The following is a 57,671-nucleotide window of genomic DNA, read 5'->3' as shown; positions in this document are numbered from 1 at the left end:
TGTTGGCTAGGTCAATCAGTTGGCTGCGTTCACGTTGCGGAACAATAATGGTGCCACTGGTGTCTTTAAGGAAACCACCATTAGGTAGAGCAATTGGAGCACCACTGTCGCTGCCAATGCCAATAATGGACAAACGAACCGGTGATTCACTCAGTAACTCTTTGATCGCTTTTAGTTGTGGCGCAGGAATACTGTCGGTGATTAACAGGATATCGCCGCTGCCGTTTGAGCCTTGTTTCAGCAGTTCTATGGATTGACGGATACCTGCCAGCGGGCTGTCACCCTGTTCAGGCATAATCTGCGGGCTCATGGCCGGAACCAGATTGGCCAGAGTCTTATTGTCATCAGTCAGTGGCGCAATGATGTGGGCACTGCCGGCATAAGCGACCAAAGCCGTAAGGCCATCTTTTCTTAGTTTGAACAAGTCCAGCAACTTATAGCGGACTCTGGCCAGGCGGTTCGGTGTCGCATCTTTGGCCAGCATCTTGTACGACATATCAGCCAGAACGACTACAGGCTGCTGATTTTTGCTGACCGGGGTTGGCACCTGCTGCCAGCTGGGTCCGGCCAGAGCCAGTATTGCAATAAACCAGCCCCAGAACAGTATTCTCAGCGGCCAGCGGGAAGGCTTGTTATCAAACCCCTGAACCAGATGTTTCAGAAGTTCAGGGGCGATGACCTGATTCCAGCTCCCCGTTCTTTCTCGTTGCTTCCAGAGTAAAAGCAGGAGCATTGCGCAGGGTATCAATGCCAGTAACCAGAGCGGTCTGAGAAAATGAAACTGGGTAATAAATTCATTAAAGAGAGCGGTCATGATCTGTGCTCTCCCTGCGTGTTTTTATAGCGTAATGTATCCATCAATCGTGTCTTTAACAAAGCCAGTAGCAGGCTGAGCATTAAGGCTATAGACAAAGGCCAGTAGAAAAGTGCTTTGCTGGGACGGTAACTTTCTTCGTCCTGAACTGCAGGTTCCAGCTGGTCCAGCAAACCATAAATTTGTTCTAGCTGACGGGTATCCTTGGCCCGGAAATATTGGCCACCGGTCATTTCGGCAATCTGCTTCAGCGTTTTTTCATCCAGATCGGCAGAAGGGTTTACCCGCTGCGCGCCAAACAAGCCGGGTTGCAGCATCTCATCGGCACCTAAGCCAATGGTGTAGATACGGATATGTTCATCTGCTGCCAGCTTAGCCACCTGAAGTGGATCGGTGCTGGCGGTGTTGGAACCATCCGTCATCAAGACCAGAACACGGTTGTCCTGCGGTCTTTCACGAAGATTTTTTACTGCCAGACCAAGAGCATCACCAATAGCCGTGAGTTTGCCGGCCATGCCAATTTCAGCTTCACCCATCAGTGTGCTGACGGTAGTCAGGTCAAAGGTCAACGGTGCCTGAAGGTAAGCATTGCTTCCGAACAGTATCAACCCAAGACGGTCACCGCGTCGACGCTCGATAAAGTCCTTGAGGATGTCCTTGGCTGCAGTCAGTCGGTCAACGGCAACACCATCCAGTTTCAAATCATCAATGGCCATACTGCCGGACAAATCAATAGCCATCATAAAATCACGACCTGTACCGGCAACCTGAACCGGTTCACCCAGCCAGGTTGGACGGGCTGCTGCCAGTAACAGACAAAGCCATATCAGCAGTGGCAGAACCAGTCTCCACTGTTGTTTTTCTAATAACTGGTCATGCCCGGATTCTTCTGCAATAGATGAAAGTTCTCGATAAAAAGGCACTTGCAGAGCAGCGCCACCGGAACGAACAGCAGGAGTAGCCAGTCTATAAACCAGCCAGGGCAGAGGCAGTGCCAGTAATATCCAGGGCCATTGCAACTCAAGCATGATGTTTCCTGATCCAGTTAAGGGTCAGAGTGTGCAATTGCGCAACATCGACCGAAGGTTGTTGGCTGTAACGGGTGTCTCCCAAAGCTTCACCGGCTTGTCCGGTAAACTCGGGCAGGCTGGCACTGTCAGCAAGAAATTCCAGCCACTGTTTACCATGAAGGCGAGCAACCTGTTCTGCTGGAAAGGCGTGAAGCGCTGTTTGTTTCAGCAGACGATTGCAGTCGTTGGCGTATTGCAGACAGTTATTATGCTGTTGAAAACTCTGATAGAGGCTGACCGCGACTTTCTTTGCCTGCCGACGGTAGCGGGTACGTCTGATATAGCGTGTTGTCCAGATAATCACAAAAGCCAGTACTGCAATAATCAGCAGTGCTGAAATCCACCAGCCTGGTGCTAATGGCCAATAGCTGACTGGGTCCGGCAGATGATTGGGGCGTAGTTGGTCCAGAGGATTGCCGCCTGCATTTATATCCATCAGGGTTTCCTCCTGACGTTAAAATTGGCCTGCATCTGCTCAATGGTGCTTTCAGCGGCTGACAGTTCAACGAAGGGCACTCTTAAACCGCTGAATTGCTGCTTGAGTTCTTCCAGGTTGCTCTGGAAATCCTGCTGGTATCGTTGTCGGGCCTGTCTTGAATGGGTATCAATGGTTTTACGGTGCACACCATTGGTGATGTCATAACGGCCGGGTCTTGGCAATTCTGCTTCCAGAGGGTCGGACACATGAATCGCCACCAGCTCGCACTTTCGGCTCAGGCGTGACATATGACGAAAGGCTTCGTCGTTCATCTGGCTGAAATCACTGATAATAAACACACTGGTACCTGGGTGACAGACACGGCGTGCGTGGCGCAGGGACTTACAGAGATAGTTATCTTCAGTAGAGCTGGGCAGGTTGTCCGGTTTTAACGCCTGATTATGTTCTTCCAGCTTATTCAGCAAATGCAGCAGTGTTTTCTTGGAACGTTTTGGACGTATTTCACTGATATTGTTCTGACTGAAAATCAAACCACCGATGCGGTCATTATGTTGCAGCGTTGCCCAGGCAATCATGGCGCCGGTTTCAGCAGCTGTTACCGATTTGAAGTTGAGACGACTGCCGAAAAACAACGACGAACTCTGATCCAGCAACAACATCACTGGCCGTTCACGCTCTTCACGAAACAGCTTGGTGTGCGGTTTCATTCGCCGTGCAGTAACCCGCCAGTCAATGGAGCGAATATCATCGCCGTGTTGATAGGCGCGCACTTCTTCGAAATCGATGCCTCGTCCTTTAAAAGGGGAATTACCGGTTCCTGCCAGCAGGCTACGGGCATTCTTACGATTGAACAGAGCCAGGTCCCTGGCGGCAAAGCGCAGGTTAACCAGCTCTTTCAGTTCTGAATAGGCTCCACTCATACCGGCATCACTCAGGCTACGGGCACCAGATTGAGTAGCTGATCAATGATCTGGTCAGCATCCTTTCCTTCCGCTTCTGCTTCAAAAGTCAGCAGTAAACGGTGCCTCAGAACATCATGGGCAATGGCCTGAACATCGTCAGGGCTGACAAAATCACGGCCGTTCAACCAGGCATGAGCACGGGCGCAGCGATCAAGGGCAATAGTGCCTCGAGGACTGGCTCCAAAATCCAGCCAGCTGGCCAGGCGATCGTTATAAAGTCCCGGGTTTCGAGTGGCGTGAACCAGCTGAACAATGTATTCCTCGACCACCGGCTCCATATGAATCGCCAGTACTTCCTGACGAGCCTGCAAGACGTTGGCTTGAGTCAGCGGTTGTGCAGGCTTAACAGGGGCTGATTTCATCGCTTCGCCACGAGCCAGACGCAAAATGGCCCTTTCAGCCTCAATATCCGGATAGGAAACACGGACGTGCATCAGGAAACGGTCCAGTTGAGCTTCGGGGAGGGGGTAAGTTCCTTCCTGCTCGATAGGATTCTGGGTCGCCATAACCATAAACACTCTGGGAAGAGGGTAGGTTTTGCGACCAATACTGACCTGACGTTCTGCCATAGCTTCCAGCAGTGCTGCCTGAACCTTGGCGGGAGAACGGTTGATCTCGTCAGCCAGTACCAGATTCTGGAAAATAGGGCCGGGCTGGAAACGGAAACTGGCGTCTTCCGGACTGTAAATATCAGTACCGGTAACATCCGCTGGCAGCAAATCAGGTGTAAACTGGATACGGTGGAAACCGGCTTCAAGGCCGTCAGCAAGCGCTTTAACTGCTCGGGTTTTGGCCAGTCCCGGCGCGCCTTCTACTAGCAAGTGTCCGTCAGCCAGCAGGGTGATCAATAGTCGATCAACCAGTTGTTCCTGACCAATGATGCAACCACAGAGGTATTGTCTGAGGTCGTTCAATATAGAATTGTTCGACATAGAATCTTGAGTCCCAAATGGCTTCACAGTTTCGAGTTGATTCTTAATGGGTCGTCCTACCCGAATTAAAAGTTAGCACTTATTAGTAAGTCTGCTGTCAGTAGGTCAACTGTCAGTCAACCAGCTTTCAGTCCGTGACGCTTGATGCACAACTTTTAAATAACCTTTCAGAAAAGGTGATCCGTAACCAGACAAAGGTTGTCAGATTAACGGGATAAACTGGAATTGTAATATAGGTAGAGAGGCGAGTCAGGTCTAGTGTCAGAAAGGCGTCTGGAGTAATTCTTACGCCTTCTTTGCAAACTTGCTACAAAGATATATTGAATCGCACTACCGTTGTATCAAAAGTGTTGTACCAAAGTACTTTCCACTTGAGACCTTTTGTCGATACATTGAGAGAAGGTTTTACATTAAAGAAGGTGTTCCCCTCCCTGCCATTTTGGAGAAATCCCCATGGTCCTGCAAGAGAACCAGGAGAAAGAGGAGTTCCTGGAAAAGTTGATTGAGGAACTGTTGCCACAAGTTCCCGATTATCAGGCTGATGTATTCAAAACATTTGTTGCCCAGTATTACGCAATGGATACCCGTAAGGGACTCAGCCAGTGTAAGCGCAGGGATCTGCTGGGCGCTACGCTCTCGTTCTGGAAGTTTATTCAGCACCATAATCCTGGCCAGCCTGTGGTCGAAGTGCTGAACCCGGACTATCCCCATCATGGTTGGCACTCAACCCACACTATTATTCGTATCATTCACCGGGATATGCCGTTTCTGGTGGACTCCCTGCGAATGAAGCTGAATGACTATGGTCTTGTTATTCATCACCTTCGTAATGCGGTTATTCGATCGACCCGAGATCAGACCTTTAATATGGTGTTTGCCAGCGACGATGGCGCTGGAGTTCAGGGGCAGGAAGCGGTCATTTATGTCGAGATCGACCGGCAGGAACAGCAGGAAGAACTTGTTCAGATACAGCAACAGCTGCAGGCGATACTGGCTGATGTGGTCAGGGTGGTTGAAGACTACCGGCCTATCTGTGGCAAGGTGGAAGTACTTGCCGAGTCCATGACCGGCGGACAGGCCGATCAGGTTCGCGAGTTTCTGCTCTGGCTACTGGATAACAATTTCACCTTTATTGGTTATGAAGAGCTTCAGGTGGTTGAGGTTGAAGGGCAGAAACAGATCATTCGTCCTTCCAGTTCCCTGTTGGGGCTGATGCGAACCAGCCATCAGGGTGAGATAAGCCAGCTTGATCTGGAACCTTTTATTGAGAATGATTTCTTTGAGCAGAAAGACTGGCTGACTTTTTCCAAGGCCGGTGTACGTTCCAGTGTCCACCGCCCAGCGTATCCTGATTTTATTTCTGTACGCCGATTTAATGAACAGGAAGAAGTGATTGGTGAAGCCCGAATTGTCGGTCTCTATACTTCGCCTGTTTATCGTCAAAGTCCGTTTCGAATTCCCTATATCAACCATAAGGTTGAAGAGCTGATTGAACGAACAGGACTTGATCCAAGAAGCCATCATGGCAAGGACCTGCTGCAGATACTGGAAACCTATCCAAGGGATGAACTGTTTCAAACACCGAGAGATCAGTTGTTTGAAGCGGTGATGTCGATCCTGCGGATTCAGGAACGTAAGAAGATCAAACTGTATGTGCGACAGGATCTGTACGGTACTTTCTGTTCCGCCATGGTGTATGTGCCTAGGGACATCTACAGCACGGATCTTCGGGTCAAGATGGAGAAAATTCTTTTTGAACGGTTAAAAGCAATCGATTCGGAATTTACCACCTACTTCTCCGAATCCGTGCTGGCGCGGGTGCATTTTATCTTCAAACTGCGTGGCCGCATTGAGTTTGATCTGGAAGCCATTAATGATGAACTGATTCAGATTTCCAGCTCCTGGCGGGATGAAGTACGGGAAGCGTTGCTGGACGCTAATGGTGAAGCTGAAGGCAACCGATTGGTGAAAACCTATCTGCAGGGGTTTTCTGCGGGTTATCAGGAGACCTTCTCTCCGGAAGCCGCAGTAGTGGATGTTCGACACTTTGAGTTGATCAACCAGAAAAGCACCATGTCCATGGGCTTCTATCGCTCGCTGGAAGATGAACCGGGGCAGATTCATTTCAAGCTTTATCACTTTGTTGAACCCCTACCATTGGCTGATCAGATTCCGATTATTGAAAACCTCGGACTCAGGGTCTTAGCAGAATACCCCTATCTGATTAAAAAAGGTGATGGCCAGAAAATCTGGATACACGACTTTGTGCTGAGTTATGACGAAAGCCGGGTGGTGGATATCCAGAAAATCGGCAAGATCTTTCAGGAAGCGTTCGAGAAAATCTGGTTTGGTGAGGCGGAAAATGATCGCTTCAACTTACTGGTATTGGCTGCCGGCATGAATTGGCGGCAGATTGCCATGCTGCGTGCTTATGCTCGTTACCTGAAGCAGATAAGGTTAGGGTTCAGTCAAAGTTATATTGCCGAGATTCTCTGCAACAATATCCCTATTACTCTGTTGCTGGTGGAGTTGTTTGAAACCCGTTTTGATCCGAATCTTCTGCTGTCTAAAACTCAACGACTGGGACGTCAGCAGCAAACCCAGCAGGCGATTCTGGAAGCACTTGATGACGTCACGGTACTTAGTGAAGATCGAATAATACGACGTTTCCAGAGTGTCATTACAGCCACTCTCAGAACCAATTTCTATCAAATGGCAGAGAGCGGTGAAGCCAAGTCTTATATTTCTTACAAACTGTCACCCAGAGATATTCCCGATATTCCCAAGCCTGTTCCTCTGTACGAAATATTTGTCTATTCACCCAAGGTGGAAGGGGTTCACCTTCGTGGTGGCAAGGTAGCTCGAGGCGGCTTGAGGTGGTCGGACCGGGTGGAGGATTTTCGTACCGAAGTATTGGGGCTGGTGAAAGCGCAACAGGTCAAGAATGCACTGATCGTTCCTGTCGGTGCCAAAGGTGGTTTTGTGCCCAAACAACTGCCGGTGGATGGCAGCAGGGATGAAGTCATCGCTGAAGGCATTGCCTGTTATCAGACCTTTATCAGAGCGTTGCTGGATGTGACTGATAATATGGTCGGCACTGACATTGTCCATCCGCATTCGGTCATCTATTACGATGAAGACGACACTTATCTGGTGGTTGCTGCTGATAAGGGAACGGCTTCGTTCTCGGACATTGCCAACGAAATTTCCAATGAATATGACTTTTGGCTGGGTGATGCCTTTGCTTCCGGTGGCAGTGCCGGTTACGACCATAAGAAAATGGGTATCACCGCCAAAGGTGCCTGGGTGTCTGTGCAAAGGCATTTCAGAGACCGGGGTATCAATGTTCAGCAAGACTCGCTGACCGCCATTGCCATTGGTGATATGTCCGGTGATGTTTTCGGTAACGGTATGCTGTCCACGGATACTCTGCAGCTGGTGGCTGCCTTTAACCATATCCATATTTTTGTCGATCCGAACCCTGAACCCGTCGATAGTTTTCAGGAACGGCAGCGGTTGTTTAATCTGCCTCGTTCCAGTTGGCTGGATTACGATCGCAGCAAGATATCTGACGGTGGTGGTATTTTCTCCCGAAACGCCAAGGCCATTGCCATTTCTCAGGCTATGAAGGATCGCTTTGGCATCACAGCAAGCCGATTGACGCCAACTGAGCTGATTCGCTGCCTGCTCCGCTCTCAGGTTGATTTAATCTGGAATGGCGGCATCGGCACTTATGTAAAAGGTGTCAGCGAGAGTCATGCCGATGTCGGTGACAAGGCCAATGATCCTTTAAGAATTAACGGTTGTGAGCTGAAAGCCAGCGTCGTCGGTGAGGGCGGTAATCTGGGCTTGAGCCAGTTAGGTCGAGTGGAGTTTACCCTCAATGGCGGTGCCATGAATACCGACTTTATTGATAACTCGGGCGGTGTGGATTGTTCCGACCACGAGGTCAATATCAAGATTCTGCTGAACGACATTATTGGCGCCGGAGATATGACCCTCAAGCAGCGTAATGAGCTGCTTGAATCCATGACCGATGAAGTCTCTGATCTGGTATTGTCCAATAACTACCGTCAGACGCAGGCGCTGTCGCTGGCTGAATCCGAAGCCCGGTATCGAATGGAAGAATACCGTCGTTTTATGGAGTATCTGGAAAGTGATGGCCGGCTGGATCGTGCCATTGAATATCTTCCTGATAATGATGCGCTCAGTGAAAGAACCGGTTCAGGTCAAAGCCTGACCCGCCCTGAGCTGGCGACATTGATTTCCTACAGTAAGCTGGATTTGAAAGAGAGCCTGATCTGTTCTGACATTATTGATGAAAGTTATTTAAGTAAAGAATTGTTTACCGCTTTTCCAAAGGTGCTGGTAGAGCAATTTACCGATCAGGTGCTGGATCACCGCCTGAAAAAAGAGATCGTTGCTACCCAGATTGCCAATCATATGATCGATATGATGGGGATTACTTACGCCTTAAGAGTCAGACAAACCACGGGGGCTAACAGTCCTGATATTGCCAGAGCTTTTGTTATCAGCCGTGATGTGTTCAATATCGATCACTACTGGCAGGCCATTGAGAAACTTGATTATGTGCTGCCCAGCAGTTTGCAGCAGCAAATGATGGTGGCGCTGATCAAGCTGGTTCGGCGGGCCAGTCGCTGGTTTATTCGTCTGAAACGACAGGAGCTAATAGCTGCTGAAACCGTTGCCTATTTCAGTCCGTTGATCGAGGAATTTACCAACAGCTTTCATAATTATCTCAGTGAAGACGAGCAGCAGGAACTGAACAGTAAAGTTGATCACATGGTGAATAACGGGGTGCCGGATAATCTGGCCAGAGTCGTTTGTGGTCAGCGCTATCTACTCAGTGCCTTGCCGGTGATTGAAGCGGCTCAGGAAACAGGGCAGCCAATCGATCAGGTCGCTCGCACCTATTTTGCCATTGGTGAACGGTTGGAGCTGAACTGGTATGGCTTGCAGCTCGGGAATATAGAAGTCGTCAACCACTGGCAGTCTCTGGCGCGGGACAGTATCCGTGATGACCTGACCTGGCAGCAGCGGGCGTTGACCATTGCCTTACTGCAGACTGAATCGGAAGAGCCTCTGGAGCAGCAACTGGATGGTTGGCTGCAGGAACATCATGCGCTGGTGGCGCGCTGGCAGAGTATGCTGGCAGAAATTCGCAATGCCAGCAGTCAGGAAATGGCGATGTTTACAGTAGCGAATCGGGAGTTGATGGATCTGGCTCAGGCCAGCCGACACTCAATAGTGTCAGGCTAGTCTGGCGCGTCCTTGCTGGTAGAACAGGTGGATCAGGCTGAAGCTGCAGCCGTTGTAGAGAATTGCTTGCGAACATCGACAGGGATATCCAGCTTTTCCCACTGTGCCTGATACTGTTGCTTACGGGCCATTTGTGTGTCCTGAACCAGTTGCTTTTCCTGGTTGTAGGCTGCAGCTAAAGCTTCCTTTGATACGTTAGCCAGGTTGCCCTGTGTCTTTCCGTGCCACAGTCTTTTTGCTACACCAGCCACGGCCAGTTGCAGGCTTTCTTTTCTGGCTTCAGTCTCGCGGGCTACCAGTGTTTCGTGCGTTCTGGTTTTAACGTCTAATTCAGCATCAGCCAGTTCTTTGGCTTCTGGCAGGTTCAGTTTGCTGCGGTCGATTTCGATGTCGGCCAGAGCCTGCTGAGACACCTTTACGACTCTCTGCAGGTAGTCGCCCTTGAGGATATTCAGGTGTCTTGTGCTCAGGTGCTGCTGAATGCTGACCAGGTCAGTGTCCAGCTCATCTGTTCCGGCCAGTCTTTCCATAGTCTTGCTCAGTTGTAGCATTTGATCGCGCATGAAGTATTGAACACGGTCTCTGTTTGGCAGACACTCGATGTCCAGCTTCTTCAACTGGTCGGAGAATGCTGTAAAGGTCTCCATGTCCTGTAACTCTTCAACCTTGTCCTGGTACTTCTTCAGCAGTTCCATAGCCTGGGCCATTTTTGACAGGTCTTCAGCAATTTCCAGGCGCTCCTGTTCTGTCTCTGCTAATTCATTTTCCAGGCTTTCAGTGATTTCTTTTACCAGCTCCTGATCAGCGGATGTGCTGAAGTTGTCCCAGAAGCGAGTGCCGATCTCTTTAGCCAGCTCTTCGTTCAGGAAGTTCTGGTAAACGTTGTTGCTGGCCAGTGCTTTAGCCATTTTTTCTGCTTCAGTTCTGCAAGTTGCTTCAACATCACGCTCTTGCATAGAGCCTGCTGGTATCAGCAATTGGTTCAGTTCTGTCAGGGCAGCGCTGATACCTTCGATACCGCACTCCATTCTGTTTACGAAAGTGCAGAAGGCGTAGCTGCTGATCATGGCAGTAGCCAGAGTACCCAGAGCTGAACCAATGAATGGGCTCATGGCGATAGTAAGGATGCCGGTGTGGAACATGATGCCGCCGACAACACTGGCAGAAGCGGCTGCTCCACCTGCGATCAGTACACACTTGAAGGTTTCCGAGGCCAGATTCCAGCCAGCGCCTGCTTCCCTGTTAATGACACCGCTGATGGCAGAGCTCAAACGAGTCAGGCGGTAAGTTACTGGAGCCAGAATGCTGTTGGCAGCTGCCTGAGCATAAGATTGCTTCTGGGCAACACTGCGGCTGAATTGTCCCAGCTGTTCCCAGCCAGAGGTTGAGAACGGAGCCAGTGGACCGTAGTTAGCCAGCTTGTTGACGGCTCTCAGGGTCTTTCCTTCCATGTGGTTGACCACTTCGCGGGTAGCGACTGCGCTGCCAACCTTGAAAGCGGTACCGATAGCGGCACCTGCATAGTTACCGATGTGAGCACCGGCTGCGGCGCCAGCCATGCCACCGACTACTGCGCCGGTCAGGCCGCCTACAACATAGCCGGTTCTGGAAGCCAGAGTGTTGGAAGCGAAGTTCTGTGCTGCAGCTACGGTAGTGGTTGCTACGAAAGCAGCCTTGCCGAGGTCGCAGAGGAACTGGAAGTTCTTCATGATTTCGATATCTTCAGGGCTCAGCTCCTCGATTACTGGCATGTCGCCGGCGAAGACGGAAGCCGTAGCTTCGGCCTGCAGGCGGGTTTGCAGCGTGCTGATCAGACCTGAGTCAGCCAGTCCGAATACAGACAGCAGCTGTTGTCCGCTCTGGGCGAAATCGCCAGCCATACGTCTGAACAATACCGGGTTACGCTCGGCAACCTTAAGGGTGGACTCGAGAACTGCACGGGTCTTGGCGTTCAGGGCAGAGGTCGCCTGTGCGCTGGTAGACAGGATGCTCCAGACACTGATTTCAGCGTTTTTCAGGGCCTTCAGTGACTGAGGCGCTTTCAGGATAGCGGCTACAACCTGTCCGGCTGCGTCAGCAGCTGCTGGCAGGCGCTTAACGTTGCTGCTGGCAAAAGCACCCAGCTGAGTAGTGAAAGAATAACCGCATTCCTTGAGGTCTTTCTTGTGCTGGAGGTCAGCCAGACGCTGCTGAACAGTAGGTCTGTTCTTCCATACCTTGTTAGCACCGAGCTGGTAGTAAGCGGATTTCTTGCTGGCTACGGGGCGAACCGGAGTGCTGCGCTGCAATACCTTGTCCATTTCGATCAGCAGGTCTCTGTTACCTTCGTAACTGCCGGTAGAAAGAACCGCTTCCAGCTGGTCGTTGTCCAGGTGAGCCTTGGCTTCAGCCATCAAAGCTTCTTCCTGAGCCACATTGAAATCGAATCTGGCCTGCTGGAAAGCAAGGCGGGCCTTAGCCGTTGGCCTTATGGTGTAGGCAATCATGCGCTGCTGATAGTTTTCGGCGGCCTTGTAAAGCTGCTGCTCAGGGCTGTTACCAGTGCTGCCCAGTTGCTCGACCAGACGGGTGATGGTCGGCAGTCTCAACATGTAAACGCGCTCGCTCAGAGGCTTTTTCTGGTCAGCCTGCAGTAACTGGGCAACCTTGATAGCATTGAACAAAGGCTTTATCTCGGTCAGGTGTTCAGTTCCGAAAGTAGTGTCCTTAAGCATTTCTGTGTCCAGCTTGGCAAATTCGCCTGCCTTGCTCTTCAGCTCGGCCAGGCCCTGTTCGTTCAGTTTTCTGATATCGATGCTGGTGATAGCTTCGTGGTGGGCGTCTACACAGACGCTGGTCGCGGAAACAGCCAACTCTGTGATCAGCTGTGGGTTGTTCAGTTGCTCGATAAAGGCAACTACTTCAGATGTATCCAGATCTCTCGCCTTACCTAACAGAGTGGCAACCTGAGTAAACGTTTCAGAACCGTTCTGCTTGCAGGTTCTGGCCTTTCTGGCCAGCAGGTCGATCAGCAGCTCTTTGGCGACTTCCGGGCGGGTTCTGATCATCTCTGCCAGAGCTGCATCATGGCTGGTCAGACTCCATAGAGCAGGAACCTCACCGTTTGTCAGCAGGTCATAAGCGATGTCTGTGTTGGTTTCCTGAGTCTCGTCAGAAGCGTTGGCATCAACCATTTCCTGCAGCTGGCTGTATTTGATAGGAGAAACCGGGTCGATCTGGGAAATCAGTTCGTTGCCAGTAAAGTGTCCGTTCAGGATGGTTTCGAAGCTACCGTAGCCGTATTTGGTTTCAAACGCAGCCAGTTGCTGGAGGAATTCATTGTGCTGGCCAGCGTTCAGGAGATCACGCAGCTGGTTAAGGGAAGTCATCGCTTCAGTCTTGCTGCTTGTCAGCCACCAGCCCTGGCTGGCCTTTTCAACAGCCGCTTGCAGAGCGTCCAGACGCTTGGCGGCCAGTTCTTTACCTTCTACAGGCTTCTTCGCCAGAATACGGCCCAGGATACCGTGGGGGTGAGACAGGGTTTCCAGTTCGCGGTCTGTAGAGGTGTCCTTGAATTCTGCCAGCAGATTCCAGAACCACTCAGCCCAGGTAGCGCAAGTTGCAACGACAGGCAGTTCGGTTTCGGTAGTGTGGGTAACCTCACGATTCAGAACCTTGGCGTCCTGAGGAGAAGTTGCTGAAGGGGTGAAGGAGCTTCTTACAGAATGGAAGACATCAGCCTGAATAGAGGCTTGCTCAACAGCCTGCTGGACTGTGAATGATTGAGTAATGTCTGTTGGCGTCGTTGTGGTCTGTCCTGTTTTCATGCTGCTTCCCCCTGCAATGCATAATGTGTTCCGTTACAAATTCAGACAGGGCTTATATAAAAAGAGTTCTTCAATTAGTTAGTGACCCTGACAGCAGTGTCAGCAGCAGTGAGTGACAGAGGGTAAAGGGAGACTATCTAGAACGAAAAGTAATAAAAAATCATGGCTGATCTGGTTTTAGTGGAATGAGTGCGTATAATTCTGCCGGTTTAATTGGAAAAACATGCCGGGGCGCTTCATGTATCAGCTGGGTCGAAAGTTACTGTTCTGTCTTTCTGCGGAAAATGCTCACGATGTGTCACTGGAGATGATCAGTGCCGGTCAGAGACTGGGATTGTCTCGAATGCTGGCTCCGGCAGTGCCTTCCCGTCCCAGAACCGTTATGGGGCTGACCTTTGATAACCCGATTGGCCTGGCCGCTGGTCTGGACAAGAACGCTGACTGCATTGATGGCCTTGGTGATCTGGGCTTTGGTCATATCGAGCTGGGAACCGTGACACCGAGACCTCAGCCGGGCAATCCCAAGCCTAGAGCTTTCCGTATTCCCGAGAAACAGGCACTGATCAACCGCATGGGTTTTAACAACAAGGGTGTTGATCACCTGGTTGAGAACGTCCGCAAGTGCGATTATCAGGGCATTATCGGTATTAATATCGGTAAGAACTTCGATACTCCGGTAGAAGATGCGAACAGCGACTATCTGGCTTGCCTGCGCAAGGTTTATGCTCACGCCAGCTACGTGACCGTTAACCTGTCCTCACCCAATACACCGGGACTGAGAGCCCTGCAGTTTGGTGATGCCCTGAAAAGCCTGCTGGCCGCCCTGAAGGAAGAACAGGTGCTGCTGACCGATAAGTACGGTCGCCGAGTGCCTATTGCCATCAAAATTGCTCCGGACATGACCGAAGAAGAGATTGCCGGTATTGCTCAGGAGCTGGTGGCGTTTGAACTGGATGGTGTCATTGCTACCAATACAACGCTGTCCCGTGATGCAGTAACAGGTCTACAACATGCCGCAGAGCAGGGTGGTTTGAGCGGAGCACCACTGAGTGATCGTTCTACCGAAGTAATCAGACTGCTGTCTTCAGAGCTGTCTGGAAAATTGCCTATTATCGGTGTTGGCGGTGTAGTCGATGCCCGTACCGCAGCGGATAAAATAAAAGCCGGTGCCAGTCTGGTTCAGCTCTATACTGGCTTTATTTACAAGGGGCCGTCCCTGATTCGGGAAGCTGCAGAAGCCGTTTACTCCTGCGATTCCTGATGAGATAAAAGCGACAGGCAAACAAAAGCCCCTGATGTTAGGGGCTTACCTTAAGGTTGAGTTAAAAGGTTGAGTCAAGCAACAACTTAAAGGTGAATGGTTTCATTGGCCCGGTGCAGGCCGGAGACACCAACCATGCCATTCCAGTTGTCTACTCGGCCTTCCCGCCAGCCTGTCAGCCAGGCCTGGCGCAGGTGGGGTTCCGTATGTGGGCAGATATCCCGGGAGCGTCCGGAAACACCAATCTGGTATCCCTTGGTGAACGCTCTGTCAGTCATATCCCTTTTTTGTCTTCTCATCATTGGAACAGCCTCTTGCGTCTAACACCCTAATTTCTAACTAAATATGCTCAGACTGTCGAGAAATTAATTCTGATCAGTCTGCCAGTTTTTAACTATTTTCGGAATAAAGGCAATGTCTACGTCTTTACATAACCTGTTTGCCAGCTGCCCAAAAGGGCTTGAAATGCTGCTTGCGGATGAACTTAAAACCTTTGGCGCAGAAGGCGTACAGGAAACTGTTGCCGGTGTCAGCTTTGAGGGCAGCCTGGAGGTAGCTTATCGCAGTTGCCTCTGGTCCCGACTGGCCAGTCGTGTCCTGCTCAGGCTGACAGAAATTAACAGTCAGACCAAAGAAGATTTGTACGATGGCGTAAAATCCATCGAATGGGACGATCATCTCGATAGTCAGAGCAGTTTCAGAGTCGACTTTTCCGGTAAAACACCGGACATCAATCACACCCGTTTTGGTTCTCAGGTGGTCAAAGACGCTATTGTTGACCAGCTCCGTGATGAACACGGTTGGCGCCCTAATGTCAGCGCTTCTAACCCTGACCTGCGGGTAAACGTTCATGCTCGTGGTAAAACCGCGTTTGTTGCCATTGACCTGTCCGGTCAGAGTCTGCACCAGCGTGGCTACCGTCTGGAAGCTGGCGAAGCGCCGCTGAAAGAGAACCTTGCCGCAGCTCTGTTGATCCGTTCCGGCTGGCCTGAACTGGCCAAAGAAGGTAAGCCGCTGATCGACCCAATGTGTGGTGCCGGTACTCTGTTGATTGAAGGTGCCATGATTGCCGCTGACATCGCACCGGGCCTGAGTCGTGCCCGTTTCGGTTTCGACCGCTGGATGGGGCATGTTCCCAAGGTCTGGCTGACGGTGCTGGAAGAGGCCAAAGAGCGTCGTACAGCGGGCCTGGCTGCTGTCACTTCACAGATCATTGGTTTTGAAGGTCTGGGTTCAGTGGCGCATCGTGCCAAGGGTAACCTGCAACGTATGGGGCTGGGTAAGCTGGTTTCTGTGGAACAACAGGAATTGAAAGATTTTGTTGTTGATCAGGAACTGCCAGCCGGTTTGATTCTTTGCAACCCGCCTTACGGTGAACGACTGGGTGATGAAGCCAGTCTGGTTTATCTCTATAAGCATCTGGGTGAGAAGCTCAAGGCTCAGTGCCCGGGCTGGGAAGCAGGCATATTCACCGGTTCTCCCAAGCTGGCCAAAAACCTCGGCATGGGTCCGAAGAAAAATTACGCCCTGTTTAACGGTGCGATTCCCTGCAAACTGTTTCTGTACGATCTGCGTGAGCGCGAAGAGCGTGAAGCGACCATCGAACGCAAACAACTGCAGCCTGTTGAAAACCGTGAAGTCACCTTTGTCTCCGAAGGTGCAACCATGTTTGCCAATCGTCTGAGAAAAAACCTCAAGACCATTGGCAAATGGGCGCGACGTGCCGAAATTGAATGCTACCGCTTGTACGATGCGGATATGCCGGAATATTCTCTGGCCATCGACGTTTATCGCGACTGGGTGCATGTGCAGGAATACGCTGCGCCAAAAACCATTGATGAAGAAAAGGCCAAAGAGCGTCTGCTGGAAGCGTTGACCGTGATTCCTGAAGCGTTGGGCATTCCAGAGAAGAAGGTTATCTTCAAGCGTCGTGAACGTCAGTCTGGCAGCAGCCAGTACACCCGTCAGGGTGAAGAAGGCCGTATGCTGGAAGTGAACGAAGGCGGTTGTCGTTTGCTGGTGAACCTTCATGACTATCTGGATACCGGTCTGTTTCTGGATCACCGTCAGATGCGCATGCGAATTCAGAAGGAAGCCAAAGGCAAGCGTTTCCTTAACCTGTTCTGCTACACCGCCACAGCGTCTGTTCATGCCGCTATGGGTGGTGCCAGCTCTTCTACCAGTGTTGACCTGTCAAACACTTACCTTGGTTGGGGTAAAAAGAACCTGGCGTTAAATGGTCTCAGTGAAGTGCGTCACCGTATGGAACGTGCTGACTGCATGCAGTGGCTGGAAAGAGACGACAGTGAGTACGATCTGATCTTTATCGATCCACCGACCTTCTCGAATTCCAAAAAGTTTGATGGTGTCTTTGATGTTCAGCGCAGTCACAAGCGAATTATTGAGCTGGCCATGAGGCGTCTGAGTGCGGATGGCACTATTTACTTCTCAAACAACTATCGCAAGTTTGTGCTGGATGAAAAACTGGAAGAACTGTTTGATGTGAAAGAGATCAGTTCTCAGACCATTGATAAGGACTTCCAGCGTCGTAATAATATCCACAGAAGCTGGCAGATCATGCATCGCGGATAATCTGTAGAGTTTGATACACAGTTTTTAATACCAAGAAAGCGCAGAGCTAAGCCTGCGCTTTTGATTCCTTCCTGATTCGAAGCCTTTCTAGTTGAGACTTTCCTAGTTCGAAGCCTTTTCAGTTGAGCTTCTGGCAATACTGGTACCAGTAGATTCAGTTTTCTTGTGATGAACAACCGTTCTAAGCACAGTTTTACCTTCAAAATAAACCGTTATATCCGCATAGACCCAGCTGGTGATGGCTGGCTTGCCGATGGTTTCAGAGCCTTGGGGTACGCCCAGACGATCTTCTACCGACTGCATGCTTTCACCCCATTTGGGAATCAGAATAGTGCTTCTGAGTTCGGCTGACTGGCTGCCAACGGGGACGGCGATGGAATCCTGAGCTGACACCGAAGTGACCAGAAGAAATGGGAGAAGGGCAACTGTTTTGATCAGTTGAAAGTTCATGATTATTTACACCAGCCTTGGCTGTGGAACGAGGGCGAAGAGCCGTTTCGAGTAAAGGTTTGAAAACAGCGTTTCTTCGCGGCTGTTTGATCGGGTTATAATAACCAACTTACAAACCATTGACTCCTTATAATTCCTAAATGTTCAGACCATTACCCTTTTTTGTCGGGCTCCGGTACACACGGGCCAAGCGAAGGAATCATTTTATTTCCTTCATATCTCTTATGTCGATGGTGGGGCTGACACTGGGTGTCTCGGTTCTGATCATTGTCATGTCAGTCATGAACGGCTTTGACCGGGAGCTGAAACAGCGCATTCTCGGGATGGTGCCTCATGCCACCATCACTGCAGCCAATGGTGGTATGGATGACTGGCAGGGCATTCTTGAGCAGGCAACTGAAACAGAAGGTGTGGTTGCTGCTGCGCCTTTTGTTGATGGCCAGGGCATGTTGACCAGCGGCGATGTGGTTCGTGGTGCCATGGTTTACGGTATTGACCCGACTTATGAAAAGAAGGTCTCTATCATCAACGACCATATGGTGCAGGGTGATCTGGACAAGCTGCAGCCCGGCGAGTTTGGCATCGTAATGGGCGAGCTGATGGCTCAGTATCTGGGCGTTACTCTCGGTGACAAGGTCACTCTGGTTCTGCCTGAAGCCAATGTAAACCTTGCTGGTGTATTCCCCCGGCTTAAACGTTTCACCATTGTCGGGCTTTTCTCTGTTGGCGCTGAAGTGGATTCCACGCTTGGCTATATCCATATCAAGGACGGCGCTCGCTTTATGCGGATTCCGGAAGGTGTGGAAGGCGTTCGTCTGAAAATGGATGATCTGTTCCAGGCGCCAAAGCTGTCCTGGGAAGTGGCCATGCAGTTGCCGGGACGTTACTACGTTCAGGACTGGACTCGAACACAGGGTCAGCTGTTTCAGGCTATCCAGATGGAAAAAACCATGGTTGGTTTGCTGCTGACTCTGATTGTTGCTGTTGCCGCCTTTAATATTGTCTCCACTCTGGTGATGGTGGTGACAGATAAACAGTCGGATATTGCGATCCTTAGAACGCTGGGTGCCAGCCCTCGAACCATTATGGGCATCTTTATGGTTCAGGGTTCATTGATTGGTGTGATTGGTACTTTGTTAGGCGTTGGGCTGGGTATTCTTGCCGCACTTAATGTTTCTGAAATTGTTTCCGGTCTTGAGTCTCTGTTGGGTATTCGATTCCTGAGCCCTGATGTTTACTTTATCAGCTATCTGCCATCGGAACTGCAGTGGCGTGATGTGTGGATTATCAGCGTGGCCGGTCTGGCTATGAGTTTCCTGGCTACTTTGTACCCTGCATGGAAAGCCTCCAAAACACAGCCTGCGGAGGCCCTGCGTTATGACTAATGTAATGACTGCGGAAACAGCCGCTGTACTGCAATGTATCGGGCTGGCTAAAAGCTATGACGAAGGACCTGAGAAACTGCAGGTTCTGAAAGACGTTGATCTGACTATTAACCCATCCGAGCGTGTCGCAATTGTCGGTAGCTCGGGTTCCGGTAAAACGACTCTTTTACAATTGCTGGCCGGACTCGATAAGCCCTCGAGCGGTGAAGTGCGAGTGTGTGGCCACAAACTGTCTGAAATGAAAGATTCGGAACAGAACCGATTGCGTAACCTTCACCTGGGTTTTGTTTATCAGTTTCACCATCTGTTACCAGAGTTCACGGCGCTGGAAAATGTCTCCATGCCTCTGCTGTTGAGAAAAGGCCAGAGTGTCAAAGAGATCAGGGAAAATGTCATGGCCATGCTTGATCTGGTAGGGATTGCTGCAAGAGCGAAGCATAAGCCGGGTGAGCTGTCCGGCGGTGAACGACAGCGTGTGGCTATTGCCCGGGCGTTGGTCACTCAGCCTGACCTGGTGTTTATGGATGAACCAACCGGTAACCTTGATCCTAATACAGCGACCAAGGTTCATGACTTGATGAAAAAGTTGAGTGAGGAGCTGACAACAAGCTTTGTGGTGGTGACGCACGATATGAATCTGGCGAAGCAGATGGATAGAGTCTGCCGACTAGATCAGGGCACACTGGTTATAGACGGATGAGAAACTGAAGAAGAAAATAAAAAAGGCCGGTTAAATTAACTGGCCTTCTTAGTATAAGTTAGGAAATGATTGATCTTCTGAATCAGTTTTCTATGAACATAAGACTTATTATTTGAAATAGAGTCCAGCTGTTAAGGGCAGTAACAGCAATGCGCCTAATAATTTGTTTCTGGAATTGACTGTCCTGGCAGAGTTATAAGCGGGCTTGGGTTCCGGGTAAGTAGCCGTTTGTTGAGAGGGGAGGGGTGGGGATCTTCTGTCCATCGTTGAAACATCAGTATGGTGACAAGGTTGATCTTGCAAAGCTACAGAGAAATAATTGCTGTAGCATTCTCTTTCTGCACTGGAAATTGAATCAGTGCTGCTATCAGAGCATGAACTCCCAAAGCTGTTTTTATTCAGGGTGACTTTAATGTTTGAATCAGTAACGTGAGGAAGACTTATTGATAGTGAAATCAAATCTTTTTCTTCGGAGAAGAAACTGGCATCTCTGATTGCAAACTGTTCGGGGTGGTCGTTAATTATAGCTATCTGTTCATCACTCAAAGGCGTTTCAAGTTGACTGTTTTCATCACTGTTTCTAAAAAGATCAAACTCTGCAATCAGTGTTTCTTCAGAATCTGTACCTATTGAGCTTATTGTAACCGAGTGCAGGTATTTATTATTACTTCTGAGACCTGCGAGGTAGTCATTTCGCTTAATGACCATGTTGACTGTACATTCTGTCGAACTCAATCCAGAGATACTTAAAGCATCTTCAGTCTCCTGGTTGCAGGAGGTTACGAGTTGATTACCAAAGCAGCCCTGAGTAAACTCTGCTCCCTCGATCACAGAACCCTGGAACTCTCTGACAATCAGGTTAAATACCCTAGAGAATGTGAAAAATCTCAGTGCGATTATGCCTTCGATGTTTTCTGCCTCAGCATCTCTAGGTATTTCAACTCTGAAAGTATTAATTTTTGTTCCAAGTCCTGATTCCAGTGGCGAGCGAGAAAGGCTGTATTTCACCATTTCAGGGGCGGGATAACCACTTTGTAATTCTGAGTTTGGAATTCGACTCCAGGAATGATCAGCTTCATTGATTATATTGGGTCTGAATCCAGGGTAAGAATAAGCGAATCGATATTGGCCATCTTCATAGTTTCTGGAAACAATATTGCAATCAGCTGTTTGGGAACCAACTTTTATCGTACTCCGAATAACTGAGTCGCTTATCTCAAAGTCTTTTATTGTGAATATTAATTTGTTTGTTTTTTTTGTTTGAGAATCACAGTATTCAAACAGTTTTCCATATACTCCCCATTGATCATTATTGTTGTTATTAGAATGGGCTGAGATTTCTAATTCTGAATCATCATTTTGATTATTATATTGATAATCAAAGGTTACGTCTGATTTTTGTTGTGCCTCTAAAGCTATGCTCTTACAGCATATAATATACATGCTTCCGACAATATAAGCGGCCAATGTTTTGGCTTTCATAAGTGATCCTTATTAATTTATTTAATAATTAAATTATTCAATCAAAAGAAAAAGTAGGGGATGTGAATAGTAATGGCAAATAAATGAATATGAATGCACTTGTTGAAAGTAGGTTTAACGTATTATTTTAATTTAAGATGATGAAGGTTTAATTAAATCAAGACTGGCCGGAAAGGCCAGTCTTGATTTACAGGATTACAGATTGTACTGACTGGGATCGATGTAGATCCCCAGTGAACGTTTGTCGATACGCTTGTCATTACCCTGTTCCTTGTAGCGGAAGACGACAGTGTCACCTTCGTTTACATCCAGCTGCTTATCAGCTGTCAGGTATTTGTACTCGTCACCGGCCACGGTCAGTGTATGGATGTAGTAATCGGGCATACCCAGCCAGTCGCTGTGAGGGCCATCAGTACTGACATTTTCCAGCACACCACGGCCTTCCAGCTTGGGCTTACGCTTTTGAAAGCTTCTTTGCATGACTTTATTCGGATAACGTTGAATCGAAAGAAATGAAAACAGGCTGGTCGGGAACTTACTTCTCTTGCCTGCGCTTGCAGCGTTGACGCCAGTGACTCACAACATTCCAGCGCCAGTAGAGACGAATCAGCAGGTAACCAAAGGTACCGCCAATCAGGCCGGAAATCAGGGAACCCAGATACAGCGGTTTCCAGATTCTTGCCAGCTCCACGCCTACTCCGTGCAGTGTCAGCTCAAACGGAGTTTCACTGACAGGGATATGCAGGATATAACAACCGACTTTGTAGGTAAAATAGAAAATGGCCGGCATAGTCAATGGATTGGTAATCCAGACCAGTGCAACAGACAACGGCAGGTTGCAGCGCAGAAAGACCGCGAGGGTCGCAGCAACCACCATCTGAAACGGTATGGGAATAAACGCACAGAAAATACCGACGAAAAAAGCCATGGCGGCTGATCGCCGGTTCAGGTGCCAGAGGTTGGCATCTTCAATGGTGCTACCCAGAAAACGAAGGTACTTGTTTTCCTTGATGGATCCAGGATCCGGCAGGTAGCGCTGTATCAGTTTCCTTGCCATGCCCGTAAAAATCTCTCTCTACTGCCACCAGACATTGAGTTGTCCGGGAAGAACTCTGCTGAATAAAAGCAGGGTTCGATTGTTTATCATCAAGATACAGGCTGCTTCATGTGAAAGAGCAGCTATCCTGTATGCCAAACGCGCAGTGTACTGATTTGTACAGGTCGTTTATTGACGTGTGGCATCTTGATTGCGACTGCGCTTGCTGCCCAATAAGGTAGGCCATTATGCACAGATTGTATGAAACTCTCTATAACACCAGCTATAAGACCTATAAATCTTCGTGACAGCTTGAGCTTCTTTATTGCTGGCCTGTTGATCAGTGTATTTCTACCTCTGACCGTACCTCTTCCACTGGTTATGGCTATCGGCCTGCTGATGCTGCTATTGATCGTATTGGTCAATATTGCAGGTATAGATCTACAAGCTTTCACTAGTATGACCGCATTCTTTCTGATTGGTTTCATTGTTGGTACGGCTCATGGAATATTACTTCAAAAACAGTGGTTGCCGTCTGCGCTTGAAGGTAAAGATTTGTTTATCAAGGGTAAGGTTTCAGGGCTGCCTTCTGGCTCAAGCGGCTTGACTCGATTTCAGTTCTTGTCCGAAGAAATCGGTGGTGAAAAACAACTGCCAGGAAAGCTCTGGCTTAGCTGGTATCGATCATCGGAGTTGATGCCTGATCAGGAATGGCAGTTAAAAGTCAGGTTGAGGCACCCAAGAGGAAGTTACAGTAGGGGTGCTTTTGACCGGGAAGCCTGGGCAGCGAGAGAAGGTGTGATTGCCGTTGGTTATGTAAAAGAAGGTGAGTTACTATCCGGGTCGAAGAGTCTGAGTGTTGGAACTATCCGTTCAGCGATCAGAGGCTGGCTTCAGCAAAGCACCAGCCCTGATAATGCGGCTGTTTTGTCAGCTATTTTGATTGGCGATAAATCAGGGCTGTCTCAACAACAGTGGGATAACTTTAACAATACCGGCACGACCCACTTGATGGTGATCTCCGGTTTGCATATTGGCATGGTGGCGGTACTAGGGTTCTGGTTAGTTCTGGTTCTGGCAAGGACAGGGCTGATTCCTCTTCGAGTTGTCAGCCTGCCAGTATTGGCTTCTATAACGTCTTTAATATTGGCGTTTGGTTATGCGCTCCTGGCAGGCTTTAATATTCCGGTTCAGCGAGCGTTAGTCATGACATCTGTGGTTCTGGCCGGACCATTGCTCGGAATAAAAGCAAGACCTTCGACTTTGTACCTTCTGGCAATGGCTGTGGTGTTATTAATCGAGCCTCTTGCTGCTACCAGTGCTGGTTTCTGGTATTCCTTTGCTGCGGTTGCCATTTTGCTTTATGGCTGCTGTGGCAGAGTCAGGGAGGGTGAGTCGATTTCGATGCAATGGCTTCGACCACAGCTCTGGGTATTCTTTATGCTCAGTCCTTTATTGATGCAGAACCAGCAAACAGTAAACCTACTTTCACCACTGATAAATCTGCTGGCGATTCCTCTGCTTGGGATGGTTGTCCTTCCTTTGGCTTTTTTGGCGCTTACAGTGCAGATGTTTTTCGAGCCTTTGTCGTCTTTTTTGTTGATGCTGCTGGAAGTATTTCTGGCGGGCTGGGGTAAGGTCATGGCCTGGTTATCTGAAAACGATCTGTCTTTGCCAGTGTTGAGTTGTGAGCCCTGGCAGCTGGTTTTCGTTTCGGTGGCTGTTTTACTTTTGTTGTCTGTATCAACCTTAAAGCTGCGCTGGCTGGTTCTTTTTTTTCTTTCCCCTTGGCTGTTTCCTGTGAAAACGGTGCCAGAAACAGGGGAAGCCAAAGTCAGTGTGATCGATGTGGGGCAGGGGCTCTCTGTTCTGATTCAGACCCATAACCATGCCATGCTTTATGATACAGGAGTCGCCAGCAGGGGGCGTTTTAACTCCGCCAGTAGCACTATTATTCCCTATATTGCCCGAGAGCAGATCAGTCAGCTGGATCTGATCATGGTATCCCATGGTGATGAAGATCACTCCGGTGGTTTGTCGGCTCTGCTGAAAAGGTATCCTGGCGTGCCGGTAGTGGCTGGATCTTCTGTGGGTCATTACAGTGGTCATATCAGCCACTGTAATAGAGGTGAACAGTGGCGCTGGGATCATGTTCGTTTTGAGGTTCTATCCGGCAGCGAGCCCGGTTTAAAAAGCAACGAGCGTTCCTGCGTATTAAAAATAACCGCTCAGAATGGTAGAAGTATTTTACTGGCGGGTGATATCAGTCGAAAGAAAGAGGCTGCTTTGGTCTCTGACGGTTTGATTAATCCATCTGATTTTTTGCTGTTGCCTCATCATGGTAGTAAACACTCGAGCTCGAGCCGTTTTCTTGAAAAAGTATCTGCCAGTCAGCTGTTGGTGTCAGCGGGTTATGGCAACCGTTTCGGGCACCCGGCAAAGGCAACGCTTGAGCGTATAAAAGAATTGGGTGTTGATCTGAAAAATACAGCGAAATCAGGTACTTTGTCGTTTATTCTTGGGGCCGGATTTGATGAAATTAAGTCATTCCGACAACAATATAACTACTACTGGTGGCGATAAACTGTTTATGGCTACTAATCGCTGCTGGCTCAATAGTCACACAACAAGACTCTGTGGTAGAGTTTGATGATTAAAATGATAGGGAATACGCTGTGTTCGAATTGGTGAAATCCGGCGGCTGGCTGATGCTGCCTATTCTGCTGAGCTCTGTTATTGCCATGGCCATTGTGCTTGAGCGTCTCTGGACTTTAAGACCTTCCCGCATTGCGCCTAAGAATACCCTTTCGCAGGTGTGGAAGTGGATCAAGAATAATGATCTCGATAACAAGAAAGTCAGCAACCTGAAAGAAGAATCTCCGCTGGGTGAAATCCTGGCTGCCGGCATCGGCAATGCCCGTTATGGTCGCGAGATCATGAAAGAGAGTATTGAAGAAGCGGCAGGTCGAGTGATTCACAACCTGGAACGTTTTCTGAATCCTCTGGGTACTATCGCAGCGATTGCACCTTTGTTAGGTCTGCTGGGTACCGTTATCGGTATGATTGATGTCTTTACTGTCATCATGCTCGAAGGTACCGGTAATGCCGGTGTTCTAGCGGGTGGTATTTCCAAGGCTCTGATCACTACTGCAGCGGGTCTGTCCGTTGCTATTCCGGCATTGATTTTCCATCGTTATTTTATGCGTCGCATCGATGAACTGGTAGTGACCATGGAGCAGGAAGCCATCAAGCTGGTGGAAGTTTTACAGGGTGAGCGTAAGCTGAAAGACCGCGAGGGCAAGTGATGAAGTTTCGTCGCCAGTCCACGGAAGAGGTGTCGCTGAACCTGACACCTCTGATTGACGTTGTGTTTCTGCTGCTAATTTTCTTTATGGTCTCTACGACCTTTACCAAGGAAACCCAGCTGGCTATCGATTTGCCGGAAGCCAGTGGTGAGCAGCGTGAACAGGTTCAGAATAATCAGGTGGAAATCTCCATCAGCAAGAGCGGTGATTTTGCTGTTAATGGCAGGTCTCTGGTCAATGCCAGTCTGGACACGTTAAAGAATGCACTGGCCAAGGTCAGTGACGGTGATACCAATCTGCCACTGATTATTACCGCTGATGCCAACACACCTTACCAGTCTGTGGTGACTGCCATGGACGCTGCCGGCCAGCTGGGTTTTGCCAATCTCAGTATGACAACCCGCCAGCCCAAGGAATCTGCTAACTGATGTCTATCGAATCCCGTCGCTGGAAAGATCGTTTCAGCGACTCGGTTCTTAAATCATGGTACAGCACAGGAGGGTGGACCCGCCTGTTGCTACCGCTCTCTTGGCTTTATCAACGCATTGCCCAGCAGCAGAAAAGTAAAAAACTGGCGTCTGATCGCTGGCAACCTTCTGTGCCGGTGATTGTGGTCGGTAATATTTCTGTTGGCGGTACTGGCAAAACACCGGTGGTGGCCAGTCTGGTTAAACGACTGCAGTCTGAAGGTTATCGCCCCGGTATTGCCAGCAGGGGGTTTGGTTCCAGTTCTTTAAATTATCCTCTGTCAGTTACTGCGGATTCTGATCCAAAGAGTGTCGGTGATGAGCCAGTCATGCTGGCCAGTCAGACTGGCATTCCGGTGATGGTTGATCCTAACAGAGTGTCTGCTGCCAAAGCCTTGATTGAGCAGTTTGATTGCGACCTGATCATCGCCGATGATGGCCTTCAGCACTATAATCTGGTGCGACATATTGAGCTGGCCGTTGTAGATGGTGCCCGTATGCTGGGCAACCAGTTAAGCTTGCCTGCAGGGCCTTTGCGAGAGTTGCCGGAACGACTGGAAACGGTTGATCTGGTACTGGTCAATGGCCAGGCGCAGAAAAAGCTGGATGTTGCTTTTGACAGTTTTTATCTGCAACCGGACGACCTGAAGCCTGTGATCAAGGGAAAAGGTTCTGAGCCACCGGAAAAAGGTAAGGTTCATGGTGTTGCCGGTATCGGTAATCCGGAGCGTTTTTTCCTGACGCTGGAGCAGGAAGGTTACGAGGTTATTCCACACCCGTTTCCTGATCACCATGATTTCTCTGAGCTGGACCTGCAGTTTGGCGATGAGCTGCCAGTACTGATGACGGCGAAAGATGCGGTAAAATGCCGGACTTACAGTAACGACAAGCTCTGGTATCTGCCGGTTCAGGCGCATATGCCGGAATCGGTGTTTGAACGAATTTTGACTCTGATTGAAACCAAAGGGCCGCAGTCGCGGTCAAACAAGGATTCCCATGGATAAGAAGCTGTTTGAGATTATCGCCTGCCCATTATGCAAAGGTGACCTCAACTATCGTAAGGATGAAGCTGAGCTGGTTTGCCGCCCCTGCGGTCTGGCATACCCTATTCGTGATGATATTCCGGTGATGCTCGATAACGAAGCCCGTACCCTGACAACCGATGAACGCCTTGATGGCGGTGAAGCGCCTGCTGCTTCTAAAGATAGCGCTGCTAAAGAGAGTGCTTCTGACGATGCTGCAGGTGAAGGTTCTGCCTGATGAGTAACGCTGCCTTTACCGTTGTTATTCCAGCCCGTTTCGGTTCCAGTCGCCTGCCCGGTAAGCCGCTGGCGGATATTTGTGGCAAGCCCATGATTCAGCATGTGTACGAACGTGCATGTGAGAGTAATGCCAGCAGAGTTATTATCGCTACTGACGATGAGCGTATTGTTAAGGCTGCTGAAGGTTTTGGGGCTGAGGTTTGTTTGACTCTGGCAGGTCATCCTTCAGGAACTGACCGCCTACAGGAAGTAACCCGGCTCTACGAGATGTCGGATAACGAAGTGATTGTGAATGTTCAGGGCGATGAGCCGTTGATTCCTGCTTCTGTGATCAATCAGGTGGCAGAAAACCTGATGCAGGCACCTGATGCAGGCGCAGCTACTCTGGCTGAATCCATCAAGACCCGCAACGACCTATTTAATCCCAATGTGGTTAAAGTCGTCTCCGATCTTCAGGGTTATGCGCTCTATTTCAGTCGTGCGCCAATGCCCTGGGCCAGAGATGAATTTGCTGCTGGCGACCAGGCTATGCCAAATTTGGATATGTTCCGTCGTCATATTGGTATCTACGCCTACCGTGTTGGTCTGCTGAATCAGTATGTGCAGTGGCCGCAGAGTCCGCTGGAATCGCTGGAGTCTCTTGAGCAGCTTCGCCTGCTCTGGAACGGCCACCGTATCCATGTGGCTGATGCTCTGGAAACACCGCCTCACGGTGTTGATACGGAAGAAGATCTGGCTGCGGTCAGGACTTTGATGGAAAAGCGTCTGGCTCAGGCCTGATTTTACAAAGGGCGAAAGGCTAGAAAAAGGAATTGTATGATCAAGGTAATGTTTGTCTGCCTCGGTAATATCTGTCGTTCGCCTACAGCTCATGGTGTTTTTGAGCAAATGGTGAAAGAGCAGGGGCTGGAACACCTGATTCAGGTGGAATCTTCTGGAACCAGTGGCTGGCATCAGGGTGAAAAGCCGGACGGTCGCTCCTCTGCGGAGGCGGCAAACCGTGGTTATGATCTCAGTTATGTGCGCTCTCAGGCGACCACTGATGCTGATTTTGTCGAGATGGATTATCTACTGGCAATGGATGCAGATAATCTGGTTGAGCTTCAGAGTCGTTGTCCGAAAGAGTATCAGCATAAGCTGTCACTGTTTCTCTCCCATGCAGAGCTGTCCGAGTCAGAAGTTCCTGACCCTTACTATGGTGGAACTAAAGGTTTCTCCCATGTCCTTGATCTGGTGGAAGCGGGCAGCCGCGCACTGCTTGAGCATATTTGTTCCCAACATTCCCTCGGGAATCGCTGACTTCATGAAAATTGTTGAAAATTACTCACTTCAGCCACTGAACACCTTTGGTTTTGATGTTTCGGCCCGCTATTTTGGGCAGGCTGAAACCGTTGAAGACCTCAGGCAGGCCATCGGTTTTGCTGGAGAGAAAAAGCTGCTGCTGATTCCGTTGGGTGGTGGTAGCAATGTTGTACTCAGTGATCATCTGGAAGCTCTGGTTCTCGCTGTTGATCTGAAAGGCCGTTCAGTGGTGAGTCAGCAAAATGATCAAATGCTGGTGCAGTGTAGGGCGGGTGAGAACTGGCATGAATTTGTTCTCTGGACACTGGATAACGAAGCTTATGGTCTTGAAAACCTCTCCCTGATTCCCGGTAATGTCGGTGCTGCACCTATTCAAAATATTGGCGCTTACGGTGTTGAGATAAAGGATGTTTTTCATAGTCTGGAAGCTCTAGATATTGCGACAGGTGAACTTCGCACTTTTGATCGTGATGACTGCCAGTTTGGTTACCGTGATTCGGTGTTTAAAAACAGCCTGAAAGACCGCTTTATCATTACCTCGGTGACCTTTGAATTGAGCAGCGTTCTGGAGCCGAAACTTGGCTATGGTCACCTTCAGAATGCAGTGCAGAAAAAGGCCGCTGGACAGTCACTGACAGCAAAAATGATCAGTGATGTGGTCTGTGAAATTCGCAGCCAGAAACTGCCGGATCCTGCAGTGATTGGTAATGCCGGCAGCTTTTTCAAGAATCCGGTAGTGCCTGCTTCAGTAGTTGATCGGTTAAAGCAGGAATTTCCAGATCTGGTTTGTTTCCCCTTTGAAGGTGAATGGAAGCTGGCCGCAGGCTGGTTGATTGATCAAGCAGGTTTGAAGGGTTTTACCATGGGGCAGGTTGGCACTTACGCTAAACAGGCGCTGGTGCTGGTTAATCATGGTGAGGGCACTCCGCGAGAGCTTGTAGCTCTGGCGGATCATATTCGTTCAACGGTTCTGGCCAGGTTTGGTGTTGAGCTCGAAATGGAACCCAGGGTTTACTGATACTTTCCAGGCAATCGCTGTTCAAGCGCCTGACAAAAGTCCGGCGCTATTCCTTTCTTTCTTCCTCCTTATATTCCAGTTGTTCTGTCTACTCTTATCAATACATATGAATTGATTGAGAAAGCCTGTACGCAGTAAGGCTTGGCTTTACTGATATACGGAGTTTTCATGCGCAGTTTACTGTTCTTGGCGTTATCGCTGTCTGTTCCATCCTTTCTCCATGCTCAGTCTTCAGGCTGGCTGGCCATTCCTGAAGTGACTCAGAAGCCTGAACCGATTCTGGTGGATGAGCTTGATCCTGAAGCGCCGAGCAGTGAACAGCTGATAAAGTGGATGTCCTCAGCGGCCCGCCACGGTATCGATATTCCTCAGAGTAAATGGTTGCAACTGGCGGCAGACCCTTCGCCCCAGAATGTTCGTCAGGTGGCCCATGAATACGCTTCCTATCTGGATACCGGGAGGCTCAAACCAGAGGTGTATCAACCCAGCTGGCATATCAAGGACAGGCCAAGTCTGCCAGTGCTTGAAGATCATATGAGTGCTGACAGTCTCGATCTGGTGGAGTCCAAGTTACCTCAGTACAAGCTTTTTGTTGCTGCTTTGAGGCGTTTGGAAGCCTGGGTGGGCAGTGTTGAAAAGCACTTCCCAAAAGGATTGGTGTTGGAGAAAGGTGATCGTCACCCGTCATTATTGAGATTGAATCAGTGGCTGGTCGATCTGGATATGGCTGATCGATTGCCAGCTGGTAGTTACTCTTCGTCTCACGAAGCTGCAATCAAGCGAGTGCAGAAGAAATATCGTATCTACGCAGATGGACAACTGGGACCAAGAGCCAGAAGAGCGCTGGTCGCTATGACCCTTGATCGTATCAAGGTGCTGAAGGTGAATATGGAGCGTATGCGCTGGCTGCCCAGAACCCTGCCTTACCCTCATGTGATGGTTGATATTGCCGGTTTTAATGTCGCCTGGGTAACCAGTGAAACCAGAAAACGTCAGTTCAAGGCGATAGTAGGAAAGCCATCCAGGCAAACACCGGTGTTTCAGGAAGAGATTGAGAGTATTACCATCAACCCATACTGGCGGGTTCCCAGTTCTATCGCTTCAACTTCAATCCTGCGCAAGGCCAAGAAAGACCCCGGTTTTTTAAAGCGTGAAGGTTTCTCGGTCTACTCGAGCTGGAAGATGGGCGCTAGAAAGGTTGATCCTTCAACGGTTAACTGGAGTCAGTACAGTCGTCGAAACTTTCCTTATCGTATTGAGCAGAAGCCCGGAAAGGTAAACCGATTAGGCCGCTTTAAGCTGGATTCCCCTAATGCTTTCAGCATCTATCTTCATGATACTGACAGGCCTGAGTTGTTTAAGAGAGAGAGAAGAACCTTTAGTTCAGGCTGTACGCGAGTGGAGAATATTGATCAATTGATTGGCAGTATCCTGAGGTATCAGGGAATGGGGAGTCAGGTTGATGGTGTGTTGAAACAGAAAGAAACAGGTAGATTGAAGTTGAGAAAGAAAGTGCCACTCTATTTCGTCTACTTTACGGCCTGGCCGGATCGTCATGGCCGTATTCGTTTCAGGGATGATATTTATCACCTGGATGGAGCCCTGCTAGCCAAGCTATGATTTCTTCCAGATATGAATTACAGAGATAAAAAAAGGAGCCAATCGGCTCCTTTTTTTATGGATCAAGCTTTGAGCTTTACTTCTTAGTTATCCTGAGAAGTTGGAGCAGGGCTTGTGGCGGTCTCAGCAACAGCGTCAACCTTTGGAGCTTCTGCTTTAGCGGCAGGTGCAGAGCTGGTTGCATCGGCAGCATCTGCTTTCGCAGCTTCAGCTTGCTTCTGCTGCTCAAGCTTACGCTTCAAACGTGGGTCGTTCATAGCTCTACTGCGACGACGACGTGGAGCAGGTTCTGCAGGCGCTTCAGCAGCTGGTGCTGGCGTTGCTTCTACAGGTTTTTCTGCTGCAACCGGAGCAGGTGCAGGTTGGGCTTTTTTCTCTGCTACCGGCTTTGGAGCTTCAGCAGGCTTAACCGCTGCAGGCTTTTCAATCTTCTCTGCTTCAACCTTTGGCGCTTCGGCTTTAATAGCCTCAGGCTTGCTGGCTGGCTCTGCTTTGGCAGCAGGAGCTTCTGAAGGAGTAGACTGCATGGCTGCAGGAGCAGGCTCTCTATGACTGGTGGCTGCAACAGCTTTAGCCATTTCGGTCATTTGAGGTGCTTGAGGCTTGGCTTCAACAACTGGAGTAGCTACTTCAGCTTGTTGCTGCTCAGGCTTGTCAGCTTCAACGGACTTAGGCTCAGCTTTTGGCTGGCGAACCTCTTCCTTAACAGCGTCTTTAGCAATGTCTTTAACAGGGTCTTTAGCTACAGGCGCTGGCTTTTGCTGTGCCGGAACTCTTGTTTCTCTGGCTTCAGGCTTGGCTGCTTCTGGTTTAGCCGCTTCTGACCTGGCTGCTTCTGGTCTAGCTACTTCAACCGGCTTTTCCTGTCTGGCAGGTGCTTGCTGAGGTGCAGGTTTTTCAGCTTCTGGCTGAGACATGGAAGGCAATACAGGCTGGTCCTGAGTGCTTCTGTCACGCTGAGAAGGACGGTTGTTGCGACGACGCTGAGCAGAACCTGGACGGCGGCGACGGCGGCTGTCATCCTGCTGCTCGAATCCCTGATCCTGCTGTTCGGCTACAGGTTCCTGACGTGTCTGTTCGCGGCGATCAGTGCTGCGATCGTTACGTTCAGAGGTGCGGTCAGTGCGCTCAGGGCTACGATCACGACGATTTCCGCGTTCTTGACGGTCCTGGCGTGGAGCTCTTTCCTGGCGCTCTGTGCGATCCTGACGAGGTGCTTTCTCCTGACGCTCTTCCTGGCGAGGAGTACGCTCCTGACGGTCATCACGGTTGCGATCATTGCGGTCGTTGCGACGACGATCGTTGCGAGGACGTTCCTGACGTTCTTCAGTCTGCTCTCGGCGCTGCTGAGGCTTGCGTTGCTGAGGTTTGTTATCGGAACGGTTGTCGCGATTGCTGTCACGGCTCTGACGCTGTGGCTGACGAGCAGGACGCTTTTGCTCAGAGCGAGCCTTGGATGCTTTCTCTTCCTCGGCACTGCCAAACAGGCTGCCAATAGAGCTGACCAGAGACTGCAGTAAGCCAGGCTTTTCTTCTTTCTGCTTTTTGACAGCAGCAGGTGCTGGCTGAGCAGGCTTAACATTTTTTACTGCCGCTTCCTGACGCTGAATGGTCTTGGAAGGTGCAACAACTACCTCTTCTTCTACAGTTTCTTCTGCTTCCAGAAGTTCATAACTGCTTTCAGAGCCTTCGGTTACATGGTCATCACGTAAACGCTGAACGTCGTAGTGAGGTGTATCCAGATGAGCGTTTGGAACCACTACGATACGAACATCGCTGCGTTTTTCGATTCTGGCGATGGTCTGGCGCTTTTCGTTTAGCAGGAAAGCTGCAACAGAAACCGGAACCTGAGCACGGATTTCAGAAGTTTTGTCCTTCAGAGCCTCTTCTTCCATCAGACGCAGAATGGACAGAGCCAGTGATTCGATGTCACGGATAGTGCCCTGACCGGAGCAGCGTGGGCAGACAACACCACTGGTTTCACCCAGGGACGGACGCAGGCGTTGACGGGACATTTCCAGCAGACCGAAGCGGGAGATACGGCCGGTCTGTACGCGGGCGCGGTCCATGGACAGAGCCTGACGGATGCGGTTCTCCACTTCACGCTGGTTGCGGTTCTGACTCATGTCGATGAAATCGATCACGATCAGGCCACCGATGTCGCGCAGGCGCAGCTGTCGAGCAATCTCGTCGGCCGCTTCCAGGTTGGTGTTCAGTGCTGTCTCTTCGATATCACCGCCACGGGTTGCGCGGGCAGAGTTGATGTCGATGGAAACCAGTGCTTCCGTTGGATCGATAACGATGGAACCACCGGAAGGCAGCTTCACTTCGCGCTGGAACGCGGTCTCGATCTGGGATTCAATCTGGAAACGGTTGAACAGAGGGATGCTGTCTTTGTACAGCTTAATCTTGCTCTGGTACTGAGGCATAACCTGCTTGATAAAATCCAGGGCTCGTTCGTGAGCGCTGTTCTTATCGATCAGTACTTCACCGATGTCCTGACGCAGATAGTCGCGAACAGCACGGATGATAACGTCGCTTTCCTGGTAGATCAGAATAGGTGCAGGTTGTTGTGCTGCTTCTTTAATGGAAGCCCACAGTTGCAGCAGGTAATCCAGATCCCATTGCAGTTCTTCCTGAGAACGGCCCAGACCAGCGGTGCGAACGATAACGCCCATTTCAGTCGGGATGTTCAGGCTGTTGAGGATTTCACGCAGTTCTGCACGCTCGTCACCTTCGATACGACGGGAGATGCCGCCGGCACGAGGGTTGTTAGGCATGAGTACCAGGTAGCGACCGGCCAGACTCACCAGAGTCGTCAGGGCTGCACCTTTATTGCCGCGCTCTTCTTTATCTACCTGAACAATAACTTCCTGGCCTTCCTTGATGACGTCCTTAATGTTTGGACGACCACCCTGATAGGCGCTGGAAAAATATTCGCGGGAGATTTCCTTCAGCGGGAGAAAACCATGGCGCTCAGCACCAAAATCTACAAAGGCGGCTTCCAGGCTAGGTTCAACCCGGGTAATACGTCCCTTGTAAATGTTGGCTTTCTTCTGTTCACGAGCGCCGGATTCAATATCCAGATCGTAAAGGCGCTGGCCATCAACCAGCGCTACACGCAACTCTTCAGACTGAGTTGCGTTGATTAACATTCTCTTCATAGAGTACCGATACGTTCAGAGGCTAGCCTCTCAAGCCGGCACTGCCCGTTTTCACTGTCTTTCCGGTCCGTCTTTGTACGGAACTGCCGGTTTGATTAACGCTGCTATCAGACTTACGTTACCCAGCACATCTTGCTGTTTCATGTAACGATATAGCAGTAACAGTCTGAAGATCTTTGTGCTGATCTTTAGAGCTGTTGGGGCGGGGATATCTTAAATACCGGGAGTTCGGCGTTATTGATCAAATCGTCCGAATGTAGATCTCATTGTCCCGGCAATATGTCCTCTCGCCCGGAATTCGGGGGTGCCCTGCTTGACAGAGAGTAGCGCGTTTATCTTACACAGCTTGCTTGTTGCTGTGCGGTCATTTCATCTGTCCTGAGATTCATCGGCTCGGTGTCAGGGGGCTTTATTGCTTTTCCGCTGCTGGCCGTACTCAGGTTTCGCAAATCGAACTGTCTCTTCGGATGTGCATAAGACAGCCCTTCAACTATATCAGTAATCAGTAAGTGCTTCAAATGAGTGAATGCTGGTAATATAGCTTCATGGAAAGACAACAGAACGATTCCCGGGAAACCGGTGAAACCCGCCCAGTGGTACAGATGATCAACATTGATCAGGAGTATGCCGGTCAGCGGGTCGACAATTACCTCACCCGTATTCTCAAGGGTGTACCAAAAACCCGCGTGTATCGAATTATTCGCAAGGGTGAAGTACGTGTAAACAAAAAACGTGTGACCGCAGATTATCGTCTACAGGACGGTGATTTACTGCGTGTGCCGCCAGTACGAATCAGTGAAAAAGAGAAGATCGTTAACCCGGGTGCTGCACTCATAGCAAAGCTGGAAAGTTCCATCATCTATGAAGACAAAACCCTGATCATCATTAACAAACCTTCAGGTATCGCAGTACACGGCGGTAGTGGTATTAATTACGGTGTGATTGAGGCGATGCGCAAGATTCGCCCTGATGAGCATCACCTGGAATTGGTGCACAGACTGGATCGTGATACTTCGGGTTGCCTGATGCTTACAAAAAAGCGCAGCATGCTTCGTTATCTGCACGCACAGTTGCAGGAAAAGCACATCAGCAAAATTTACAATGCTCTTGTCGTGGGTCGCTGGCCAAGCCGTAAAGTGCTGGTTAATGCTCCGCTGCTAAAGAACACTCTGCGTTCCGGTGAACGTGTTGTTACAGTGGATATCGATGAAGGCAAACGCTCCAAAACCAGTTTTCAGGTTCTTGAGCGTTACAGTCATAAAGGTGAATCAGCCACTCTGATTGAAGCCAGTCCGATAACAGGGCGTACTCACCAGATTCGTGTTCACTGCCTGCATGCTGGTTATTCCATTCTGGGTGATGAAAAATACACTAAAGATGAAGAGAATAAACGCTTTCGTCAGTTTGGTCTTAAACGACTGTTTCTTCATGCAGCCCAGTTAAGGCTGAAGCTACAGGATGGTACACCGTTGGTGATTGATGCTCCTTTGCCTGCGGACCTTCAGCAAGTGTTGGAAACGCTTGGTAGTTCTGAAGTTTGATCAGCAAAAAATACGTTTGAACAGTTATACAGTTAAAAGAGAAACGATGACGGTAAAAAAGGATTATTCCCTGATCATATTTGATTGGGATGGCACATTGGTTGATTCGGTGCCTCATATTGTTGAAGCGCTCAAGTGTGGTGCTCAAGAGCAGGGTTTACCGGTTCTGGATGATGAGGCTTACAAAGGTGTGATTGGCCTCAGCCTGGGTAATGCCATTGCCCAGCTGTATCCGAATCTGGGTGATGAAGCGGTAGCTATCTATCGCGATGCTTATCGGGATAATTATTTTCGTCTGGAAGAAAATCCATCACTTCCTTTTGCGGGAGTGACTGATGGACTTGAGCTGCTGAAAACTAATGGCTATCAGATGGCGGTGGCAACAGGTAAAAAGCGACCGGGTCTGGAAAAATCCATGAACGCTAATCAGCTTCAGGATTTCTTCAGTGACAGTCGTACGGCTGATGACGCTGAGTCCAAACCACACCCAATGATGTTGCAACAGATTCTGGAAGAATTGCAGGTTCCGGCCGAAAAAGCATTGATGGTTGGTGATGCCGGTTTTGATCTGCAGATGGCGGCTAATGCCGGCATTGATGGTGTGGCTGTGACTTATGGTGCACAGACCGCTGAAAGTCTTGGACAGTACGATACAGTATTGACTGTAGATTCTTTTGATCAGCTGATTAGCTGGTTAAGCAAATAATAATTCCGGGGGGAGAAAACTGAGTGAGTGATAACTGGAATGAGCCGGAGTCTTCTCCTGCAGAAAAAACGGAACTTATCTCCAAACCTGAGTCTAAAACTGAGGATAAAGCCTGGAAACTGGTTGAAGGACTAGCTGAAGGTGCGCTGAAAGAACAACGTCGTGCAAGACGTTGGGGTATCTTCTTTAAACTGCTGACGTTTACCTGGCTGTTTATCTCTGTGGGTCTGGTTTACAAGTCAGCGAACCCGACAGTATCACCAGCTAAAACCAGCGGCAGTCACACTGCTTTGGTAGAAATGAATGGTGTGATTGGTAGTGGTCAGGATGTCGATGCGGATACCGTTGTCTCCGGTCTGAGAGCTGCCTTCAAGGACAAAAATACCAAAGGTGTGGTGCTGAGAATTAACAGTCCTGGTGGTAGTCCGGTTCAGTCTGGCTATATCTATGACGAAATTCAGCGTCTCCGTGGTATTTATCCGGAAACACCTCTTTATGCGGTGATTATGGATATTGGTGCGTCTGGTGGTTACTACGTGGCTGCAGCAGCTGATGAAATTTATGCGGATAAAGCCAGTCTGGTGGGTTCTATTGGTGTGATCTCATCCGGTTTTGGTTTTGTTGATGCAATGGAAAAACTGGGAGTAACCCGTCGTACGTACACTGCGGGTGAGTTCAAGGCCTTTAATGATCCTTTCCAGCCGCAGGATGCAGAAGCAACTGAGCGCTGGCAGCAATCACTGGATACAATCCATAATCAGTTTATTGATGTGGTGAAGAAAGGTCGTGGTGATCGTCTGAAAGACAGCCCCGAGATCTTCTCTGGAATGGTCTGGACCGGTGAACAGGCTAAAACACTTGGCTTGATTGATGGTCTGGGTAGTACCGGTTATGTCGCCAGAGAGATTGTTGGTGAAGAAGAGATCGTTGATTTCAGCTATCGCCTGAGCCCGCTGGAACAGTTTGCCAGAGAATTTGGTGCAGGTGTTTCTGCCACAGCGATCAAGCTGATGGGTGGAGATGCATTAAGCCTTCGCTAGTAATAGTCGAGTGACGTCTACATAGGCGTCACTCACTTTCACTGAATAAGTTTTCTTAAATATCGTGATGCAGTCCTGCATTCACGAATTTGTCGAATTAACTTTCATTAGCTATACCTCTATCCCTAGAGGAGATAATAGAATGAAAGCTTATTCACATTATCTATTTAGCCCTGTCTCTCTTTTTTTGTCCCTTCTGCTTTTAGTTGCACCAGATCTCACTGCGCAAACAGCGTCGGGACTGTCCCTCGATCTGAATCAGTTTCAATTGCGACAAAAAGACGCTTCTTCATATCTGAATGCTGATCACTCTGTTCTGAAAGGTCGTGATGATCCTGAGCATATTAACTCGACGCGCTCGGGGTATATCCATGCAGATGAACTTGACCATGGTGCGGATGATATAAAGCAGTTTCAGCAGGAAAGGTTCGTTATCGAATTGGCGGAAGATGCCTTTGAGTGGGAAGTCAGCGATGAAGACAGACTTTACCTGAAAATGCATCGTCAGAGTGGTTGTGCAGAGTTGGAGGTTGAAGCGTCTCACTGTCTGGTGTCAGACGGTATCGAATTTTTTGCCGATGATGCTGCCCGTCTTTTTTCTGAAGCGCCTGACCAGATAGTTCCTTTGGGTGTGGATTTAATTCAGGATCGGGTTGGACAAATTCTGGCAGAAATGGGCTGGCTTATTGGCAGGGTTTTGAAAGAGGGTGTCTGGGTCTACCTATACACCGATGGGAAAGGAGGCGTTAAAACAACTACGCAGGATGACTATGATGAGCTCTGTGCCCGTTTTGCTGCAGAGCAGATTCAGAGCGAACTGGAAGAGAGTGATGTTCCAGTAATAGCGCCGGAAGATTATCAGGCTTTGAAACGGGGGTGTGGTCGTTTGCCATCTCAGCCTGTTAGTCATACTCGAAACTGGATGGAGATGCAGGGTGTGAACAGCCTCTCTTCAGGTGTCTGGTTTAAACCGGGGAAAGGAGGGGCGAAAGTGCTGCGTAGGAAGAAGAAAGGCTTTGGTTTACTGGAGGCGCATACTGTGCCGCATTATTCTGGTGAGTCGACTGATCCAGATTTGAATGATGATGGAAAAGTTGAAACAGCTTCGTCGCATAACTCTGGTGAGTCGACTGATCCAGATTTGAGTGCTGATAGAGAAGTTGAAACAGCTCAGTCGCGTTACGCTGGAATGGGAAGTCATGGTTCTTCGTCTCAAAAAACCGCTGAAACTCCTTATCGTGAAGTGCTTAAAAAATATATTTTCGATCATCAGATGGAAAAAATTTCGTCTTTACTCGTTACCAATATACCCCGGGAGCAACAACCACTCTTCATTATCGCTCTTGGTGGGGGGCTGCAAGACCTTGGAGCTGGTTTGAGCAGCTTTTTACGGAGCCATACTACTGATTCGGATGAGCCTTTAAGTATCGGAACACTGGTAAATGCTTTATATGCATTGGAGCAGCAAAGTCTCTTGAAGGCATCTCTGATGAATGACCTGGTTACCGGTTCTGGTTTTTTAAATAATCTCGATAATTATAAAAAAGGATTGTGGGGGGTCGACCTTAAACTTGCGGCCTTTCATACCCCCGGGGCACTTTCAGAAAGCTATGTTAAGGCGCACCTTGTTCATATGTTACTGAAGCGTTTCAATCAAAAGCATGTGGAAAATAAGTATATTGAAGATATTTTTGCAACGGTCTTTGGTTCAGAGCTTTCAAAGTTGCTCGGTACATCGCCAAGAGGTGTTGTTGGTTCTGGAGTGGTATTAAGTAGTCATTTGAAATTGGCATTACAAGCAATAGGCTGGTTTGAAGAACGAGCTTCGGAACGGAGTGGAGGAGGAAGTGCAGATGAATACCATTATGGGGTGTATGGAGGGCAGTTTCTGGAGCAGATTGATGCTTTTATTTCTAATGTTCAAACGCTATTGGACGTGTTTAATAAGCCTGTCTCGGAGTGGGAGGATGGGCGGCTCGCTCATATGCTGGGCTGGCTATCCCATGCGGCAAATTTTGACGGTCTGGCGGCGTTTTACTTTATTTTGGCTCCGGCAGACTATGAAGAGGTTAGCTACCCAGTGGCAATCCCGCAAGGTCGAGATCGTGTTGTCGATATTCCGAAGGGCATAACGGTAGGGCAGCTGTATTCTGCCTTCTATGCTGTTACACCTGATACCATTCTGGCAGACGAACTGGCCGGCCTTCATGAGGACTTCAGCGTTATCAGTAAATTGGTTTTTAAGAAAAAACTATTGGGCGATACGCGAAAGATTCTTGAGGAATCGGTGGTAATGGGGCCCGGGAAACAGTTTTTCAGTGCAAAATCGCTTGTCTATCAAGCCATGAGCAGTGGCGGTAAATATAGTGAGAAGCTACCTGCTGAAAAGGTGCGAGAAGAATATAGAAAAATGTCATCTCTTGCATTTTCTGAAGAATGGCATGAGCAGTTAACAAAACTAAGAAAACGTTTTCAGTTTGAGTTACCAGAAAAAAGAAATGCTGTAATGCTTAAAGCCGATCATGGTGGTGCTATCTATGTAAAAATGCCATTTGATAAGTGTCAGGAGTTCTATGAAGGTAATTTAACGCCTGATGGGCATTATCGATTCTGTTCGTTTCCTGATTGCAGTATGAAAGAGTTTCCAGAGTTTATGTATCACGGTATGCATAATAAGCTCCGCTATTGCCCTCAACACCCGCCTTACTGGGTGCAGCCATTAATAGGAAAAAATAAGTATAAGGTAGAGTCTCCTTCAGGGATGTCTACTGTAAGCTCAGGTCATGAGCATAAGTTAAGAGATATTAATCCGACTGACTTTGAAGTAGAGAGTAGTAGTCGAGGTCTGAAAGTTAACTTGCCCAAATCGTGCGGGACTTGCACAAAGCCTATAACCAGTGAGCATGAACATGCTTTTGTATGTGAAACCTGTTTTGAAGGGGCGAAACTGGCTGGTGAGGGCGCTGGGGTTCATATGGATTGCAAAGACTGCCAGACTGAACATTGTTTAAAAACGCATAGGTCTGGGGGGGAGTGGCAGTGGGTCAAGTTAGGAGAGTTGATAGAGCGAAACCCGGATTATCTGGGCGGATCTGTTTGTGATTGCTGCAATAAATTGCTTAGTTCGAGTTTTAGTGAAACACAGCGGAGTTCTTCGGATTGGAGTAAGGAGCGACCAAAAACCAAAAACGCTCTCAATAACGCTATAGTCCACTGTACGGAATGCAAGCTGGATTATTGTGCTAAATGTACTGAAGAGTTGAATAAAAAAAGAAAATAGATAAGTGGCTGTTTTGGTGATGATGCTGGCGCCATTATAATGGCTCCAGCATTAATAGGTCATATGTTCGTTAAGAAAAAACGCACTACGCTTTGTTCGGTTTTTTTTCTCTCAGCTTGCCAAAGTCGTGTATGCTCACCACCTTCAATTTTCAAAAACTGTTTAGGTTCTTTGGCCCGGGTGTAGAGATCCTCGCCATGATGGTATGGAACGGTTTTGTCGGCAGTGCCGTGCATGATAAAAACAGGGCGTGGAGATATTTCTGCAATCAGATCTTCAGCATTTAATCGATTCAGGTCAATATCACCGCGCCAGCTGAAAAGTTGCATTACTATTGGTATGAGAGGGTATTTCGGTAGCCCATATGAGGATTGGCCGTTTTCTGTTAGTACATCTTCCACGCTGGCAATAGGGCTGTTAAATACACCGGCCTTGATTCGCTGATCCTTTGCCATGGCCAGAACGCTGGTGGCGCCGCCCATTGAGAATCCCAATACGCCTATATCCTTCATTTTCTTCTGTCGTTCCAGAAAGTCGACAGCAGCAATAACGTCTTTCTGCTCATGAAAGCCCATCGTGGAGATGATCTCTGGTGACTGCCGTGGGTGGCGCAGATCAATAGCCAGAACATTGAATCCAGCTTTTATCAATGCCGGCGCATAGCGCATGCCTTCGGTGCGGTCTGCGCCTCGCCCATGTACCAGCAGTACTGCTTTACTCGAATGGATGGCAGGCATATACCAACCGGGAATTTCAAAGCCATCTTCTGAGGTGAAGCGGGTGTTTTCGTAAGCCAGGCCTTGCTTATCGGGTGTGCCGCAAAATACATAGTGCTCCTGATCGCACTCAGTGACTGGCAGATGAAGGACAACAGAAGAGAAGTACCAGCCAACACCAAACAACAGTATCAGGAAGAATACAGAAAACAGAAACAGGGTTTTCTTTAGCACAGTCAGGTTCCCTAAGGAGAGTAATCGTGTTTTTCTCAAATGATAATGGGGAGTGCGTTCAGGGGGAACTAAAACTGGGTAATAATTGTATGAACTAAGTCACAGCTTGTTTTGGTCAGAGAAGTCTGAGCCTCCGCTTGTTGTATGTATTTATATGAACTATTTCTTATCATTAATGAGAGGGTAGTTTTATGTATATATTGCATTCGTTGTCTGTCGTCCGTTTTATAGTTTGGCTGCTTCTTTCTGTCCTGTTGTTGTGTGTTCTGATTTCCAGTGTGGCTGCGCAAAGTGGTGTTGGGGTGGTTCTTGATCCACAGGATTTTGCTGTTCGGCAGAAGGCTGGAGTGCAATCTTTCCATCACAAAGCGATCCATTCGAATAAAGCCTATTCAAATCAAAGCCATTCAGACCCGCTCACCGGGGCAAACAGTGATGAGATTTTTGTCCATGAGCATGAAATACCGGAGTTGGAGCTACGCCCAATAGCTATTGAGATTTCTGTTGGTGAGCTTGAGGTTGACTGGTTGATAGGAGAGGAAGATGAGATTCTGATGATAATCAGGGATGAGGTTGCTCAGCGTTATCGTCAGGATGAAGGCCGTCCGTTGGAAAAGCGGATGGCTGATTCTGTTGAATTGTTTGTGAGCCCTGAAAGTCATTTTTTTACTTTTTTCTCTGATCCGTTTGATGCGCTAAGTGATGAAGGACGCGATGTGTTGTCTGTTATGTTGCCCCTGATGGGGCGGCTGATAGCGCGTTACCGGAGGAATGGTGAATGGGTTTATGTGTATGAAGCGGGCGGACAGGTTCATGAAGTCGGGCAATCCCGTTTTACTCTGTGGTGCCAGTCTATCTACGCTTCGAAGATTGAAATCGAGTTGGAAAATGATCCCTTTGCGGCTTTAAGTCCGGAGTCGTATCAGGCTATGGCTCTGGGGTGTTCGCTATTGCCGGAGCAGGTTCCGGCAGGGCATTTAAGGAACTGGTTGCAGGTGCTGGGTGTTGCTGAAGGGGATGGTCAGACCCGTTTTCGATTTAAGCGACCAAAAACTGATAAAGATATTGATGTGCCGGGCATTCTTGAATGGATGGAGAATGAAGGTGTGGCACCAGTGGCTCTATTTGATAAAGAAAAGCTACAGCGTCGGCGTGCACCTGGTAATGAGGGAAGAGGGGGTGTTGGAAAGGAGGGCGAGTTGCAGTCTGTGCCAGTGCCTTATAAAGAGCTTTTTATGGAGGAGTTGGTGCAGAATGATAAAGAGCTTTTGTCGGGGCATCTGGTTCAGAGATTAACGCAGGTAGAGCAGGAGCTATTTCTCCTTTCTTTAGGTGCGACTGTTGCTCAGGTTGAAAAAGGAGTGCCAGCCTATTTGAATCGGTTTTCTTTTACTAAAGGTGCAGTGGTCACCGCATTGTTTGCAGTGGGTAGGGGGCGCCTTTTGAATGACGCTGGGCGTGGTTTTGTGCGTTTGACGGATGGTTCGGATTACAGTTATGAGTCATTTGTAAAAGACCAGTGGAATTATCATGTTGAAACCGCTATCAGGCCTGGTTACAGACCCTGGCTGAATGCGGCTCAATACATTGATGCCAAGTTGGTGCAATTGCTTAGCCATCAGGGAGAGTTTGACCTATCTGCAGTGGAAGCGTTTGAGCGAATGTTTCCTGCGACTGGCCATCTGTCGGCAGCGTCTCTGTCACTGGAGGCGCAGATGGTTGTTAGAGCGCGGGAGTGGTTTCGCTCCGGTGACGTTTTTCGACGATATAATTACATCGACGCCTATGAAAAAAATGGTGATGCATTTTTGGCCAGGGTTGAACCTGCTCTGCAGCGCCTTCTTTCTTTAAGGCGTGAGTTTGTCAGGCCTGCCAATGATTTGTCGGATGCAGAAAAAGGGTTGATTGAAAACTGGGTTCAGGAAAAAGAGAAGAAGGCAGTTAACTGGTTACTAGAGAAAGAAGTGTTTCCTGAATCAGTGAGTGGTGGACGATTTAATGTGCCCCGAGGGGTGGATTTTGATGGGCTTACAGCAGGAGAGTTGTTTTCAGCCTTATACGTAATCTCAGATGATACTACTCTGGTCGAAGAACTGGCTGAGCTTTCTTCAGGTTTTGCCGTTATGGCTGACAGTCTGTTTAATGGGCAAGTAATGGGCCGTGCCGAGCAGCTAATGGCGGAACCTGTAAGAGTGGTGGGAGGTCAATATCTGTTTAACCAGCAGATGCTTGTCTATCTGGCGCATCGTTTTCAATCCCGTCGAGACCTTGTGAGAAATGAGTATCGGCCAGGTTCTGAATCTTTCCTGGCTGCTGTGCAGGCACAATACAATTCGATGCCCCGCGATGAGGTTTATTCCCATGCATGGCAGGAATCGCTGAGAGCATTGCAGCAAAGGCTGGAGACGAAATACTTCGAAAGGCGAAAGGCTGTTTTTATGTGTGGCAGTGATGGTGCTCTGTTTATAAAAATACCTTTTCGCCATTATGCCTCTTCTTATCAGGACTCTCCGATGGTCCTTTTCTGTTCGGGTAAAAACTGCAAAAACTGTAAGTGTGCCAAGTCCCGTTTTTCGAGAGCTGTGCCACCGGAATTCCTTTATAGGCGGCTTGGTGAGGAAAGAAACTTCTGTCCGATGTGTCCGCCTGAAAGGTTAGCGCCTTTGTTCAATGCTCCCGGTAGGACGGTTTCTGGAGAGGCAGGGAATGAGGGTATGGGGCATGTCCATGGGTTAAGACAGGTGAGATCCTTCGATCTTGCACAAGAGTGTGCTCGTCAGGGGAGAGGTCACAGAGATGTTTTCAGGTGTGATGAATGCAAAGCGGATATCACGGTCTCAGAAAGTGATTCTAGTCTGATGTATGTCTGTGATCACTGTTTCAGTGCCCAGAATGCAGGTCCGAACACAGGTTATTTTAAATGTATGCCTTGCCAGAGGGATTTTTGTTTGAAACATCATGGTGGGGGATCAGGCGTTCTTTCAGTCGGTGAGCTGATGGAAAATGAGCCTGCTTACCTTAATGGTGTTGTGTGTGATAAGTGCGAGCAACTGGTGGCATGCCAAGTGGTGACGGCAGCTGATCAGGAAGGCTTAACCCGTGATGCCATAATGTCCATGATGCTGCATTGTGAGCAGTGTCAGATTGACGGGTGCGCCAGTTGCTTTGAAGCCGTGAGTGATTCTCAACCGCAGGGGCAAAGCAGTGAACAGGATGACAATCGTTAGTTTGTCGGTGGGTAGCATTTAGGTGGGCAGTATTAGGTGGATCGTAGATGGGGAATTCGTTGAAGTGATTTGTGTAACGAATTCCCTGTTTAGCTCTTACTGCTCCTTGTGCTTTTTTATGTCTTTAGCAACAAAGGAATAGAAGCCTACGCCAACACCAATAGTGGCTATAACAGCAATCAAACCTGCGATCACAACGGTATCCATATACATAATACTGGCCTCTTTCATTGTATTTTTTATCAAAATGCAGCTTGAGAGGTGCAGTTGCTCGTGTTGTGTCTGAATGACTGCAGTGTTCGCTCATGGCTGCCTGGCGATGGAAACTGCTGCGTCTGTTACCCTCAAAAACAGAAGCTTTCCATGCAAGTGTTGTGTAAAGACTATGCATGCTGCAGGCAGGGCGTATTGATCTGGGTCAAGTTATGTTTCGATGTTAATTATATCCCGCTTAATGGGTATATGGATTAAGCGGATCTACCCCTTCGTTATTAAGCATCTCTGTCAGGCGAATCAGTGGTAGCCCTATCAGGCTGTTAGGGTCATCACCTTCCATTTTCTTAAACAGGGTAATGCCCAGTCCTTCACACATAAAACTGCCGGCGCAGTCGAGAGGTCTTTCTTCATTTATATAGAAACGGATTTGCTGTTCGCTCAATTCACGGAAATGGACCGTAAATGGCACGGTGTCCAACTGGTAGTTTCCAGTCCGGGTGTTGAGCAGGCAGAGGCCGGTGTGAAAAGTAACGGACTGACCATTGAAAGATGAAAGTTGCCCGATGGCTTTTTCAACGGTATGAGGTTTACCGAGAATTTTTTGTCCAAACTGGGCGACCTGGTCTGAGGCGATGATCAGGTGGTCTGGATAGTCACTGGCCAGTGCTTTGGCTTTGCCAAGAGACAGGCGTTTAACCAGATCTTTTGGACTTTCGTTCGGGATTGGTGATTCGTCGATGTCTGGCGATTGGGACTGAAATTCCAGACCTAATCTCTCCAGCAGTGATCGGCGATAGCTGGAACTGGAGGCAAGCAGTAGCTTCGTAGGCATTGTCATAGGGTTTATCAGAGGTTGCTGGTGGAAACTGCATATTGTTATTTTCTCTGCAAAGTCAGGCAAGTGCGAGGGTAGAAATTATGCAATTTAACCCTGTCAAACCCTTTGACACTGTCCATGCTTAGCCCTATTATGGCGCGCTTATAACTATCAACCCGTGAGCTAATGGCTATCGGACAATTACCCAAAAGCTTTGATCCGCGCAAGTTCGCGCGTCAGGGCAGGCAGTTTGAAGGTTCGCTGGCACTGAATCAATTTGGCCGGCTGGTGAACAGTCTGGTTGATGATAAAGGCGAAGTTCAGGTTGTTTTAAACTTTTCGTTAAGTGAAAACAACCGGGTTGTGCTGGAAGGGCATATCGAGGGAAAGCTGAACATGATTTGTCAGCGTTGTCTGGATGTTGCTGCCATTCCAGTGCGAGCAGACCTCTCATTAATGGGAGTTCTGACGGATGAGCAGGCAAGAGCCCTGCCGGAAGAGTACGAACCTTTGTTGTTCGGCGATGAACCGGTAGAGCTTGTGCCTCTTCTGGAGGAAGAGCTTATTCTGGCTGTTCCTCTAGTTGCTTATCATGCGCTCGAGGATTGTTCGGCTCAGCAGTTTTATACCACTGAGACCGATGACGAAGCCCGGGCAGCTGCTATTGAGGCAGAGAAAGAGCGTGAGGAAGAAAATCCTTTCAGCGTTCTGGCCAAATTGAAAACAGATACTACGATCCAGGAGAGTTGACACATGGCTGTTCAGCAAAACCGTAAAACCCGTTCCAGACGTGATATGCGTCGTTCCCACGATGCTCTGGGTACCGCTCAGCTGTCTGTAGACGCTGCTTCCGGTGAGACTCATCGTCGTCACCACGTTACTGCTGAAGGTTTCTACCGCGGCAAGAAAGTCGTTGCAACTGGCAACGAAGAGTAAGTTTTTAACGACTTTTATCAGTCAGTTAAGCTTGCTTAAGGATTACCGGACGCGTCAGTGTCCGGTGCCAGGGATAAGGAAAAGTAACATTGAGTGCTGAGCGAACTTCTAAAGTGACCGTCGCGCTGGATGTTATGAGCGGGGACGAAAGTCCCCGTTCTCGTATCCGGGCTGCCGTCCGGGCGCTCGATAAATACCCTTCGCTCAATCTGATACTGGTCGGTGATCAACCGCTGGTTGAAGCATTTCTTTCTGATATCAAATCGTACGATAGTTCTCGTTTTTCTATTCAGCATACAGAGACAACGGTTTGTATGGATGAAAAACCTTCCCAGGCGATTCGCTCAAAAAAAGCATCTTCCATGTGGTGTTCTCTTCAGCTGGTTGCTGAAGGAAAGGCTTCTGCCTGCGTAAGTGCCGGTAATACCGGAGCATTGATGGCTATGGGGTGTTTTGTTTTAAAGACATTCCCCGGAATTGCCCGACCCGCGATTTCAGTGACGATTCCGACTCGTGAGGGTGGTGCACTGTTGATGGATGTGGGGGCTAATGTTGATTGCAGTCCCGAGCATTTGTATCAGCTGGCCGTCATGGGAAGTCAGCAGGTGGTTTCGGTTAAGGGCGTTAAAAAACCGCGAGTAGCTTTACTGAATATTGGTACAGAAGAGCAAAAAGGAAATGAGCAGGTCCGTAAAACTCATGTCCTGATGTTGGAAAAGCAGCTGCAGCATCAGGAGATGGATTATATTGGCTTTATTGAAGCAAATGATCTTTTTGTTGGTAGGGCGGATGTTGTTATCTGCGATGGCTTTGTCGGTAATGTAGCGTTGAAAACTGGTGAGGGTGCCATCAGTATGATTCAGGATGGCTTAAAAGAGGCGTTCAAGGCATCATTCTGGGGGCGTCTGCTTTATCTGCTGGTTTTACGGCAGTTGCAGTCTTTTCGTCGCCGTGTTGATCCGGTTCTTAATAACGGTGCCAGCCTTTTAGGGTTGAACGGAACTGTTATAAAGAGTCATGGAGGTGCGGATGAAAAAGGTTTTTACAAGGCTATTTGCCAGGCAGTGAGAGAGTCTGAGACTAAAGTTCCATCTAATCTGGCTTCCCGCCTTGAGGATGTGCTGGTATAACCTTATTGCTCTCCAATTGCCTGATGTTTTTGAAAGAGTGTTTTGAAAAAAGTGTTTCGAAAGAGCTCATTTTTTAGCTGGCTGTAGTGGTTTTTGCGTAATAGTGTGTGGCTCAGGTAAAGAGTTGAACCTTCATAGTGTTTTTTCTTTGCAGTTGGAAACATAAATTTACTCACCTTGGGCAAGAGTTTTTCTATAATTGCCTGAGTTTTTTTCAGTGAAAGAAAATCAGAGTTGTTGGTAGTCGATTTTCTTTTGTTTGTTCACGGCTGTTTTTACGGCTGCTTATTCATAGAATACGACGCATCGCAATGACGGATTTACTTGCATTTGTTTTTCCGGGACAGGGATCCCAGGCAGTGGGTATGCTCGCTGACCACGTTGAAACTCCCATCGTCAGCCAAACCTTTGCTGAAGCGTCTGAAGTGCTCGGCTTCGATTTGCTGAACATGATCAGCGAAGGGCCGGCGGAAGAGTTGAATAAAACCGAAAACACTCAGCCAGCTCTGATGACGGCCAGTGTTGCACTCTGGCGTTTATGGCAGGAGAAGGGTGGTGAGAAGCCAGCTTTTGTTGCCGGTCACAGTCTGGGTGAATACTCAGCACTGGTGTGTGCCGGTGTTATGAATTTTAAAGACGCTGTACGAGTTGTTCGTCAGCGTGGCCTGTTTATGCAGGATGCTGTACCTGCAGGTACAGGTGCCATGGCGGCGATTCTTGGTCTCGACGATGAGAAAGTGATCGAGGTTTGTCAAGCTGCGGCTCAGGGGGAAGTGGTTGAAGCAGTAAACTTCAACTCCCCGGGTCAGGTGGTTATTGCCGGTGGTAAAGAAGCTGTAGCAAGAGCAGTAGAACAGGCTAAAGAAGCCGGCGCCCGCAAGGCGTTGCCTTTGCCGGTTAGCGTACCTTCGCATTGTGCGCTGATGAAGCCTGCGGCTGAGCGTCTGGCTGTTGAATTGGCCAATATTGAGCTTTCTGCTCCGACCATTCCAGTACTCCAGAATGTGACTGCAGAGCTGTGCGCTGATCCTGAGCAGATTCGTCAGAATCTGGTTGCACAGCTATACAGCCCGGTACGTTGGGTAGAAACCATTACTGCCCTGACTGAAGCGGGTGTCAGTCGTTTTGCGGAATGTGGTTCCGGCAAGGTGCTGGCAGGTTTGAATAAGCGTATTGTTCGTCGTGCCCCTGTGGCCATTCTGGAATCTGCGGCAGCTTTTGAAGAGCTGCAGGCAACCGAGTAAAAAAAGGACAGGATATAAACATGTCAAACCTTGAAGGTAAGGTTGCCCTGGTTACCGGTGCCAGCCGTGGTATTGGTAAAGCAATTGCGATTGATCTGGGTAAAGCCGGTGCCGTTGTTGTTGGTACTGCTACCACAGAGGGTGGTGCTGAACGCATCACTGAAGCGTTTAAAGAAGCAGGTATTCAGGGGCGCGGCATGATGCTGAACGTTTCTGACGCTGACAGCTGTGTCTCTGTGGTTAAGGCGATTACTGCAGAGTTTGGAGCGCCAGCGGTACTGGTTAACAATGCCGGTATCACTCGTGACAATATCCTGATGCGTATGAAGGATGATGAATGGGATGATGTGGTTAACACTAACCTGAGCTCTATCTTCCGCATGAGTAAGGCGGTTCTGCGTGGCATGACCAAAGCTCGCTGGGGACGCATCATTAATGTCAGTTCTGTTGTTGGCTCCATGGGTAATGCCGGGCAGTCCAACTATGCAGCAGCTAAAGCCGGTATTGAGGGCTTCAGCCGCTCACTGGCAAAAGAAATTGGTTCTCGTAATATTTCTGTGAACACGGTGGCACCAGGTTTTATTGATACCGATATGACCAAGGATCTGCCGGAAGAGCACAGAACCCTGTTGCAGTCTCAGGTGCCAATGGCGCGTCTGGGTCAGCCAGAAGAAATTTCCGGTGTTGTAGCGTTCCTGGCCAGCGATGCGGCAGGGTATATTACCGGTGAAACTATTCATGTAAATGGCGGGATGTACATGGGGTAACGCCCCTTGCCTGCATGATTTTTGTGATGGTTTAGTAGTTGTTTAGTAGAAATAACGCAGTAATATTCGCGGCCAGTCCTTGAAATTACTGCAATCGTTTATATATAGTTATTGACCGCGGCTGGCATGGCCTGGAACAGATGCTCCAAAACATGAAAGTCGCACCTGAATATCGATAGGAGCACCACCAGTAATGAGCACCATTGAAGAGCGCGTCAAAAAGATCGTTTGCGAACAGCTTGGCGTTAAAGCAGAAGAAGTGACCAACAGTGCGTCTTTCGTAGAAGATCTGGGCGCTGACTCTCTGGACACTGTAGAGCTGGTGATGGCTCTGGAAGAAGAGTTTGAAACCGAGATTCCAGACGAAGAAGCTGAGAAGATCACCACCGTTCAGGAAGCTATCGACTACGTCGTATCTCACTCCTGATTGGTTTCAGGGGGCAGCGTTAAGCTGACATCCTGATCAACAAAAGCCGTGCGCAGTTTTCTGTGTGCGGCTTTTGTGTGTTTACAGCATAAGAAATGGTTTGCGGTAAAAAATGCCGTTGAAGGTATTCCGGTCTCTATCGTTGAGTCTTTATCAATGTCACAATAATTTCATCTCGAGTCCGCAGAGTGATAATAGAGTAGGGCATAGAGAGAAATAAACGGCGCCTGTAAGGAGAGGGTTTTGACGCACAGAAGGGTAGTGGTTACAGGTTTGGGGGCAGTGTCTCCTGTTGGTTTGACAGCGCAATCGAGTTGGCAGTCGGTATTGGCAGGTGAAAGTGGCATCAGTCGAATCGAGCATCTGGATGTTGAGAAGCTGCCCGTAAAAATCTGTGGTGCAGTAAAAAACTTTAATGTGTCTGATTGGCTGAATCCTAAGGATGCCCGAAAAATGGATGCTTTTATTCAGTACGCTATGGCTGCTGCAATGGAAGCAATGAAAGATGCCGGGCTCCATGGCAGTGATTTGCTGCAAAGCGAGAATGTGGATCGTTATGGTGTGGTCATTGGCTCGGGTGTTGGCGGCTTGACCAATATCGAGCAAAGCTGTAATACCCTTGAAAACTCCGGTCCTCGTCGTATATCTCCTTTCTTTGTTCCCTCTGCCATCATTAATATGGCATCTGGTTGGCTTTCCATGCATTACAACCTACAGGGACCTAATTTCGCTACTTCAACGGCCTGCGCATCCGGCAGTCATGGTCTGGCTTTGGCGGCTCGAACCATTGCCTATGGTGATGCCGATATTATGGTGGCCGGTGGTGCCGAAAAAGCCTCTTCAATGTTAGGGATGGCTGGTTTTGCTGCGGCTCGTGCCTTGTCCACACAGAATGATGATCCGGAAAAGGCCAGTCGCCCATGGGATAAAGATCGTGATGGCTTTGTTCTGGGTGATGGTGCTGCTGTGCTGGTGCTTGAAGAGTATGAGCATGCAGTGAAGCGCGGAGCGACTATTTACGCTGAGCTAAGCGGTGTTGGTATGAGTGGTGATGCTTATCATATGACGTCACCACCTGAAGACGGTCGTGGTGCAGCTAAAGCGATGAAGGCTGCTTTGGCTGATGCGGGTGTTTCGCCGGATCAGGTTTCTTACATTAATGCCCACGGTACGTCGACTCAGGCGGGTGATCTTGCTGAAACCCGTGCTATTTATTCGGTGTTTGGTGAATCGGCAGCAAGGATTCCTGTAAGTTCTACCAAATCCATGACGGGGCATTTGTTGGGAGCGGCCGGAGCGCTGGAGTCTGTGTTTTCGGTTCTGGCATTGCAAGATAATAGAGTGCCACCGACGATTAATCTGGAAAACCCTGATAAAGGCTGTGATCTGGATTATGTGCCAGGTGTTGCCCGTGATGTTGCATTAGAACATGTTTTGAGTAACTCTTTCGGGTTTGGTGGTACTAATGTTTCTTTGCTGTTTTCTCGCTTGAAGTGAGTTTTTCATATGTCGGCTGAAACAAGATTACTCTTTCCGCTCGGCTGACCCTCCGTGGTCAGACTCGCTAGCAGACCATCCATGGTCTTTGAAAGAGTAACCTTGTCTCAACCTTCTTCAGGTTCTCTCGAAAACTGCTGATTTCTGGAAGGTTTGATGTCTGGTTATCCTGTCTGGGTAAATGGTGTAAATGAGTCTGTCCTGCCGGTAACAGATCGCGGTCTGGCTTATGGGGATGGCTTGTTTGAAACCATTCGAGTCGTGAATGGTTTACCAACGCTTTATGATCTGCACCTGACTCGGCTGGCAGAGAGCGCTTCTTTTCTGGGAATAGATTTATCTGTTAAACAGCTGAAGACTGAGGTTGCTGGTTTTTTGCAGGCTGTAAATCAACCCGGCGGTATTCTGAAAGTTATTCTTACCCGTGGCTCAGGTGGTCGTGGGTATAATCCAGCGGGTTGCAGTGATTCCAGTCGAATATTGTCTTTTCATGACTTGCCTGATTATGGTGTTGCTCCGAGAGAACAAGGTATACGACTGTTTCCTTGTGAAACCCGTTTGGGGCAATCAGTGCTGGTGGGTATGAAACACTTGAATCGTCTTGAGAATGTAATGGCTCGCCGCGAATGGGCTGCTGAAGCAGGTTGCCTTGAAGGGTTGGTGCAGGATTTTGACGGTCACATTATTGAAGGTACCATGTCGAATCTGTTTTTTGTTCAGAATGGTATTTTAAAAACACCGCATTTGAGCCGTTGTGGTGTTAAGGGTGTTTGTCGGGAATATATTCTGGATAATGCAGCGCTCTGGGGTTTGAAAATAGAAACGGCTGACTATTCGTTTGCTGAATTAGCTGCAGCGGATGAAGTGTTTGTCTGTAACAGTGTTAATGGTGTCTGGCCTGTTACCGGCTGTGGAAATAAAAGCTGGGCTGTAGGGGAGGTGACCTGCAGGGTCAGGGATAAGTTAATGGAAGTAATAAATGCTTAAGAAGATACTGCTGGCCGCTATTGCTGGCATGCTGTTGCTGGCGATTGCCGTAGGTGTGGCCTGGAAGCTGATGGATGATTTTGGTAATCAGCCAGTTGAAGCACCGGAAGGCGTGAAGAGTCTGGAGTTCACCATAGAGACGGGTGATTCCATGAAACGGGTAGCTGCTCGCCTGTCCAGCGAAGGTTGGCTGGAAACTCCCGAGTTTCTAGAGGTGTTGGCGCGGTTGGAAAAGGTAGCGGTTAGAATCAAGGCGGGTGAGTACCTGATTCCTGCCGGTGTCACGCATCGAGAGTTGTTGCAGCTGTTTACTGAAGGTCAGGTTCGTTCTTTTGAAGTATCGTTGATTGAAGGTCAGGCTCTCATGGAGGCTTTGGAAGAGCTCAATAGTCAGGAAAAGCTCAGTGAGCCTCTTGATCAGAAAGCCTTTCAGACTTTATTGAAAGAGCTGGGTATTGCAGGGAATCCGGAAGGTCTGTTTTATCCTGACACGTTCTTTTTCCATTCGGGGGATACTGTGACCTCTATTCTGATTCGTTCCAGGGAGCGAATGAAAGAGGTGTTGGCTGAAGAGTGGCAGAACCGGGCAAAAGATCTTCCCTATAAAAGTGCGTATGAAGCTTTGGTAATGGCGTCGCTTATAGAGAAAGAGACGGGTGTTACTTATGAGCGCCCCGAGATTGCTGGTGTATTTGTTCGTCGTCTGCAGAAAGGCATGCGCCTGCAAACCGACCCTGCAGTAATTTATGGTCAGGGTGAAAACTATAAAGGTAACCTGACTCGGCGTATGCTGAGAGAGAAGACGCCCTATAACACCTATATGTTGAAAGGATTGCCACCGACGCCTATTGCTTTTGTCGGTCGTGAAGCCATTAATGCAGCATTGCACCCCAAGGATGGCAAGTCCCTTTATTTTGTTGCCAAAGGGGACGGTACCCATTACTTCTCTAACAGTCTGGTGGAACATAACCGGGCGGTGAGGAAGTATCAGATTTATCAGCGTCGCTCTGACTATCGTTCATCTCAGAGTGCGCCAGTGGAGAATCAGTAAATGTCAGGTTTTTTTCTGACGATCGAAGGTTGTGAAGGTGCCGGTAAAAGTACGGCGGTTAACCTGATTAAAGAGTGGATGTCTGAAAAAGGCATTGAGTTCACTGAAACTCGTGAGCCTGGTGGTACACGGGTGGCTGAGGATATTCGCAGCCTGTTATTAAGTCATCACGGCGAAGCTTTGTCGGACACCACAGAGTTGTTGCTGATGTTTGCCGCTCGTTCGCAGAACCTGTTTCATAATATTGAACCGGGCATGACAGCGGGTAAGGTAGTTATTTGCGATCGATTTACCGATGCAACCTATGCCTATCAGGGCGGTGGTCGTGGTCTGGATCAACAGCAGATTTCAACGCTGGAAAACCTTGTTCAGGGCAGTCGTCGCCCGGATATGACGATTTTGATGGATGTTGATCCTGAAGTCGGTATGGCACGTGCCCGTGGTCGTGGCGAACTGGATCGTATCGAGCAGGAAAAAATGGATTTCTTTGAGCGGGTTCGGGAAGAGTATCTGAATCGTTCCAAAGTCTTTTCTGAGCAATACGAAGTCATTCATGCCGGAGGATCCCTGGATAATGTCAAACAACAAATTCTATCGGTGCTGGATCGCCGACTGGCATCTCGAATAAAGGGGCGCATCTGATGCAGGCCTGGCAGCCTTTACCTTGGCAATCGTCACTCTGGCAGCAGCTGGTACATTGTCATCAGACCGATAATCTGGCTCATGCTTATCTGCTTCGCGGAATGCCGGGTGTTGGCAAGGTACAGTTTGCCAAAGCTTTTGCTGCCTACCTGCTTTGTAAGTCTCCGGTTAATGATCAGGCCTGTGGCTTCTGTAAAGAATGTGACCTGCTGAAAGCGGGGTCCCATCCGGATATTGCTATTGTTGAGCCTGATGATCCCGGTCGTCCTATTCGTATTGACCGGATTCGCCAGCTTAATGAGTTTGCACACAAAACGGCTCAGCAGGGTGGTCGCCGAGTGATTGTGATCAATCCGGCGGAAGCGATGAACATCAATGCCTCTAATGCTCTGTTGAAGTGTCTCGAAGAGCCCGGTGAAAACACCGTGTTTCTGCTGGTCAGTGCCCGTGCCGGTGATATGTTGCCAACCATTCGGAGTCGCTGTCAGCAGTTGAAATTCAGCACGCCTGATCGGCCTTCTGCAGAGCAGTGGCTTACCCGTCATCTCGATAATCATGCTGATCAGGTCGCTATGTTGCTGGACCAGACAGGGGATGCACCACTGGAGGCAAAGCGTTTTGCTGATGAAGGTCTGCTGGAGAAGCGTCTTGAGCTGGCCCATTGTGTGAAAGGTTTGTTCAAGGGCGCTATGGCTCCGGTTGAGCTGGCGAAAGACTGGCAGAAAAGTGATCTGGTGTTGACTCTCGCCTGGCTGATCAGTTGGCTGGAAGATTCTGTCCGGCTCGAGCAGGGTGTGGCTGAGTCAGATATTCGAAATACCGATCAGGCCAAGATGCTCCGTTATATTGCCACCAAGGTATCTGGCAGGGCTATTCTTGAAGAGAGAGACTGGTTGATCAAGCAGCGTCAGTCTTTACTGGAAGGCGGTAACCTCAACGGTCAGATGTTGATGGAAGGTGCTTTCAGTCGATACCTAGAGTTAGTGCTTTAAAAAGAGCTTTAAAATAGCGCTCTAGTGTTGAGTTTTTACTTTTAAACTATGAATTCCAAATAAAAGGAGAGTTAATATGGCCAGAGGAGGGATGTCAGGCATTCTGTCACTGACAATCAAGGACTCATCTTCGCTTTACTCATCCTATATGCCCTTTATTAATGGCGGCGGATTGTTTATACCGACTTCCCGTGAATACAATCTGGGTGATGAAGTCTTTATCCGTCTGACTCTGATGGATGAAGCGGATAAATTGCCGGTACCGGGCAAGGTGGTCTGGATTACCCCTCAGGGTTCGTCCCGTATGGCGGGTATTGGTGTTCAATTTACGGATCCGACCGATACAGTTCGCACCAAGATTGAAACCTATCTGGCGGGTGCGCTTAAGTCGGATAGAGAAACCAGTACCATGTAGTTATTTCATGTGGCTATTTCATATAGCTATGTTCCCAGCCAGTATCGAACGATTCTGGCTGGCTCTTTTGTTAGACCTCTTTCTATAGTCATCCTCCTTTAATTAATCTTGTTATTCCTGCTAACGCTGCTGTCATGCAATCGCTGAATGCTATCCCTTATGCTGTCCCAAATACACAGGGAGGTAGGTGTTATGGCTATATCTATACCTGCTCTGCATGGCAGTTCGAGAGAGGTTTTTGAAGCCGTTGCCGGTGTCGGTCAGTCGGCTAGTGAGCTGTTGAGGCAGGGTCGACGGAAGGTTTCCGCTCTTAAACAAAAGGCTCAAGGAAAGATGTTGAAGTTTGCGGGTGAGCATCCGGTTGCTGTACAGCGATTAAAGAAGGCTGGTTGTTACCTGATAAGGGCAGTTGAAACAACTCGTCAGGGCGTTGTTGTTTTAACTCAAGGCGTTGCTGCTTTACGTGACCGTGTGGGCCATAAAGTAGATTGCGCAAAACGGTATATTGAAACTCGTAATCCAATTCTGGCAAAGACAGCTCATACGATATTTCAGTTTGCTGTGCACCCACTGGCTGCAGCTGTGAAAGGCGGTTGTACGGGGTTAGGGGTGTGGGTTGCAGGTATGCTGACTGTTGGTGTGGCGATGGAGCCATTAATTCTGCCTCTAGTTATAGGTGGCTTGGTAGCAGGGGCAGGGATAGGGCTGACCAAAGCTGTTGTTAATTCAGTCCGGTATGTTGTTGATCTGGATGGAGCTAAAAAACGACCTGTTCTGGCTAAGGCTTTGAGCCTGTATGACCGTGTAGCAGCCAGAGTGAGGAAGTTTGATAACTATCTGGAAAATCTGACGCCTGCACTGGCTATTTCTTACAAGTTTGTAAAGGAGATGTCCAAAGGCTGTGTGAGAGGTTTGACCTTGTTGGTTGGAGGTGGTTTTGGTGCTGCCTTGTTAGATGATTACTTGCGCACCCCCTTTTATGGTTGTTGCTATAACAGTGCTTCTTTTGCAGTTGTTAATGCAATGGTGGGGTTAACGTTGGCAGGAGCCTTCATGGTTGGGCCGGGATTTGCTCTCTGGAATACGGCGAAGTTTGCGCGAGATAAACTCTGCAAGGTGGTTGAGCCTGTTGAGGTTTTGAAACAGGGTTTGGTTGGTGAAAATGATCTGGGGGTTATGGTTTAGCTTGTAACTTCAGAAGGTTAAAGGCTATGCGGCGGCTTTATGTCGCATAGCCTTATAATCAGGATGTGAGCATCTGGAAAGGTCCGGTGATGGCTATGGTCAGGCCGTCCTCTTGCAAATTAAGGAATAATATTCTTCCATCGGGGGAAAAATTCACTCCTGTGATTTCGCTATGAGACAATCTATTTCTGGCCAGATTGAAAACCTGTCCTTTGTTGTTAATCAAACTTATGTAGTCTGTTTTTCGGCCATCTTCTGAGATAACCAGGTCTCC

47 protein-coding genes and 1 pseudogene (2 of these 48 running past the window's edge) are annotated in these 57,671 nt (G+C 48.9%); 32 read left to right on the top strand and 16 right to left on the bottom strand.

Features of this window, described 5'->3' with window-relative positions; all coding sequences use genetic code 11:
- The 5 genes in view from EOPP23_RS19920 to EOPP23_RS19900 are tightly spaced (at most 11 nt apart) and all read right to left on the bottom strand, a layout consistent with a single transcriptional unit that may run on beyond the window.
- Positions 1-814: the start of a VWA domain-containing protein gene (locus tag EOPP23_RS19920; protein WP_153767752.1), read on the bottom strand. The gene continues 1,079 nt to the left of window position 1, outside the view; the window shows 814 of its 1,893 coding nt (coding positions 1-814); its start codon is at positions 812-814; the stop codon falls past the left edge of the window.
- Positions 811-1,842 carry a VWA domain-containing protein gene (locus EOPP23_RS19915; RefSeq protein WP_153767751.1) on the bottom strand — a complete coding sequence of 344 codons (1,032 nt, stop codon included), beginning with the start codon at positions 1,840-1,842 and terminating at the stop codon, positions 811-813. Before EOPP23_RS19915 ends, EOPP23_RS19920 begins: the two co-directional genes overlap by 4 nt.
- Positions 1,835-2,320, bottom strand: coding sequence for a DUF4381 domain-containing protein (locus tag EOPP23_RS19910; RefSeq protein ID WP_153767750.1), 486 nt, complete (start codon positions 2,318-2,320; stop codon positions 1,835-1,837). The genes EOPP23_RS19915 and EOPP23_RS19910 overlap by 8 nt, the downstream gene beginning before the upstream one ends.
- The gene (locus EOPP23_RS19905; protein WP_153767749.1) at positions 2,320-3,243 is read right to left on the bottom strand and encodes a DUF58 domain-containing protein; all 924 of its coding nucleotides are present in this window, start codon (positions 3,241-3,243) and stop codon (positions 2,320-2,322) included. Before EOPP23_RS19905 ends, EOPP23_RS19910 begins: the two co-directional genes overlap by 1 nt.
- A gap of 11 nt (positions 3,244-3,254) precedes the next feature.
- On the bottom strand, positions 3,255-4,217 hold the full coding sequence (locus EOPP23_RS19900; protein ID WP_153767748.1) for a MoxR family ATPase: 963 nt from the start codon (positions 4,215-4,217) through the stop codon (positions 3,255-3,257).
- A 453-nt stretch (positions 4,218-4,670) separates the two neighbouring features.
- Here EOPP23_RS19900 and EOPP23_RS19895 point away from each other — a divergent pair, with 453 nt between their 5' ends.
- On the top strand, positions 4,671-9,497 hold the full coding sequence (locus tag EOPP23_RS19895; RefSeq protein ID WP_153767747.1) for an NAD-glutamate dehydrogenase: 4,827 nt from the start codon (positions 4,671-4,673) through the stop codon (positions 9,495-9,497).
- 32 nt (positions 9,498-9,529) lie between these two features.
- Here the strand turns inward: EOPP23_RS19895 and EOPP23_RS19890 are convergent, their stop codons facing one another.
- Positions 9,530-13,303, bottom strand: a complete 3,774-nt coding sequence (locus EOPP23_RS19890) for a hypothetical protein (RefSeq protein WP_153767746.1) — start codon at positions 13,301-13,303, stop codon at positions 9,530-9,532.
- Positions 13,304-13,541: 238 nt separating this feature from the next.
- On the opposite strand from EOPP23_RS19890, the gene EOPP23_RS19885 reads away from it, so the two are divergent.
- Positions 13,542-14,564, top strand: a complete 1,023-nt coding sequence (locus tag EOPP23_RS19885) for a quinone-dependent dihydroorotate dehydrogenase (protein ID WP_153767745.1) — start codon at positions 13,542-13,544, stop codon at positions 14,562-14,564.
- 86 nt (positions 14,565-14,650) lie between these two features.
- On the opposite strand, the gene rmf is transcribed toward EOPP23_RS19885, so the two are convergent.
- Positions 14,651-14,863: a ribosome modulation factor gene (gene rmf, locus EOPP23_RS19880; protein ID WP_153767915.1), complete on the bottom strand. Its 213-nt coding sequence runs from the start codon at positions 14,861-14,863 to the stop codon at positions 14,651-14,653.
- A 115-nt stretch (positions 14,864-14,978) separates the two neighbouring features.
- On the opposite strand from rmf, the gene rlmKL reads away from it, so the two are divergent.
- The gene (rlmKL, locus tag EOPP23_RS19875) at positions 14,979-17,156 is read left to right on the top strand and encodes a bifunctional 23S rRNA (guanine(2069)-N(7))-methyltransferase RlmK/23S rRNA (guanine(2445)-N(2))-methyltransferase RlmL (RefSeq protein WP_153767744.1); all 2,178 of its coding nucleotides are present in this window, start codon (positions 14,979-14,981) and stop codon (positions 17,154-17,156) included.
- Between the two features lie 102 nt (positions 17,157-17,258).
- On the opposite strand, the gene EOPP23_RS19870 is transcribed toward rlmKL, so the two are convergent.
- Positions 17,259-17,606, bottom strand: a complete 348-nt coding sequence (locus EOPP23_RS19870; protein ID WP_153767743.1) for a phosphodiesterase — start codon at positions 17,604-17,606, stop codon at positions 17,259-17,261.
- 140 nt (positions 17,607-17,746) lie between these two features.
- Here EOPP23_RS19870 and EOPP23_RS19865 point away from each other — a divergent pair, with 140 nt between their 5' ends.
- The gene (locus EOPP23_RS19865; protein WP_153767742.1) at positions 17,747-18,991 is read left to right on the top strand and encodes a lipoprotein-releasing ABC transporter permease subunit; all 1,245 of its coding nucleotides are present in this window, start codon (positions 17,747-17,749) and stop codon (positions 18,989-18,991) included.
- On the top strand, positions 18,984-19,691 hold the full coding sequence (gene lolD / locus EOPP23_RS19860) for a lipoprotein-releasing ABC transporter ATP-binding protein LolD (RefSeq protein WP_228550811.1): 708 nt from the start codon (positions 18,984-18,986) through the stop codon (positions 19,689-19,691). Before EOPP23_RS19865 ends, lolD begins: the two co-directional genes overlap by 8 nt.
- Positions 19,692-19,799: 108 nt before the next feature.
- Here lolD and EOPP23_RS19855 read toward each other — a convergent pair whose 3' ends face one another.
- From EOPP23_RS19855 to EOPP23_RS19845, 3 genes are all read right to left on the bottom strand, one after another.
- Complete coding sequence (locus tag EOPP23_RS19855) at positions 19,800-21,173, bottom strand: hypothetical protein (protein ID WP_153767741.1); 1,374 nt, start codon at positions 21,171-21,173, stop codon at positions 19,800-19,802.
- Between the two features lie 195 nt (positions 21,174-21,368).
- Entirely contained in the window at positions 21,369-21,653 is a 285-nt protein-coding gene (locus EOPP23_RS19850) for a hypothetical protein (protein ID WP_153767740.1), read from the bottom strand.
- A 55-nt stretch (positions 21,654-21,708) separates the two neighbouring features.
- Positions 21,709-22,230 (bottom strand): DUF2062 domain-containing protein, encoded by a 522-nt coding sequence (locus tag EOPP23_RS19845; RefSeq protein WP_153767739.1) that lies wholly within the window; start codon positions 22,228-22,230, stop codon positions 21,709-21,711.
- 240 nt (positions 22,231-22,470) lie between these two features.
- Between EOPP23_RS19845 and EOPP23_RS19840 the strand changes: the two genes are divergently transcribed.
- From EOPP23_RS19840 to EOPP23_RS19800, 9 genes and pseudogenes are all read left to right on the top strand, one after another.
- Positions 22,471-24,792 carry a DNA internalization-related competence protein ComEC/Rec2 gene (locus EOPP23_RS19840; RefSeq protein WP_153767738.1) on the top strand — a complete coding sequence of 774 codons (2,322 nt, stop codon included), beginning with the start codon at positions 22,471-22,473 and terminating at the stop codon, positions 24,790-24,792.
- A gap of 92 nt (positions 24,793-24,884) precedes the next feature.
- Complete coding sequence (locus EOPP23_RS19835) at positions 24,885-25,514, top strand: MotA/TolQ/ExbB proton channel family protein (protein WP_370514837.1); 630 nt, start codon at positions 24,885-24,887, stop codon at positions 25,512-25,514.
- Positions 25,514-25,942, top strand: coding sequence for a biopolymer transporter ExbD (locus tag EOPP23_RS19830; RefSeq protein ID WP_153767737.1), 429 nt, complete (start codon positions 25,514-25,516; stop codon positions 25,940-25,942). The genes EOPP23_RS19835 and EOPP23_RS19830 overlap by 1 nt, the downstream gene beginning before the upstream one ends.
- Complete coding sequence (gene lpxK / locus EOPP23_RS19825) at positions 25,942-26,985, top strand: tetraacyldisaccharide 4'-kinase (protein ID WP_153767736.1); 1,044 nt, start codon at positions 25,942-25,944, stop codon at positions 26,983-26,985. The genes EOPP23_RS19830 and lpxK overlap by 1 nt, the downstream gene beginning before the upstream one ends.
- Positions 26,978-27,160 (top strand): annotated as a pseudogene (locus tag EOPP23_RS19820) (Trm112 family protein); the annotation flags it as partial. The gene lpxK and the pseudogene EOPP23_RS19820, both read left to right, overlap by 8 nt.
- Positions 27,161-27,240: 80 nt before the next feature.
- A complete protein-coding gene (gene kdsB / locus EOPP23_RS19815) occupies positions 27,241-28,023 on the top strand; it encodes a 3-deoxy-manno-octulosonate cytidylyltransferase (protein WP_153767734.1) in 783 nt (260 codons plus the stop codon).
- 36 nt (positions 28,024-28,059) lie between these two features.
- Complete coding sequence (locus tag EOPP23_RS19810; RefSeq protein ID WP_153767733.1) at positions 28,060-28,542, top strand: low molecular weight protein-tyrosine-phosphatase; 483 nt, start codon at positions 28,060-28,062, stop codon at positions 28,540-28,542.
- 4 nt (positions 28,543-28,546) lie between these two features.
- The gene (gene murB / locus EOPP23_RS19805) at positions 28,547-29,563 is read left to right on the top strand and encodes a UDP-N-acetylmuramate dehydrogenase (RefSeq protein ID WP_153767732.1); all 1,017 of its coding nucleotides are present in this window, start codon (positions 28,547-28,549) and stop codon (positions 29,561-29,563) included.
- Positions 29,564-29,731: 168 nt separating this feature from the next.
- Positions 29,732-31,183: a L,D-transpeptidase family protein gene (locus EOPP23_RS19800; RefSeq protein WP_153767731.1), complete on the top strand. Its 1,452-nt coding sequence runs from the start codon at positions 29,732-29,734 to the stop codon at positions 31,181-31,183.
- An 83-nt stretch (positions 31,184-31,266) separates the two neighbouring features.
- Here EOPP23_RS19800 and rne read toward each other — a convergent pair whose 3' ends face one another.
- On the bottom strand, positions 31,267-34,347 hold the full coding sequence (rne, locus tag EOPP23_RS19795; RefSeq protein WP_153767730.1) for a ribonuclease E: 3,081 nt from the start codon (positions 34,345-34,347) through the stop codon (positions 31,267-31,269).
- 545 nt (positions 34,348-34,892) lie between these two features.
- On the opposite strand from rne, the gene rluC reads away from it, so the two are divergent.
- From rluC to EOPP23_RS19775, 4 genes are all read left to right on the top strand, one after another.
- Positions 34,893-35,888, top strand: coding sequence for a 23S rRNA pseudouridine(955/2504/2580) synthase RluC (gene rluC, locus EOPP23_RS19790; protein WP_153767729.1), 996 nt, complete (start codon positions 34,893-34,895; stop codon positions 35,886-35,888).
- 46 nt (positions 35,889-35,934) lie between these two features.
- Positions 35,935-36,594 carry an HAD family hydrolase gene (locus EOPP23_RS19785; RefSeq protein ID WP_153767728.1) on the top strand — a complete coding sequence of 220 codons (660 nt, stop codon included), beginning with the start codon at positions 35,935-35,937 and terminating at the stop codon, positions 36,592-36,594.
- Positions 36,595-36,617: 23 nt separating this feature from the next.
- The gene (locus EOPP23_RS19780) at positions 36,618-37,634 is read left to right on the top strand and encodes a S49 family peptidase (RefSeq protein WP_370514836.1); all 1,017 of its coding nucleotides are present in this window, start codon (positions 36,618-36,620) and stop codon (positions 37,632-37,634) included.
- A gap of 67 nt (positions 37,635-37,701) precedes the next feature.
- Positions 37,702-40,914, top strand: a complete 3,213-nt coding sequence (locus EOPP23_RS19775; RefSeq protein ID WP_153767727.1) for a hypothetical protein — start codon at positions 37,702-37,704, stop codon at positions 40,912-40,914.
- A gap of 59 nt (positions 40,915-40,973) precedes the next feature.
- Here EOPP23_RS19775 and EOPP23_RS19770 read toward each other — a convergent pair whose 3' ends face one another.
- Entirely contained in the window at positions 40,974-41,864 is an 891-nt protein-coding gene (locus EOPP23_RS19770; protein WP_153767726.1) for an alpha/beta fold hydrolase, read from the bottom strand.
- A gap of 191 nt (positions 41,865-42,055) precedes the next feature.
- Here EOPP23_RS19770 and EOPP23_RS19765 point away from each other — a divergent pair, with 191 nt between their 5' ends.
- Positions 42,056-45,091, top strand: coding sequence for a hypothetical protein (locus EOPP23_RS19765; protein ID WP_153767725.1), 3,036 nt, complete (start codon positions 42,056-42,058; stop codon positions 45,089-45,091).
- Between the two features lie 96 nt (positions 45,092-45,187).
- Here EOPP23_RS19765 and ccoM read toward each other — a convergent pair whose 3' ends face one another.
- Together ccoM and EOPP23_RS19760 are read right to left on the bottom strand one after the other, a co-directional pair.
- Positions 45,188-45,304, bottom strand: coding sequence for a cytochrome c oxidase subunit CcoM (gene ccoM / locus EOPP23_RS21710; RefSeq protein ID WP_304598789.1), 117 nt, complete (start codon positions 45,302-45,304; stop codon positions 45,188-45,190).
- A 238-nt stretch (positions 45,305-45,542) separates the two neighbouring features.
- Entirely contained in the window at positions 45,543-46,145 is a 603-nt protein-coding gene (locus tag EOPP23_RS19760) for a Maf family nucleotide pyrophosphatase (RefSeq protein WP_153767724.1), read from the bottom strand.
- A 165-nt stretch (positions 46,146-46,310) separates the two neighbouring features.
- Between EOPP23_RS19760 and EOPP23_RS19755 the strand changes: the two genes are divergently transcribed.
- From EOPP23_RS19755 to EOPP23_RS19695, 13 genes are all read left to right on the top strand, one after another.
- Entirely contained in the window at positions 46,311-46,874 is a 564-nt protein-coding gene (locus EOPP23_RS19755; protein WP_153767723.1) for a YceD family protein, read from the top strand.
- Positions 46,875-46,877: 3 nt separating this feature from the next.
- Positions 46,878-47,060 (top strand): 50S ribosomal protein L32, encoded by a 183-nt coding sequence (gene rpmF, locus EOPP23_RS19750; RefSeq protein WP_153767722.1) that lies wholly within the window; start codon positions 46,878-46,880, stop codon positions 47,058-47,060.
- 89 nt (positions 47,061-47,149) lie between these two features.
- On the top strand, positions 47,150-48,190 hold the full coding sequence (plsX, locus tag EOPP23_RS19745; RefSeq protein WP_228550810.1) for a phosphate acyltransferase PlsX: 1,041 nt from the start codon (positions 47,150-47,152) through the stop codon (positions 48,188-48,190).
- A 311-nt stretch (positions 48,191-48,501) separates the two neighbouring features.
- Positions 48,502-49,434 carry an ACP S-malonyltransferase gene (gene fabD, locus EOPP23_RS19740; RefSeq protein WP_153767721.1) on the top strand — a complete coding sequence of 311 codons (933 nt, stop codon included), beginning with the start codon at positions 48,502-48,504 and terminating at the stop codon, positions 49,432-49,434.
- Between the two features lie 20 nt (positions 49,435-49,454).
- Positions 49,455-50,201 carry a 3-oxoacyl-ACP reductase FabG gene (fabG, locus tag EOPP23_RS19735; RefSeq protein WP_153767720.1) on the top strand — a complete coding sequence of 249 codons (747 nt, stop codon included), beginning with the start codon at positions 49,455-49,457 and terminating at the stop codon, positions 50,199-50,201.
- A gap of 193 nt (positions 50,202-50,394) precedes the next feature.
- Positions 50,395-50,628 carry an acyl carrier protein gene (gene acpP, locus EOPP23_RS19730; protein WP_153767719.1) on the top strand — a complete coding sequence of 78 codons (234 nt, stop codon included), beginning with the start codon at positions 50,395-50,397 and terminating at the stop codon, positions 50,626-50,628.
- Between the two features lie 243 nt (positions 50,629-50,871).
- Positions 50,872-52,125, top strand: a complete 1,254-nt coding sequence (gene fabF, locus EOPP23_RS19725) for a beta-ketoacyl-ACP synthase II (protein ID WP_153767718.1) — start codon at positions 50,872-50,874, stop codon at positions 52,123-52,125.
- A gap of 156 nt (positions 52,126-52,281) precedes the next feature.
- Positions 52,282-53,112, top strand: coding sequence for an aminodeoxychorismate lyase (gene pabC, locus EOPP23_RS19720; RefSeq protein ID WP_153767717.1), 831 nt, complete (start codon positions 52,282-52,284; stop codon positions 53,110-53,112).
- Positions 53,105-54,163: an endolytic transglycosylase MltG gene (gene mltG / locus EOPP23_RS19715; protein ID WP_153767716.1), complete on the top strand. Its 1,059-nt coding sequence runs from the start codon at positions 53,105-53,107 to the stop codon at positions 54,161-54,163. The genes pabC and mltG overlap by 8 nt, the downstream gene beginning before the upstream one ends.
- Positions 54,164-54,805, top strand: a complete 642-nt coding sequence (gene tmk, locus EOPP23_RS19710; RefSeq protein ID WP_153767715.1) for a dTMP kinase — start codon at positions 54,164-54,166, stop codon at positions 54,803-54,805.
- Entirely contained in the window at positions 54,805-55,797 is a 993-nt protein-coding gene (locus EOPP23_RS19705) for a DNA polymerase III subunit delta' (protein WP_153767714.1), read from the top strand. Before tmk ends, EOPP23_RS19705 begins: the two co-directional genes overlap by 1 nt.
- 76 nt (positions 55,798-55,873) lie before the next feature.
- The gene (locus tag EOPP23_RS19700) at positions 55,874-56,212 is read left to right on the top strand and encodes a PilZ domain-containing protein (protein WP_153767713.1); all 339 of its coding nucleotides are present in this window, start codon (positions 55,874-55,876) and stop codon (positions 56,210-56,212) included.
- A 192-nt stretch (positions 56,213-56,404) separates the two neighbouring features.
- Complete coding sequence (locus EOPP23_RS19695) at positions 56,405-57,397, top strand: hypothetical protein (protein ID WP_153767712.1); 993 nt, start codon at positions 56,405-56,407, stop codon at positions 57,395-57,397.
- Positions 57,398-57,455: 58 nt separating this feature from the next.
- Here EOPP23_RS19695 and EOPP23_RS19690 read toward each other — a convergent pair whose 3' ends face one another.
- Positions 57,456-57,671, bottom strand: the 3' end of a protein-coding gene (locus tag EOPP23_RS19690; RefSeq protein ID WP_194842689.1) for an alkaline phosphatase PhoX. The gene runs 1,050 nt beyond the window's last position; the window shows 216 of its 1,266 coding nt (coding positions 1,051-1,266); its start codon lies off the right edge, out of view; the stop codon is at positions 57,456-57,458.

This window comes from Endozoicomonas sp. OPT23 (genome assembly GCF_009653635.1).
In the GTDB taxonomy this organism is placed as follows: domain Bacteria; phylum Pseudomonadota; class Gammaproteobacteria; order Pseudomonadales; family Endozoicomonadaceae; genus Endozoicomonas_A.
Note: the sequence above shows the minus strand (reverse complement) of the source record. Positions and strands in the feature narration are given on the sequence as shown.

What these genes read in the sequence shown, in the direction of transcription:
- EOPP23_RS19910 (WP_153767750.1), bottom strand. Translation starts at nt 2,320, where the DNA reads ATGGATATAAATGCAGGCGGCAATCCTCTGGACCAACTACGCCCCAAT.
- fabG (WP_153767720.1), top strand. Translation starts at nt 49,455, where the DNA reads ATGTCAAACCTTGAAGGTAAGGTTGCCCTGGTTACCGGTGCCAGCCGT.
- lpxK (WP_153767736.1), top strand. Translation starts at nt 25,942, where the DNA reads ATGTCTATCGAATCCCGTCGCTGGAAAGATCGTTTCAGCGACTCGGTT.
- EOPP23_RS19870 (WP_153767743.1), bottom strand. Translation starts at nt 17,606, where the DNA reads ATGAACTTTCAACTGATCAAAACAGTTGCCCTTCTCCCATTTCTTCTG.
- ccoM (WP_304598789.1), bottom strand. Translation starts at nt 45,304, where the DNA reads ATGTATATGGATACCGTTGTGATCGCAGGTTTGATTGCTGTTATAGCC.
- pabC (WP_153767717.1), top strand. Translation starts at nt 52,282, where the DNA reads ATGTCTGGTTATCCTGTCTGGGTAAATGGTGTAAATGAGTCTGTCCTG.
- EOPP23_RS19915 (WP_153767751.1), bottom strand. Translation starts at nt 1,842, where the DNA reads ATGCTTGAGTTGCAATGGCCCTGGATATTACTGGCACTGCCTCTGCCC.
- EOPP23_RS19800 (WP_153767731.1), top strand. Translation starts at nt 29,732, where the DNA reads ATGCGCAGTTTACTGTTCTTGGCGTTATCGCTGTCTGTTCCATCCTTT.
- EOPP23_RS19865 (WP_153767742.1), top strand. Translation starts at nt 17,747, where the DNA reads ATGTTCAGACCATTACCCTTTTTTGTCGGGCTCCGGTACACACGGGCC.
- EOPP23_RS19830 (WP_153767737.1), top strand. Translation starts at nt 25,514, where the DNA reads ATGAAGTTTCGTCGCCAGTCCACGGAAGAGGTGTCGCTGAACCTGACA.
- EOPP23_RS19785 (WP_153767728.1), top strand. Translation starts at nt 35,935, where the DNA reads ATGACGGTAAAAAAGGATTATTCCCTGATCATATTTGATTGGGATGGC.
- rluC (WP_153767729.1), top strand. Translation starts at nt 34,893, where the DNA reads ATGGAAAGACAACAGAACGATTCCCGGGAAACCGGTGAAACCCGCCCA.
- EOPP23_RS19840 (WP_153767738.1), top strand. Translation starts at nt 22,471, where the DNA reads ATGAAACTCTCTATAACACCAGCTATAAGACCTATAAATCTTCGTGAC.
- mltG (WP_153767716.1), top strand. Translation starts at nt 53,105, where the DNA reads ATGCTTAAGAAGATACTGCTGGCCGCTATTGCTGGCATGCTGTTGCTG.
- rmf (WP_153767915.1), bottom strand. Translation starts at nt 14,863, where the DNA reads ATGAGAAGACAAAAAAGGGATATGACTGACAGAGCGTTCACCAAGGGA.
- EOPP23_RS19885 (WP_153767745.1), top strand. Translation starts at nt 13,542, where the DNA reads ATGTATCAGCTGGGTCGAAAGTTACTGTTCTGTCTTTCTGCGGAAAAT.
- EOPP23_RS19695 (WP_153767712.1), top strand. Translation starts at nt 56,405, where the DNA reads ATGGCTATATCTATACCTGCTCTGCATGGCAGTTCGAGAGAGGTTTTT.
- EOPP23_RS19845 (WP_153767739.1), bottom strand. Translation starts at nt 22,230, where the DNA reads ATGGCAAGGAAACTGATACAGCGCTACCTGCCGGATCCTGGATCCATC.
- murB (WP_153767732.1), top strand. Translation starts at nt 28,547, where the DNA reads ATGAAAATTGTTGAAAATTACTCACTTCAGCCACTGAACACCTTTGGT.
- EOPP23_RS19895 (WP_153767747.1), top strand. Translation starts at nt 4,671, where the DNA reads ATGGTCCTGCAAGAGAACCAGGAGAAAGAGGAGTTCCTGGAAAAGTTG.
- EOPP23_RS19905 (WP_153767749.1), bottom strand. Translation starts at nt 3,243, where the DNA reads ATGAGTGGAGCCTATTCAGAACTGAAAGAGCTGGTTAACCTGCGCTTT.
- rpmF (WP_153767722.1), top strand. Translation starts at nt 46,878, where the DNA reads ATGGCTGTTCAGCAAAACCGTAAAACCCGTTCCAGACGTGATATGCGT.
- kdsB (WP_153767734.1), top strand. Translation starts at nt 27,241, where the DNA reads ATGAGTAACGCTGCCTTTACCGTTGTTATTCCAGCCCGTTTCGGTTCC.
- EOPP23_RS19700 (WP_153767713.1), top strand. Translation starts at nt 55,874, where the DNA reads ATGGCCAGAGGAGGGATGTCAGGCATTCTGTCACTGACAATCAAGGAC.
- lolD (WP_228550811.1), top strand. Translation starts at nt 18,984, where the DNA reads ATGACTAATGTAATGACTGCGGAAACAGCCGCTGTACTGCAATGTATC.
- rlmKL (WP_153767744.1), top strand. Translation starts at nt 14,979, where the DNA reads ATGTCTACGTCTTTACATAACCTGTTTGCCAGCTGCCCAAAAGGGCTT.
- EOPP23_RS19850 (WP_153767740.1), bottom strand. Translation starts at nt 21,653, where the DNA reads ATGCAAAGAAGCTTTCAAAAGCGTAAGCCCAAGCTGGAAGGCCGTGGT.
- EOPP23_RS19765 (WP_153767725.1), top strand. Translation starts at nt 42,056, where the DNA reads ATGTATATATTGCATTCGTTGTCTGTCGTCCGTTTTATAGTTTGGCTG.
- EOPP23_RS19855 (WP_153767741.1), bottom strand. Translation starts at nt 21,173, where the DNA reads ATGAAAGCCAAAACATTGGCCGCTTATATTGTCGGAAGCATGTATATT.
- EOPP23_RS19775 (WP_153767727.1), top strand. Translation starts at nt 37,702, where the DNA reads ATGCAGTCCTGCATTCACGAATTTGTCGAATTAACTTTCATTAGCTAT.
- EOPP23_RS19900 (WP_153767748.1), bottom strand. Translation starts at nt 4,217, where the DNA reads ATGTCGAACAATTCTATATTGAACGACCTCAGACAATACCTCTGTGGT.
- EOPP23_RS19760 (WP_153767724.1), bottom strand. Translation starts at nt 46,145, where the DNA reads ATGACAATGCCTACGAAGCTACTGCTTGCCTCCAGTTCCAGCTATCGC.
- EOPP23_RS19755 (WP_153767723.1), top strand. Translation starts at nt 46,311, where the DNA reads ATGGCTATCGGACAATTACCCAAAAGCTTTGATCCGCGCAAGTTCGCG.
- fabD (WP_153767721.1), top strand. Translation starts at nt 48,502, where the DNA reads ATGACGGATTTACTTGCATTTGTTTTTCCGGGACAGGGATCCCAGGCA.
- EOPP23_RS19810 (WP_153767733.1), top strand. Translation starts at nt 28,060, where the DNA reads ATGATCAAGGTAATGTTTGTCTGCCTCGGTAATATCTGTCGTTCGCCT.
- acpP (WP_153767719.1), top strand. Translation starts at nt 50,395, where the DNA reads ATGAGCACCATTGAAGAGCGCGTCAAAAAGATCGTTTGCGAACAGCTT.
- EOPP23_RS19705 (WP_153767714.1), top strand. Translation starts at nt 54,805, where the DNA reads ATGCAGGCCTGGCAGCCTTTACCTTGGCAATCGTCACTCTGGCAGCAG.
- rne (WP_153767730.1), bottom strand. Translation starts at nt 34,347, where the DNA reads ATGAAGAGAATGTTAATCAACGCAACTCAGTCTGAAGAGTTGCGTGTA.
- EOPP23_RS19890 (WP_153767746.1), bottom strand. Translation starts at nt 13,303, where the DNA reads ATGAAAACAGGACAGACCACAACGACGCCAACAGACATTACTCAATCA.
- tmk (WP_153767715.1), top strand. Translation starts at nt 54,164, where the DNA reads ATGTCAGGTTTTTTTCTGACGATCGAAGGTTGTGAAGGTGCCGGTAAA.